Here is a 56547-nt window from a genome sequence, read left to right as displayed (position 1 = left end):
CGTCAAACCCTTAAGAGACCTTCGGAAAGGACTCTGGGATCAAGCTCAGAAGGCGGAAACACGGGACGACGGGCCGACTGGCCCTGCCACACCAAAATCACGAAGGATTTGCTGAGACCGTCCGTTCAGCTCCCGGCCGGGGTCTGCGGATGCGCGCCTTATACGGATTTTGTCCGGCTTTGCAAGGTTGGAAGGGCTTTTTTGAGCCGGGTCCTCCCGTCGCGGGGCGGCCCGAACGCGCTCGCCACACACTCGGTGTCATCGCCCGGCTTGACCGGGCGATCCAGTACTCCGAGGCAGTTGTTGTTGAACCGATGGGCCGCGGCGTACTGGATACCCCGCCTTCGCGGGGCATGACAGTGGTGGGGATTGCTAGACCGGCGTCATGGGCGACGCCTGGCGCCACCGAGCCCGACGTTCCCCCGCCGAGTTTAGTCCTCCCATGCCATATCCTGCCTTGATTTATTTGTTTGTATAGCATACAAAGAATTTAGCGGGAGGAGCCAATGGCAGACAAATCTGTCCATGCGCCGCTCGAGGCGGTAGGCGACCCCAAGCACGCCGCGCGTGCGACGCGCTCGGCCGGCCGCAAGATGCGGTCGCTGCTTCTTGATGCCGCGAGCCCGCTGTTCCGGGAGCGGGGGCTGTCTGGCACGGCGATCACCGACATCGCGGCCGCCGCGGACGCATTCCCGAGCCAGATCACCTATTACTTCCGCACCAAGGAGGCGCTGTTCGTCGAATGCGCCTGCCGCGATCTCCTGTACCTCGCGCGCACCACCGAGCAGGCGGCGCTGAAGGCGCGCACGCCCCGGGAGTACACCCATGCCCTGGCCGAGACGGTGACGGCGAGCGATTCGGTTGCCTTCTTCGCCGAAGCGCTGACGCTGACGCGGCGCCGCCAGGATCTCGCGCCATTGGTCGAGCGCACCATCGAGCGCCTGCACAGCGAGGGTGCGCGCGCCTATGCGGGCCAGGTCGAGCGGCACGGCTGGCGCTCGTTGCGCGCGCCCGACGAAAGCTCGCGGCGCTTCTGGGCCGTCGCCATCGGCGTCATCCTCGAAGGCTACGCCATGGGGCGTTCGCCCGAGGAGCTCTGTGCCGAGATGCTGCGCGTGCTGGGCGAGCAGGCGAAATCCACGGGCGACACCGGGCGCCTGCGTCTCGTCGAGGAGCGCGACGCATCAAGCAATTCGAATGGAGAGGGGTAGGCCATGACCGCGCTTCGCATGCGTGCCCGCGATTTCCTGACCGATGATCAATTGGCCGACGTGCGCCAGCGCGTGACGTGGAAAGGCGCTGCGCTGATCGCGCACGCCTGGGCGCTGATCATTGCAGCGATCGCCTTGGTCGCGTGGTGGCCCAATCCGATCACCTATATCTTCGCCGTCGCCGTCATCGGCTCGCGCCAGCTCGGCCTTGCGATCCTGATGCACGACGGTGCACATGGCTGCCTGTCCGCCGACGAGAAAACCAATCTGGCGCTGAGCCAGTGGTTCTGCGCCTATCCGCTGTTTGCGGAGACGCGCAGCTACCGGCGTTACCACCTCCAGCATCATGCGCGCACCCAGCAGGAGGACGATCCGGATCTCGTGCTGTCGGCGCCGTTTCCGATCACCAAGCTGAGCTATCGCCGCAAGTTCATTCGCGACATCACCGGGCAGACCGGCTACCAGCAGCGCAAGGCGCAGTTGCTCAACGCGCTCGGGCCAAAGGACTGGTCATGGCGGCAGCGTGCGGCGCATTTCTGGGAGAAGCTTGGCCCGCAATGTGTGGTCAATGCGATCATGTTTGCGGCGCTCGCGGCTGCTGGTGTGTGGTGGGCCTATCCGCTGCTGTGGCTGGTGCCGCTGCTGACCTGGATGATGGTCATCACCCGCATCCGCAACATCGCCGAGCACGCCGTCGTTCCTGATAGCAAAGACCCCTTGCGCAACACCCGCACCACGCATGCCAGTTTTCTCGAGCGCCTGTTCATCGCGCCGTACTACGTGAACTATCACCTTGAGCATCATCTCTTGTTCTACGTGCCTTGCTACAATTTGCCGAAGGTGCATCGCCTGCTGAGCGCGAGCCGGTACGCCGGCCGCATGGAAGTGCAGCCGAATTACGCGGCGGTGCTGCGGCTGGCGACGGCAAAGCCGAACCGCGAGGATCGGCCGGGGCAACTGGTCAACAGTGCGCGCCGTGCGCGGGCCGGGGCGGAGGTCGATGCCAACCAGACTGCCGGCGGGTTCTAACGGGCGCATTCCCCGTTGAATGCTGGTCCAAGTTCCCGTCTCGGCTTGACAGTGCGGCCCCGGACGGTGTCTACGGCCCCCTTTGGAGCATGATCCGGAGCCATGGCCCAAGGCCGTGCGTAATCGGCTGCCGGTTCTCGAGAGGGATCATGCCTGACAAGCAGGGAGCGCCGATGACGGCTGCATTCACATTTCCCGGGCAGGGTTCCCAGGCGGTCGGCATGGGCAAGGCCTTGGCTGATGCCTTTCCGGTGGCGCGCGCCGTGTTCGACGAGGTCGATGCCGCGCTTTCCGAGAAGCTGACGGCCACCATCTGGGAAGGTCCAGCCGAAACCCTCCAGCTCACCGAGAACGCCCAGCCGGCGCTGATGGCGGTGTCGATCGCCACCCTGCGCGTGCTCGAGGCCGAGGCTGGTTTTTCCGTGGGGCGAGACGCTGCCTTCGTTGCCGGCCACTCGCTTGGTGAATATTCGGCGCTGGCCGCGGCCGGCAGCCTGACGGTTTCGGATACCGCCCGCCTGCTTCGCACGCGCGGTCTCGCAATGCAAAAGGCCGTCCCGGTCGGTGCCGGCGCGATGGCTGCGCTGCTCGGTCTCGACTACGAGGCCGCCATGGAGGTCGCGGGCGAGGCGGCGCAGGGGCAGGTCTGCCAGGCCGCCAACGACAATGGCGGCGGGCAGGTGGTGGTTTCAGGCGACAAGGCCGCGGTCGATCGCGCCGTCGAGATTGCCAAGGCCAAGGGCGCCAAGCGCGCCATGCTGCTGCCGGTATCCGCGCCGTTCCATTGCAAGCTGATGCAGCCGGCTGCGGATGCCATGGCGGAGGCGCTCTCGAAGGTCACGATCAAGGCGCCGGCGGCGCCGCTGGTGTCGAACGTGCTGGCAAGCGCCATCACCGATCCCGACGAGATCCGCCGCCGCCTGGTCGAGCAGGTCACCGGCACGGTGCGCTGGCGCGAGTCGGTCGCTTATATGGCCGGGCAGGGCGTCACCCGCTTCTTCGAGATCGGCGCCGGCAAGGTGCTGACGGGGCTTGTCAAGCGTATTGCGGACGGTGCCGTCGGCATTGCGGTCGGCGGTCCGAACGATATTGCCGCCGCCAAGGAAGCATTGGCCGCTGCGAAGCAGGCCTAAAGGAGTCATCAATGTTCGATCTGACTGGCCGAAAGGCGCTCGTCACCGGCGCGACCGGAGGCATCGGCGGCGCGATCGCGCAGGCGCTGCACGCCCAGGGCGCCACCGTCGCCATATCAGGGACGCGCAAGGAGGTGCTGGACGAGCTTGCCGGCAAGCTCGGCGAGCGCGCTCACGTGCTGCCCTGCAATCTTTCCAAGGTCGATGAGGTCGAGGCGCTGGTGCCGGCTGCGGAAGCGGCGATGGGCCAGGTCGACATTCTCATCGCCAATGCCGGCATCACGCGCGACAATCTCTTCGTGCAACTCCGTGACGAGGACTGGGACGAGGTCATCAACGTCAATCTGACCGCGACCTTTCGCCTCGCACGCGCCGCGACCAAGCTGATGATGCGCAAGCGCTTCGGCCGCATCATTGCCATCACCTCCGTGGTCGGTGTCACCGGCAATCCGGGGCAGGGCAATTATACTGCGTCGAAGGCAGGCCTGATCGGCATGATCAAGACGCTCGGCGCCGAATACGCCAAGCGTGGCGTCACCGCGAACTGCATCGCGCCCGGCTTCATCAAGACCCCGATGACCGATGCGCTCAACGACAAGCAGCGCGAAACGATTCTGACCAAGGTTCCGGCCGCCCGCCTGGGGACGCCCGAGGACATTGCAGCGGCCGCCGTCTACCTGAGCTCGAACGAAGCATCCTATGTCACCGGGCAAACCATCCACGTCAACGGCGGCATGGCTATGATCTGACGTCGCATGCCGCGCCGCCCGTCAGGGCGGTGCGGCATGCGGCAAACGGCCGTTTCCGGAGCAAAATGAGGCTTGTAGTCAAGGCAATTGAAGTATGATAACCGGACCTTCAACGGATGGGCAAAGAACGCCATTGCAGGTTTTTGAAACCCTGTATATTGGCGATGCAGAGCCTTTGGCCGTCGTTCGCCGGGCCTGCATCGGTTAGGATGGGCCAAATCAAAGTTCGTAAGCGAAGGCAGTCAAACGACCACGACGGCTCGTATCGTCCCGGGGGGTCGGGTCTACAGGGAACAACACGAGGTTAAGCAATGAGTGACATTGGCGAGCGGGTTAAGAAGATCGTGGTCGAACACCTTGGTGTTGAACCCGAGAAGGTTGTCGACAACGCGAGCTTCATCGACGACCTCGGCGCCGACAGTCTGGACACCGTCGAGCTGGTGATGGCGTTCGAAGAGGAATTCGGTTGCGAGATTCCGGACGACGCTGCGGAGACGATTCTCACCGTCGGCGATGCCACGAAGTTTCTCGAGAAGAACGCGAAGAGCTAAGGCTCTTCATTTTCGCGGGGACAACATTGAAACCGGACGGGCCGCTTCGCAGCGGTCAGCCGGTTTCTTGTTATTGGCCGTGAATCTTTCGATGCGGAGTTTTCGGATATGAGGCGGGTTGTCGTCACGGGTCTCGGCATGGTCTCGCCACTCGGCTGTGGCGTCGAGCCGACCTGGAAGCGCATCCTCAACGGCGAAAGCGGTGCGCGCAGGATCGAGAGCTTCGATGTCTCCGATCTGCAGACCAAGATCGCCTGCACGGTCGTGCGCGGCGACGGGTCGAACGACAGCTTCAATCCCGACAAGTGGATGGAGCCGAAGGACCAGCGCAAGGTCGACGACTTCATCATCTTCGGCATGGCCGCGGCCGGCCAGGCGCTCGACGATGCCAACTGGCATCCCGAGACTGAAGAGGACAAGTGCGCGACCGGCACCATGATCGGGTCCGGTATCGGCGGCCTCAACGGCATCGCCGATACCGCGATCCTGTTGAAGGAGCGTGGGCCGCGCCGGGTGTCGCCGTTCTTCATTCCGGGCCGCCTGATCAATCTCGCCTCCGGCTACGTCTCGATCGCGCACGGGCTGAAGGGGCCGAACCATGCGGTGGTCACGGCCTGCTCGACCGGCGCGCACGCGGTCGGCGATGCCGCCCGCCTGATCGCGCTCGGCGATGCCGACGTGATGGTCGCAGGCGGCGCCGAGTCGCCGATCAGCCGTATCGGCATTGCCGGCTTCAACGCCGCGCGTGCGCTTTCGACCGGTTTCAACGAGACGCCCGAGAAGGCCTCGCGTCCCTATGACAAGGACCGCGACGGCTTCGTCATGGGCGAGGGCGCCGGCGTCCTCGTGCTGGAGGAGCTCGAGCACGCCAGGCGTCGCGGCGCCAGGATCTATGCCGAGGTGATCGGCTACGGCCTCTCCGGCGATGCCTACCACATCACATCGCCGTCGCCCGACGGCAATGGCGGTTTCCGCAGCATGTCGGCGGCGCTGAAGCGCGCCGGCCTTACGCCGTCCGATCTCGACTACATCAACGCGCACGGCACCTCGACGCCGCTCGGCGACGAGATCGAGCTCGGTGCGGTCGAGCGCCTGCTCGGCAATGCCGCCTCCAAGGTTGCGATGTCCTCGACCAAATCGTCGACCGGCCATCTCCTCGGCGCGGCCGGTGCGATCGAAGCGATCTTCGCCATTCTCGCGATTCGCGATAATGCCGTGCCGCCGACGATCAATCTCGACAATCCGTCGGTCGCGACTGCGATCGATCTCGTGCCGCACAAGGCGAAACAGCGTGAGGTCAACGTCGCATTGTCGAACTCTTTCGGTTTTGGCGGTACCAATGCGTCGGTGATCGTCCGGCGTTTGGCCAGTTAGTTTGCGTTTGAGACGAATCCACCGTTTTGCCGTATTCGGCGATAGTCATGGACGTGGGCGCGTGCATTTTGGCAGGGCAAGCGATTGTCAGGCCGCGATTGAACCGGCAGGATTCAGGTTGTTTCGATGAGTGAAAGGCCGCCCATTTCACCCCGGAGTCCGCGGGCCGCGCTCGAGCCCGAGCAGCTCCCGCCGCCGCCCAAGCGATCGGACCGCGCGCGCAATCCGATCGTGATCGTCGGCAACGCCATCATCACCCTTCTGCTGATCACCATGCTCGGCGCCGGCGGCGTGTATTACTACGGCCGGCAGGTGTTGGAAGCACCCGGGCCGCTCAGGGAAGACAAGATCGTCAACATCCCGCAGCGTGCGGGCAAGCGCGACATCGCCGAGACGCTGAACCGGGAAGGCGTGACCGACGTCAATCCCTGGGTGTTCATCGCCAGCGTCGCCGCGTTGAAGGCGAGCTCGGACCTCAAGCCGGGTGAGTATGCCTTCCAGAAGAGCGCCTCGCTGCGCGACGTCATCGCCACCATCGTCGAGGGCAAGGTGGTGCAGCATGCCGTCACGATTCCGGAAGGCCTGACCTCCGAGCAGATCGTGGCGCGGCTGTCCGACAACGACATCTTCACCGGCAGCGTGCGCGAGCTGCCGCGCGAGGGCACGCTGTTGCCGGAGACCTACAAATTCCCGCGCGGCACCACGCGCGAGCAGGTGATCCAGCGCATGCAGCAGGCGCACAAGCGCGTGCTCGCCGAGATCTGGGAACGCCGCAGCCAGGACATTCCGGTCAAGACGCCGGAGCAATTGGTGACACTGGCCTCAATCGTCGAGAAGGAGACGGGTAAGCCGGACGAGCGCAGCCGCGTCGCCGCGGTGTTCGTCAACCGCCTGAAGCAGCGGATCAAGCTGCAGTCCGATCCGACCATCATCTACGGCCTCGTCGGCGGCAAGGGCACGCTGGGCCGGCCGATCAAGCGCAGCGAGATCACGCAGCCCTCGCCCTACAACACCTATGTGATCGAGGGCCTGCCGCCGGGTCCGATCTCCAATCCGGGCCGCGCCTCGCTCGAGGCCGCCGCCAACCCGGCCCGCACCCGCGACCTCTATTTCGTCGCGGACGGCACCGGCGGGCACGCCTTCACCGAGACCTACGACGCGCACCAGAAGAACGTCGCGAAACTGCGCGCGATGGAGAAGCAGATCCAGAACGACACGGTCGAGCCGGCCGAGGACGCGCAGCCGCCGGCCGCCGCCGCGCCGGGACCTGCCGACACACCGACTGCGACCACGCCGGCGCGGCCCAATCAGCAGAAGAAGCCGCCGGCGGCGCGCCCGGCTGGTCCAGCCAATCCCGCGCCGGCCCGGCAGGGCGCGGTGCAGTCGTCGCCGCCGGTGGTCCCGCGCTAGGCTCGCGGACCTTGCCTGCGGACATTGCGGATTCCACTTTCCGGCAAAATAGTCTTAAGATTCGCGTGGCTTGATGGCCTCGCGAATCCCGTGTTCCTGGAGAATCTGAACTGATGGCGCTGTCGTCCATGACCGGCTTTGCCCGAAGCCACGGCGCGAGCGGGCCGTATACGTTCGAATGGGAATTGAAGTCGGTCAACGCCAAGGGCTTTGACCTCAGGGTGCGGCTGCCGCAGGGGTTTGACGAGCTCGAGGCCCATGCCAAGAAGCGCGCCGGCGAGCTGCTCGCGCGCGGCACCGTCTACGCCAATCTCAACGTCAAGCGGACCAACGCCGCCGCCACGGTGCGCGTCAATGAGGACGTGCTCAACGCGGTCTTGAAGGCCGCCGCGCTGATTTCCGGTAAGGTCGACGCGGTGGCGCCGAGCATCGACGGCCTGCTCGCCATCAAGGGCGTCGTCGAGATCGCCGAGCCCGAGGGCGACGAGGAGGAGGACAAGGCCGCGCGGGCCGCTGCAGCCGAGGCCTTCGACAAGGCGCTCGCCGACCTCGTCGAGATGCGCAAGCGCGAGGGCACCTCGCTCGGGCAGATCCTGACCCAGCGCGTCGACGAGATCGAGCAGCTGGCGAGAAGGGCCGAAGCCGCCCCCGGCCGCAAGCCGGAGGCGATCAAGGCCAGGCTCACTGAGCAGATCGCGACGCTGCTCGACACCTCCGATCGTTTCGATTCCGACCGCCTGATGCAGGAGGCGATCCTGATCGCGACCAAGGCCGACATCCGCGAGGAGCTCGACCGCATCGCCTCGCATATCGCGCAGGCGCGCGAGCTGATCGGCAAGGGCGGCCCGATCGGGCGCAAGCTCGACTTCCTGGCGCAGGAGTTTCACCGCGAGGTCAACACCTGCTGCTCGAAGTCGAACGACATCGAGCTGACCAACACGGGGCTGGCCATGAAGAACGTGGTCGAGCAATTCCGCGAGCAGGTCCAGAATCTGGAGTGATCGATGACGACGGGCGGTCACGGAGCTGACGGTGTCGAGCGGCGCGGATTGATGTTCGTGCTGTCCTCGCCCTCGGGTGCGGGCAAGACGACGTTGTCGCGGATGTTGCTCGAGCGGGAGCCTGGCCTGAAGATGTCAGTGTCGGCGACCACGCGTGCGATGCGGCCGGGAGAGGTCGAGGGGCGCGACTATTTCTTCGTGAGCAAAGGCAGATTCGAGACCATGGTGGAGCAGGGCGAGCTGCTCGAATGGGCCACCGTGTTTGACAATCTCTACGGGACGCCGCGTGCTCCGGTGGAGGCGGCACTGTCGGCCGGGCAGGATGTGCTGTTCGACATCGACTGGCAGGGCACACAGCAACTGCACCAGAAGGCGAGCGTCGACGTGGTTCGCGTCTTCATCCTGCCGCCTTCGGCGGCCGATCTCGAGAAGCGCCTGCACTCGCGCGCGCAGGATTCCGACGAGGTGATCCGCAAGCGGATGAGCCGCGCCAGCCACGAGATGAGCCACTGGGCCGAGTACGACTACATCGTGATCAACCACGATGTAGGCCAGGCCTTCGCCGAGGTGCAGTCGATCCTGAAGGCCGAACGCCTCAAGCGCGAGCGGCGGATCGGCCTCGTAGGCTTCGTGCGAAGTTTGCAAGGTCAGCTTCAAGGTTAGGTCGCGACAGGCGCGGCCCTTCCTTCGCCAGCTGCTCCAGCATCGTCGTGATGACGTCGACGTCGACGGCATCGGCGTCACGGCCTGCCGGCGCGTCATCGCGATCCGCGCCGATCTCGCTGGCGGCGAGCTGTGGCGCCGCGGCGAGGGTCCCGAATTTCTTCTCGACCATCTTGATCTCGACCTTGTCGCTTCTGGTCTCGACAGGTTCTGCGGCCGGAGCGGAGGCACGTTGCCTGCGCGCTTCGATCCGTTCGATCTCGCGGCCGATCGCGGCAAGTTTCGTCACGTGTCTTGTCGGTTGCGGACGTGCCGCATCGAAGTCGACGGGGCGCGGCGGCCGGACGTCGGCCGGCTTCGAAGCGAGCCAGGGCGCACGGCTTCCGTCCTGGTTCTGCGCCTCCCAATCGCCCCAATGTCCGTGACGGTCGGCGGACTGGAGGCGGACGCGCGCGCCGGCGAAACGATAGATGAGGCTGGCGAGGATTCCGGCGAGCGCCAGCGCGCCGCCGATCACGAGCATCAGCGTCTGGAGCGAGCCGGTCGGCTTGTCAGTCGTGCTGTTGTCTGCGGTAGCGAGCGCCACGGGCGACGGGGATTTTGACGGCTTTGTGCTCGGCTGCGCGGCCGCCGCGACAGCGGTCGGTGCCGGCGGCGGCGCGGGTGGAGCGGAAGCTGTGGAGACATCGGGCCAAGGCGCGGCGGCAGCGGGTTGCTGCGCGTTGCCGTCAGCGGCCTGGTCCGCGGCTTGTTGTACCGGTGTCGCGGCGGCGGCTTGCGCAGGAGCGTTCGGCGTATTGGGGGCGGCTCCGCTCCGCGGTGTCAGATATTCGGCGCGCGCGTCCTGCACCGGGTGCTGCTGCGGCGCCGGTACATCTGCGGTCGGTGTATCGCTCGTGGCCTGCGCGGTCTTCGCACTATCCTTGTCGCCGGCGGCGCGCAGATACCAGCATTTCCGCTTGGTCGTGCGATCGAGGCGATAGTACCAGTGCTGGCCCTGCGGCGCGGCATCCTTCGGCGCTGCAAGGCAGTCGGGGGCCGCGTTGGCCGTGCTCGATGCGGTTGGCGCGTTCTGCGACACCGCGGCCAATGGCGCGCCCGCAATGATGCTGGCGACGAGGGTCGAAATGAACTTTGCGGCGCGGTTGCCCATCCTGGTCTCCCGGTTACGCATGACGCAACTCTTAACCACCCCTTTGTCATCAAAGACTTGGGTGGCAATGAGCCGCAAATCCGGAGAGGATGTGGCTTGAATCGGGCCTGCGGCGCGTTCGTTCCGCCGCGATGTCAGGCTTTTTCCGCCTTACTGCTTGGCTGAGGTCCAGGTTCCGCCGCAGCCGTCGGAGCGACGCCACGTCCCGGACCCGCTGCGGGCGGCGAGACGGCCGGAGCCCGTGAAGGTCACGCCCTCGCCTTGACCGACCGTTCTGACGGCGCCGCTCGGGCTGACGGTACCGCTGACGCCCTGGCCGATGACCTTGCCCGAGGAGACGACGACCGCACCGGACGTGGTGCCGCCGCAGCCGACGCTGGTCACCATCCAGGCGCCGTCAAAGCCGCCGCCGCCGCTGCGCCGCGACGCCGAGCGCGATTCATCGGCCGGCTTGCTCCGGCGCGCGGACGGAGCCGGTTCGGCCGAACGGTCCGAACGCGAGCCCGACAGCGACTTCTCGTCATTGCCGATCGAGCCGCCGGCGCTGCCGGATTGCGCGAAGGGTTGTCGAGCGGCGTGATGTTCTTGTAGGCGGAGTTGCCGACGACGAGCGCGATGCGCTTCTCGGCCGAGGCTGGTTGCGCGGCGGCGAGCGTGGCGGCGACCAGTGCTGCCAGCCTCACGACGCGATTGAAAATTCTCGCGCGCATCGAAATTCCTCAAAGCAATGGCGCCAGTCTAACAGTCCGGTGTCCGGGCGAAAAGCGGTGTGACAGAAGGTGGCGGCGTAACTCACGCTCGCGTCCCGGACGCGCTGCAGCGTTCTTACGCTGCTGCGCTGAGCCGGGACCCAGCGCCGCCCCGCGCCCCGCGGCCGAGTGGGCCCCGGCTCTGCAGCGCATCGCTAAGGGGGCGCTGCGCTGCGTCCGGGCACGAGAGGGGCTGAGGTGCTATCTCGCAATGACGAGGCGGAAGCTGCTGTATCGCTCTTCCAACTGCCTCTCCAAATTGCAGGCACGCCTTCGCGGTCTCGCGGCGCGTTTCGCCCGAGGCTTGCGATCTGGTTGGCGCTCCTTGGATGCCAAAGGGCGCAGGGAAGGCTGGGCGCCACGAGCCTCAAACGCCTATAGCGCGATGCTCAGTCCATTTGCGCCAATGGGTCGGCTGAATATCGATGAGCTTTCTGTTTGAGGCATCAACCAAATCGGCTCCGCTTCTGCGGCATGGGTACGATAGCGGAATAACGATTTCATCGTAGTCAATTACACAGACCTCGAGGTCTTGTCCGTCAGGTGGCGGCATTGAGATAGGTAACCATTCTGCAGACTGTAAAGGAATATGGGTCATGATTGGCACTCCCATACAAGCGACATGAGAACCCATGACAAGAGCGATTGGGCTGTCGATCTCGCAAGCTCAGGGCTTCGCGGTGGAATCGACCGACGCGCTCGAAGTCATTCCGGTTGTTGCAGGCGACGAAAACATCATTTCTAGGCTTGTCTTCGCGAGGTTCGTCCTCATCACTGCCCATGCTAGGAAGATCGACGCGAACAGGCATAAGATGGCGAGCAAACCCGTATAGCCTGGATTTTTGCGATTTTTGCGGCGGCGTCCGGTTGTCGTTTCATACATGTGCATGATCCGACCCTCACTCCCTAAAGAGTTTCCAGCCTCACTTGACGGCCTTTGATGCGCGCCGTCATCCACGTCAATCAGGTCGGTGATTGCCGCTGATATAGTGCGCCAACTGCTCGATCATGAATTCCCGGTCGCTGATGATGCTCTTGACCAGATCACCAATCGAAACAATGCCGACCAGCGCGCCATTTTCGGTCACCGGCAGATGGCGCAGGCGCTTCGCGGTCATGAGCGCCATGCATTCCTCGATCGATCGGTCTGGCCCAACGCATACGACGTTGCGCTCCATGATATCGTCGACTCGCGTCTGCGGCGACGCGCGTCCCTTCAAGAACACGTTGCGGGCGTAGTGGCGTTCCGTGACAATGCCGACTATTTTGCTGCCGTCCAGCACGACCAGCGCGCCAACGTCCTTGTCGGCCATCAACTTAATTGCGTCGTAGACTTTGTCGTCGCGACGGACAGACCATACTTGTCGGCCTTTATCTTCCAGGATATGACGAACAATCGTCATGGCGGCACCAAAAATGAAAACATGGCATAAAAATCCGCTTGCAGTTTTGACAGAGATCAAGACGAGCTCTCGTCGGCCGCCGCTCGGAAGTCAATCCTGCCTCTGTCGCCGACGAGCGGGGTGTTGTGCACCGCAGTGATTTTGGAAACCCGGCTTCCGCAAGGGGGCATTCGCGTCGATTTGGCCGCATCTCGCACCCGGGACAAGGGTGTGAATCCCCATCACCCCACGAGCCGGAAGGCCTACCAGCGGTAACGCAGCGTGCCGGTGCCCGTGTAGGTCTGCATGCGATCGGCGAATGCGCCGTCGAATTTGGCCGACAGGGTGATGCCGCGGGCGAAGTGCAGATCGGCGCCGGTGGAGACGAGCGCGGTGTCTTTCGCGGGCGCCGCGCCGTTGACGACGAAGCTCGCCGCCGGCAGCGTCTGGAACACCGCTGACAGCGCGGGATCGCTGACCCAGTCATGCGCGAAGGCGAGGCGGCCGCGCAGCGTCAACGCGGTGCCGGGTGCAACCAGCATGGCGCGGTCGAAGCGGGCGCCGACTTCGCCGCGCGTGTCGGTCGCGCTGCGCGCGTTGTAGGCGAGACCAAAGCCGCCGCCGGTGAGATCGGTCTCGCTATAGGCCGGTGTGCGGAAGCTTTGCGCCTGCAGCGCCGCGTAAGGCGTGATTGCGACGAGCGGCGTCACGACGCGATAGCCGCCTTCGATGCGCCCGCCATAGCTCTGCGCATTGAAGCTGGCGGTGAGATGGTCGCCGAAGGCGGCGAAGCGGTCGGTCGACATCCAGTGGTTGGCGGCCGCCAGTGAGGCCGCGACATAGGCCGGCCCGGAGCGCACCGCCGCATAGACGCCGCCCTGGAAGGCATCGCTCTTGCCGCCGCCGAGGCCTTGCGCGAGATCCCACCGGGTGCCGCCTCCGGCGAGCGCAAAGCCGACGGTTGCGTCGCGGGTCAGGTGATAGTCGAGCCCCGCAGCGCCGCCCGCGGTTCGCGCGGTGAGATCGTTGCTGCCGACAGCTGCATCGCCACCGGTCTTGCTGGTGCCGCCGAAGCCGCTGGCCCACACGTTCCAGCGCGGCTCGAAGGCCAACGGAGCCTTGTCGAGCGGCGTCTTCGTCGCCATGGCATAGGCGAGGGCGATGTCGTCCGGCAGGGCTGGGCGCTCCCGTGCGAAGCCGAGCGCCGAACCTCCGGCACCACCTGCGCCGTCGCGCCCGCCCGTGGACGGGTCGAGCATCAGGCCCAGGAACTGGCCCATGAACTGGAATGCGCCCTGCTGCGCGCCGGTCGCGGGTTCACCGGAGAGTTGCGACAGCGCGGTGCCGAGATTGCCTCCGGTGAGGCCGAAGATGCCTGCGAAGTTCGCCGGCAGCCCGCCGCCGTTGTTGAAGGCGTTGTTGAGCGCATTGGCGACGTTCTGCTGGTTCACGTTCAGCCCGGTGCCGGCGCCGAGCGCGGCCGAGAGGTCGAGCAGCACGTCGGTCGGCGTGTAGCTGAGGCTGGCGACGAAGTTCGTCGCGCTGACGCCGCTGAAAGTGGTGCCGCCGCGACCGCCCGCCGCGTGCAGGATCGTGGACTGCTTTGCGAGGGAATTGCCGGGTGCGACCCTCACCTGCACGCTGGCGCCGGTGAGCGTCGCCGTGCCGGAGACGTCGGCGCGCGAAGCCGTAGCGGATCCGACCTGCACGAGGTAGAGCGCGCCGGACTGCATCGCGAGGCTGCCGGAAATGGTCAGCACCGAGCCGGGCGCGCCGGAGCCGGGGGCGAGCCTGCCGCCGCTGTTCACGGTCACCGATCCGACCGTGCCAATGCCGGACAGCGTGCCGCCGCTGTTCACGGTCGTGCTCGACACGATCGAGCCGTCGACCGCAAGCGTGCCGCCGTTGACGGTGGTTGCGCCGGTGTAGTTGCTGGCGGCGGTGAAAATGGTGGTGCCGGCCTCGACAGTCACCGTGCCGGAGCTGCCGGTGATGACAGGCGCGAAGATATAGTTCGACGCCGTGTGATTGAACACAATGCTGCCGATGCCGGACCGGAACCTGACCAACGCCGTGTTCAGCGTGCCGGGCGCAACGGCGGTCTGGCCGGACGCGGCCCCGATATTCAGCGTTCCTGAGGATAGGGGCCAATAGCCGACCGTCACGGAAGAAGCCGAGACAGTGGCGCCATTGGCGATTGTGAGCACACCGCTGCCGTCTTGGCCGACATCGAGACTGGAGGAGTTGGTCCAGGACGATCCGGCGCCGGTGACCGTCACTGTGCCGGTTGTGAAGAAATCGGCGCCGATAAGTCCGATCACGCTGCTCACCGTAGCGCCGCCCGAGATCGTCAGCGTGCCGGTGCCGGACTGACCGACATAGAGGATGGTGGAATTGGTCCAGGACGAACCGGCGCCGCTGACCGTCACGGTGCCGGCCGAACCGGCATTGGCGCCGATCGCGCCGACCGCGTTGCTCACCACGGCGCCGCCCGCGATCGCCAGCGTGCCGCTCCCGTCCTGGCCGACAGTGAGGTTGCCAGCATTGGTCCAGGACGAGCCGGTGCCGGTGACGGTCACGGTGCCGGTCGCGCCGGAGCTGGCGCCGATGACTGCGGTCGTGTTGCTCACCGTGCCGCCGCTGGCGATGGTCAGCGTGCCGGTGCCGGCCTCGCCGACCGAGAGAGTGCCGGCATTGGTCCAGGACGAGCCGGCGCCGGCGACGGTCACGGTGCCGGTCGCGCCGGCATTGGCGCCGATATGCCCGTCCGCACCGTTGCTCACGGCGCCGCCATTGCTGATCGTCAGCGTGCCGGTGCCGGATTGGCCGACAAAGAGATTGGCGCCATCGGTCCAGGACGAGCCCGCGCCGTCAACCGTCACCGTGCCGATTGCGCCGGAATTCATGCCGATATACGCATCGGCACCATTGCTCACGATACCGCCGTTCTGGATCGCCAGCGTGCCCGTGCCGGAATTGCCGACATAGAGCGCGATGTGATTGGTCCAGGACGAGCCCGCGCCATCGACCGTCACGGTGCCGGTCGCGCCGGCGCCGCGGCCGACATGCCCGGACTGGTTGCTCACCGCGCCGCCGTTCCGGATCGTCAGAGTGCCGGCGCCGGAATAGCCGACGGAGAGATCGGCGGAGTTGCTCCAGGACGAGCCTGCGCCATCAACCGTAGCCGTACCGGTCGCGCCGAGAAAGCGGCCGAGGGCCCCGACCGAATCAGACAGCGTCGCCCCGTTCTGGATGGTCAGGCCTCCGGTCGCGGAGAAGCCGATGGTGACGGTCTGCGCCTGGGCGTTGCCGGACGAGATGATGGCGGCATTGGGCGAGGTGGTGTCGATGAACGCGTTGGTGGCGTTGGTCGGGACGCCGCTGGGTGTCCAGTTGCCGGCGGTGAACCAGTCCGATGTCGCGCCGTTCCAGCTCTGCGCCTGCACGTGTGTCGTTGTCGTCCACGTCAATGTCGCGAGGGACAGCGCCAGCGCGGCCAATGACGGGATGCAGATTCGACTGCGTTTCGCGCTCCAGCTCAGAACCCCCGCTCCCTGCGACATTCCCAGTGCCCCTCTTGGCCGGACACCGAGCGTCGCAAACGACATCTCAAACCAGCCTTCCACCGACGCGAGCAATGCGGGCGGCTAGTCAGCCCGGTTGCGTCCCCTCTCAGCAATGGAACCACCATCACTGCGGGCTGGAACTTGTCAATGATTCCCGCTGGTAGCCGCCGGGAAATTTGGCTGACCAGGTCATGGAGACGTGGCGCGATCTTGCCGTATCGCCTGGCGCGAGACGCTTGCGCGATGTCGCGACCTTTCGCGAGGCCATCACCAACGACAGCGCCCGGCATCGACGCCATCACCCGAAGCGGGCTTCGCAGTCGTGCGCGGACGGGTTGTTCGCCGCGCGCGCGCGCCAGGCATCGATCGCCCTGTTGGCGAGCATCAGCTGCCGGCGTTCGCCGGTTCGAATCTGGGCTTCGATGGCGTCGAGCAGGAAATTCGCGCTCTCGTCAGGCTGGCCGAGCTCGCCGCTCTTCTCCAGGCAGCCCCATGCGATAAAGAATGCGCTTTCAACGGTGCAACGGATCGACATGCGCTGCCAACGCGGCGCGGCCGTAGGCGTTCCGTGCGGCGGGCGAGACTTGCGTCGGGCCCGCCGCGCTTCGATCAGTTCTTCAGCACGATACGGCCGACGACCTTGCCGGCGCGAAGCTCGTCGATCCATTTTTGCACGTCGCCCATCGGCTCCTCGCGCATTGGCGTCGGCTTGATCTTGCCGGCGCGTGCCAGCGCCATCAGCTCGTGGGCCTCGCTGAGCGTGCCGACCATGAAGCCCTCGATGGTCATGCGCTTGTAGACCCATTGCACCATCGGTAGCGTGAACTGGCCGCCCATCAGGCCGGAGACCACGATCTTGCCGCCGCGCGCGGCGACCGCGACCGCGAACGCCATCGACTTCTCGTTGCCGGCGAAATCGACGATCTCGTCGAAGCCGCCTTCGGTCTCCTTGAGGATACGCTTGATGACATCAGGCTCGGCCGGATCGTAGGCGACGGCAGCGCCGTTCTTGAGAGCGGTCTCGCGCGCGACCGGTGAGAGGTCCGCAACCGTGATCGGCTGCTTGAACATCGCCTGCGCGAACGACAGGCCCATCATGCCGACGCCGCCGAGGCCGATCAGCAAGAGGTTGCGCTGGCGTGGACGGTCGACCAGGCGCTTGAGCGCGCCATAGGCGGTGACGCCGGAGCACATCAAGGTCGCGGCCTGGTTGACGGGAAGGGGATCGTAGTCGAGCAGATATTTCGCGTCGGGCACCAGCACGTGGGTGGCGAAGCCGCCGTCGATGGAGACGCCGAGGAAGCGCTGCTTGACGCAGAGGTTCTCGTCGCCATTGGCGCAGTCGCGGCACTGGCCGCAACCGATCCACGGAAACACGGCCTTCTTGGCGCCGACGAGGCTGGCTTCTACATCGGGGCCGACTTCGTCGACGACGCCCGCGATCTCGTGGCCGAGCGTGAAGGGCAGCGTCATGCCGCGCGTGGTGTCGAGCTTCTTGCCGCCGCCGAGATCGGCATAGCCGTCCTGGATGTGCAGGTCGGAATGGCAGAGGCCGCAGCGCTCGATGCGCACCAGCACCTCGCGGCCTTGCGGCTTCGGCGTGTCGACGATGGTCTCGCACAAGGGGGCGTCGAACTTGACCAGGGACTGCCTGCGCATCAAGGCCATATTCCTTCCTCCGAAATTCCGATTATTCAGCTTCCCTGCGTATATCCGCCAATTCACGCGCCATGGCAACAAAGCCGGAAATGGCAATGGTCTCCGCGCGCCGCGTCGCATCGACACCGGCGGCCGCGGCAAGTCGCGCGGGATCGACGCCCAGTGACTTCAGGCTCTGCCGCAGCATCTTGCGGCGCTGGCCGAAGGCGGCGGCCGCGACCTGCTCGAGCAGCTTGCGATCGCAAGGCAGCGGCTCCGCGCGCGGCTTGAGGCGCACGACGGAGGAGGTGACCTTCGGCGGCGGCACGAAGGCGGACGGCGCAATGTCGAACAGGATCTTGGTCTCGCAGCGCCAGTTGGCGAGCACGCCGAGCCGGCCATAGGCCTCCTCGTCCTCGCGCGCGACGATGCGCTCGCCGACCTCGCGCTGGAACATCAGGACCATCATGTCGTACCAGGGCGGCCAGGGCTCGATCGTGAGCCAGTTGATCAGAAGCTGGGTCGCGATGTTGTAGGGCAGGTTGGCGACGATCCTTGCGCGTTCGCCCGAGAGCAGCGGGCGCGGATCGAAGGTCATGGCATCGCCATGCACGATCTCGAGCCTGTCAGGATAGCGCGCCGAAATATCCTGCAAGGCGGGGATTGCGCGCTCGTCATGCTCGATGGCGATGACGCGGCGGGCGCCGAGCGCGAGCAGCGCCCGCGTCAGCCCGCCCGGGCCGGGGCCGATCTCGACGATGGTGGAGTCCTCGAGCGGCGCGGCCGCGCGCGCGATGCGCGCGGTGAGATTGAGATCGAGCAGGAAATTCTGGCCGAGCGATTTCCTGGCCGACAGCGCGTGCTGGCGAATGACCTCGCGCAGCGGCGGGAGGTCGTCGATCGCGCTCATCAGCTTTGCAACGCGGCCATGCGGCCCGCAAGCTCGAGCGCCGCGATCAGGCTCGCCGGATTGGCCTTACCCGTCCCGGCGATGTCGAAGGCGGTGCCGTGATCGGGCGAGGTGCGGATGAAGGGCAGGCCGAGCGTGACGTTGACGGCATCATCGAAGGCGACCGTCTTGATCGGGATCAGCGCCTGGTCGTGATACATGCAGACCGCGCAGTCATAGGTCTGTCGCGCGGCCCCGTGGAACATGGTGTCGGCGGGCAGCGGGCCCCTGGCCTCGATGCCGTCATTGCGCAGCACTTTCAGCGCCGGGGCGATGACGGTCTGCTCCTCGTGGCCGAGCGATCCGTCCTCGCCGGCGTGCGGATTGAGTCCGGAGATCGCGATGCGCGGCTTTGCGATGCCGAAGCGGGACTTCAGCTCGGTGGCGACGATGCGAACGGTCGAGACGATCAGCTCGCTGGTGAGCTGCGTCAGCGCATCGCGCATCGAGACGTGGATGGTCACGGGCACAACGGCGAGCTGTGGCGACCACAGCATCATCACCGGCTGCGGCACGCGGCCGTTCTCTGCGGCAAGCTCGGCGAGGAATTCGGTGTGGCCGGGATGGCGGAAGCCGGCGCGGTAGAGCACGCTCTTGGCGATCGGATTGGTGACGACGGCGCCGGCGCGGCCTGCGCGCACGTCGATGACCGCCTGACGGATCGAGGCGAGCGCGGCCGGCGCACTGGATGCGTCGGGCTTGCCGGGCTCGGCGCTCGCGCGCTCGCCGGTCGCGACCACGGGCAGGGCATCAGTGAAGGCGGAAGCGGCCTCACTGGGGCTCACCGCGGCGATCCTGATGTCGGCGCCGAGCGCCTGGGCGCGGCGCGCGATCAGCGCCTCGTCGCCGAGCAGATAGAAGGCGGGCAGGTTCAGCTCGCGGCGCCTGAGCCAGGCTGCGATGGTGATGTCGGGGCCGATGCCAGCAGGCTCTCCCAGGGTCAGGGCGAGGGGTTTTGCCGGGCGCGCTGCGGAAGGCTCTGAGAGGGGCTTGGCCATCAGCGGTTGCGATATTCGATCATCGCCGCCTTGCGGAGCTCGTCGAGATAGGCCTTCTGGGTCTTCTCGTACTTCTCCTGATACATCTTCTCGCGGACCTCGCGCTTCTTCGGCGTGTCGATCATGGTCGGCTTGCGCGAGCACAGCACCACCATCTCGATGCCCGCCTTGGTCACCTCGGGCGCCGTCAGGTGGCCGATCGGCGTGTCGTCGAGCACCTTGCGCAGCGGCTCGGGCAGTTCCGCGGTGGTCTTGGTGACGCTGTCGCGGATGGTGGCGTTCGGCGTCGAGCGGAACAGCGAGTTGGCTTCCTCGCAGCTTCCGACGCGGGCGCGATAGGTCTCGGCTTCCTTCTTTCGTGTCTCCAGGAACGCCGCCGACGAGCCGCGCGGCACGATCAGCACGATCGGCTGCATCTTGTATTCGGTGCCCTCGATCTGGAGCTTGTCGCCGGTCTGGGCCTGCACGGCCTGCGCGACGTCGCGCTCGCCGACCAGCAGCTTCTCCTTGAAGCGGCCGCGCACGAGGCTGGTCCAGACCATCTCGGCCTTCATGCGGCCCTTCAGCGTCTCCGGGCGGACGCCCTTGGATTCGAGCGACTTGGTGAGCTGATCCGGCGTGATGCGCATGCGCTGCGCCATGCCTTCGTAGGACTGGTTGACGTCGGAGATGCCGGGATCGACGCCGTACTTCTTGCCTTCCTTGAGCTTCACCTTGTCGTCGATCAGCTCGTTGATGACCTCCTGCCGGCTCGGGGTCTTCTGCGTCGTCAGCTGGTCGAGCTTGGAGCGCTGCTCGATGTCGAAATCGGTGATCGGATCGCCATTGACCATGACGGCGATGTTCTGCGCGCGCGACGGCGAGGGCAGGGCAGTCAGCATCAGCCCGGCACCGATGGCGAGAAGGAGACGGAAGACAGGCAATGGGGTCGTCATGATGTCGCTCGCATGTCAGCCGCGTCGTGATGGGGCAAGCGCGGCCGGCACTTCAATCCCGTTCACTGGAGGCCGGCGGAACTGCTGGTCGTCGACGAGGTCGCCAGCGTGCGTAGGCCGATTTGGAACATGAACGCGTGGCTCAACGTGGGCGGTGCGGTGCCCGCGGAATAGCTATACGAAGTTACGTAGTTCGCCGCCAGCACGAAGCAATCGTCGACATAGCCGGCACCGAGCACATACTGGTTGATCTTGTTGGCCTCGAGATCCCAGCGCGCCGAGCCCGACACCACCCAGTTGGTCGCGATCTTGATCGAGCCCGAGGTCAGAATACCCTCGCGGCGCGTCAGATAGCCGAGCTCCGGCTGGGCTGCGTAATTGCCGTATAGCACGGCGACCGACCAGCGATTGAAGTTGGCGCGGCCCTCGGCCTCGAAACGCTGCACGTTCCAGGTCTGCTCGTCCATGCGGGAGCGGACGCTGAACGTGTAGGTGCTGTTGGGCGAGTAGCTGGCGCTCGCGACGTAATCGGAGCGCGGCTTGTCCAGACCGGAATCCAGTCCGGTATTGATGGTGTCCTGGACCGCGAAGGAGTTCAGGCCGAACAGGTGGTAGGACTGGCCGAACAGCACCTTGACCGCGCCGCCGCCCTTGTCGAACTGCGTGGTGGACTGCACGCCGACATTGGCGCGGCCGCCGCCCTCGACGCGGTCGTAGCCGGAGAACTTGTCGACGCTGAACAGGTTCGAGGCGTCGAACACCATGCTCTGGGCGTCCTCGTTCGGCAGCTTGCCGGCATAGGTCTCGTTCGGCCGGATGATGATCTGCGCGATCGGCTCGACGGTGGTCGAGCCCCAGGGCTGAATGTTGATGAAGGGATAGCGGTACTCCAAGCCCACGGTCGGCATCAGGCGGAACGCCTGGGTGTCGCCGACGGGCAGGTAGTTCGACACGCCGGGCTGGTTGGAGACCGAGGAGTTGATCGCGTCGGCGCGCAGGCTCGCGAACGGCGTCCAGATCTGGCCGAACGGATCGGTGAAGGATTTGCGCCACTGCGCTTCCGCCGTGAGGCGCGTGTAGGTGCCCGGGAAGCCGCGCAGCAGGCACTGCGACGGCATACGCGCCAGCGGATCGGCCGACGCCGTGGTGCACAGGCCGTTGGTGTTGGCGACCGTCGTGATCGGATCGAACACCGCCTCGTCACGCGACAGGTTCACGAAGTTGGTCTTGTAGCTGAACTCGCCGCCGAACACGGGATAGTTGAGCACGTTGGAGTAGTCGATCACCGGATAGACGATCGGCACCTGGCTCTGGTTGCCCGAATAGCTCAGCCAGTACATCGTGCGCGCATCGAAGAAGCTGCGGTTGCCGACACCGGTCAGATAGAGCTGCGACAGCGCTTCCGTCGGCAGCAGCAGGAACGAGCCGAGCGGATCACGGTACTGATAGAGCCGGTAGTCCGAGAAGAAATAGTAGTCGGACATCAGGACGCCGTCCCAGCCCCAGACCCATTTGTCGTTCAACGCGAACTGACCCTTGGTGTCGACGGCGCCGCGGAACTGGCGGTCGCCGGGCTGTCCGGCAAATGCTCCGGGATCGAGCTGGTCGATGCCATAAGCCCGGATCTGGTAGGCGCCGTCGATCAGGCGCTGGCGGAATTCGCCCTGCAGCATGACGCCTTGCCGCGTCATGAAGCGGGGGGTGATGGTTGCGTCCATGTCGGGCGCGATCGCCCAATAATAGGGAACCTCGACGCCGAAGCCGGTGTTCGTCGTGCCCGGGAAGTAGCCGGGCATCAGGAAGCCGGACTTGCGCTTCACGGTCGGGTCGGGCGTCGAGAAATAGGGCATGTAGGCGAGCGGCACGCCGAAGAATTCGAGCTGTGCCGTCTCGAAATACAGCATCTTCTCCTGCTGGTCGTGGATGATGCGCGCACCCTTGACCTGCCACAGCGGCGGCTTCTTCGGATCGTCCTTACACGGCGCGCAGGCGGTGTAGACGCCGTTCTCGAACACCGTGTAGTTGCCGCTGGAGCGGTCGGCGCGGCTCGCGGCCATGCGGGTCTGGTCGGCCGTGTCCACGCGCAGCGAATCGACGAAACCGTCGCGGTAATCGTCGGAGAGATCCATGATCTCGGCATAGGTGATCTTGCCGTCGGCATCCGTCATGCGGATGTTGCCTTCGGCATGCAGCCGCTTGGTCTTCTGGTCGTAGATGACCCGGTCGGCCTCGACGCTGGTGCCGTTGTAGAACAGCTGGACGTTACCGACCGCGGAGACGCGCGAATTGTTGTAGTCGTAGTCGACCTCGGTCGCCTGAACCAGCATCTGGTTGTCGTTGGCGGCCTTCGGCGGCTTCGGACGCGGCGGCAGCGGATTGTAGGTGAAGCTCTGGGCCTGGGCCGGCGCCACGGCGGCAGCGTCGATCAACCCGCCGAGCGCGGCAGCCGCGACGACAGCAATCAGGAGCCTGCGGACGGACAAGCCGCACCCGTTCGCGCGCACCAACATGCGCCGCGTCAAACGAGACACGAGCCCTCGGTGGACGGCAGTCACTATCCGTCCTCCTGATAGAGCAAGGCCAAAAAGCCGGTGAGGCCGCCCACCACAACGGGCAACCACGCCGCAGCGATCGGATGCATCAACTCAGCCTTGCTCAAATCCTCAGTTACTTTCGACAGCACGTAGAGCAGAAAGCCTGCGCCCACGCCACTCAAAACCATCTTCTGCACGCCGCCCATCCGGAAGAAGCGCAACGACACGGAGGCCGCGAGCATCACCATGGCTGCGAGCAAAAACGGCTGTGCCAGAAGCTTCTGATACTGGAGTCGGTATCCGGCTGTCGCGAAGCCCGAGCTTTCCGACGAGCGGATGTAGCTCGGTAGTTGCCAAAAGGACACAGTCTCGGGGGTGGAAAAGCTGTTGCGGACCTGCGCTTCGGTCAGCGTGGTCGGAATCTCCAGGCTGGCCTGGTCGATCGGCGGTGCGTCCAGCGAGAAGCGGCGGACGCCCTTGAACAGCCAGCGGCCGGCCTCGAGCGTCGCCTCGCGCGCCTCGACCCGCTCCTTGAAGTGCTGGTCCGCGTCGAACCGGAACAGCGTGAGTCCGGTGAGCCGGATGCCCTGCTGCTCGCTTCGCGCCGCATTGATGATGGTCTGGCCGTCGCTGGTCACCTGATTGAGCCAGAAGCCGGAGGCGTCCTGGATGCCGCCGCCGGGCGCCGAGCCGAACAGCTCGGCTTCCATGCGCTTGGACAACTCGCGCAAATTGGCCGACATCGGATTGTAGGCGATGGTGGCGATCACCCCGATCAAGAGGGCGCTGCCGAGCGCCGGCGAGATGAATTGCCAGGCGGAGATGCCGGCAGCGCGCGCCACCACGAGCTCGAGCCGGCGGGAGAGGGCGAGATAGCAGGTCATGGCGCCGATCAGCATGCAGAACGGCGTCAGCTTCTCCAAAAGCTGCGGCACCCGAAACAGCGAGGTCTCGGCCACCATGATCGCGGAGGCGGACGCGAGCCCCGAGGTCTTGCGCACCATCTCGATGTAGTCGACCAGCACCAGCAGCAGGAAAATGCCGCCGAAGACGCCGAGCGCCGCGACCACGAAGCGGCCGGCGAAATAGCGCCCGAGCGTATTGGTGAGCATGCTCATGCGGTGGCCGGACGTCCGAACAGCCGCGCGATCCGCGCGTTCGACCTGTTGATGGCCTCCATCAGGCCGGGCGGCGGCTCGACCACGACGCCGCCGATGATCATGGCGAGCCCGATGCCGATCGCGCCGACGACCATCGCGTATTGGACCAGCACCGCGCCCGGCGATTTCACCGCCATCACCGAACAGGCGAAGCCGGCCATGCGCAGGCCGAACACCGCGACGATCGAGGAGGCGATCGAGAAATTGCGGCTCTGACGCGTGGTGCGCGGCGCCCCGAGGAACGCGAAGGTCAGCACGGCAAAGGCGAACGGATAGATCGGCGCCAGGATGCCGTCGTGCAGGGCCGAGCGGAACTGGCCGGGAATCTGCTTGTAGACGGGGTCGTTCTCGGACGGCGAGAACAGCTCCCAGAGATAGCGCTCGCGGATGCCGAGGGTGACGTCGCGGCCCTGGTTGGAGAACTTCGACATGTCGAAGCCGTAGCGGCCGAACGCCACCAGCGCCGGATCGCGCTTGCCCGCCTCGAAGCGCTGGAGATTGCCGGTCTCCAGCACCAGGAACGAGCCGGTCTCGTTCTTCACGACCTCGCCGTGCTCGGCGACGATCGAGACGCGCTCGTTCGGATCGCGGCGGTCGTCGATGAAGATGCCGGCGAGGATGCCGCCGGGCAGGCGCTCGCGGATCCGGATCGTCAGATTCCTGTCGAGCTGGGCGAAGCGGCCGGGCTGCAGGATGTTGGTGAGCACGTCGGCGGTGATCTCGGCGTCCCACTGCTTGATTCGCCGCATGCCGTCAGGGGCGAGATAGGCCGCGATGAAGGCGACCAGCAGCGCCACCACGCAGGTGGCGTAGAAGAACGGATAGAACAGCCGGAACGGCGAGAAGCCGGCGGCATTCATCACGATGATCTCGGAATCGGTCGCGAGCTTGTTCAGCGTGTGCGAGATCGCGATCATCAGCGCGATCGGCGAGATGATCAGGACCAGGGCCGGGATCACGAGGCTGGTGATGCCGAGGAAGGTGAGGATGGTCTGACCCTGGCTCGTCATCAGGTCGATGCCGCGCAACGCCTGCGTAATCCAGATCACGCCGGTGAGGCTGACCAGGACCAGCGCAAACGACGCCAGCGTCGTGCGGAAGATATACCTATCGATCGACCCCATGCGCTACCGCACGAATTCCCACCATGTCCCCAATGTCGACCAGAATTCCGGCGGTCCAACCAATCCCCATGAGGGGATCCCCAAGGTCGGCCAACAGCTCTTCCGGTGGTTCATTCTCTCACTACCATCCCTTTGATCCGTCAACAAAATGGCTGCCCCATGGCACCCTCATTATATGGTTAATATTTCGGTCGTTGTGGCCTCGCGGCCACGGCGGCGCTTGGCATCGGGCGGGCCGCTGGCCCATAGTGGGGGAAGCCTCAGTGAATCGTCGTTCAGCTCCGGTTAGTGGCCGGAACTCCCGAACGACGAAAAGCCCCATGTTTTGGAGGAGTTATCCATGTCCGATGCCATCAAGGTCGGCTTTGTCCAATTGTCTGCCGCCCCCCGTGGCATCCTGGTCGTGTTCTGCGACGACGGCCTGAAGCTCGGCCCGGCGACGGCCAAGGCGCTGGGCGGCGCTGTCGACATCGTGAAGCGCGCGGCGGCCGCGGCCGCCTTCAAGGGTAAAAGCGGTGCCGCGCTGGACATTCTGGCGCCGGAGGGCGTGAAGGCGACCCGGCTGATCGTGATCGGCGCCGGCAAGGCGACCGGCCTCAAGGCGAACGATTTCCTCAAATTCGGCGGGGTGGCCGCCAGCAAGCTGCCCGCTGGCACCAGCGCCATGACCATCATGGCGGAGCTGCCCGGTGGCGCCATGACGAGCGAGCAGGCGGTTGCGATCGCCTCGGGCCTGCGGCTGCGCGCTTACAAGTTCGATCGCTACAAGACCAAGAAGAAGGACGGCGAGGAGGTCGGCGCGCGTGCCGACGTCTCGCTCGCGGTCGGCGATGCCGGTGCTGCGAAGAAGGCGTTCGCTTCGGCCGGCCACGTCATCGACGGCGTGGTCATTGCGCGCGACCTCGTCAACGAGCCGCCGAACGTGCTTTTCCCCGAGGAATTCGCGCGCCGTGCAGGCCAGCTCCGCAAGCTCGGCGTCAAGGTCGAGGTGCTCGACGTCAAGGCGATGCAGAAGCTCGGCATGGGCGCGCTGCTCGGCGTCGGCCAGGGCTCGGTGCGGCCGAGCCGCACCGTGATCATGCGCTGGGACGGCGGCAAGAAGGGCGAGGCCCCGGTCGGCTTCATCGGCAAGGGCGTCTGCTTCGACACCGGCGGCATCTCGATCAAGCCAGCCGGCAGCATGGAGGACATGAAGGGCGACATGGGCGGCGCGGCCTGCGTCGTCGGCCTGATGCATGCGCTCGCCGCGCGCAAAGCCAGGGTCAACGTGGTCGGCGCCATCGGCCTCGTCGAGAACATGCCCGACGGCAACGCGCAGCGGCCGGGCGACATCGTCACCTCGATGTCCGGTCAGACCATCGAGATCGTCAATACCGACGCGGAGGGCCGCCTCGTGCTGGCCGACGTGCTCTGGTACGTCGCCAAGAAGGTGAAGCCGAAATTCATGGTGGATCTGGCGACGCTGACCGGCGCGATCATGGTGGCGCTCGGCACCGAGCATGCCGGCATGTTCTCCAACAACGACGAGCTTGCCGACCGGCTGCTCACGGCCGGCGTCGAGAGCGGGGAGAAGGTCTGGCGGATGCCGCTTGGCCCCGAATACGACAAGTTGATCGATTCCCAGTTTGCCGACATGAAGAACACCGGCGGCCGCCATGGCGGCTCGATCACGGCCGCGCAATTCCTGCAGCGCTTCGTCGACGGCACGCCCTGGGCGCATCTCGACATCGCCGGCACCGCGATGGGCGCGCCGAAGACCGACATCAACCAGAGCTGGGGAAGCGGCTATGGCGTCCGCCTGCTCGATCGCCTGGTCTCCGACCACTACGAGCGCTAATGACCTGACATGACGGAAGTGCTGTTCTACCATCTGCAAAACATGACGGTGGAGAATGTGTTGCCATCGCTGCTCGAGAAATCGCTCGAGCGCGGCTGGCGCGTCGTGGTGCAGTCGACCTCGGAGGAACGCGCCGATGCGCTCGACGCGCACTTGTGGACCTATCGCGACGATTCCTTCCTGCCGCACGCGACATGGCGCGTGAACGATGCCGCCGATCAGCCGATCGTGCTGGCGATCGAGGCGGGCAATCTCAACGGGGCCAATGTCCGCTTCCTGATCGACAGTGCCGCGCTGCCGGAGGACGCACCGGGCTACGAGCGCATGGTGCTGCTGTTCAACGGCGATGATCCGGACGCGCTTGCGCTCGCCCGCACGGCCTGGACGGATTGCAAGGCGAAGGGATTTGATGTCACCTATTGGCAGGCCGACGAGCGTGGCCGGTGGCAGAAGCGCAATTAGCCGCAATTAATGATAATTTGCACTTTTCGGGCGATGCTGGCTTCGGCCACCTTCGTGCCGCAAAGGGATGTTGGGACAATCGCTTAGGGCTGGTCCTTCACGCGGGGAATTAGTTTATCGTGCGACATCAAAAGCTTCCCGGCTCGCTCATAGTTGCGTTGGCTGCCGTAGCACCGCTGGTTGCGGGCTGCTCGGGCGGGACTGATCTGCTGGCGTCTGCTAAAGACGCCGAATGGTTCCAGCGGCCCGGCCGCCTCTTCATCAAGAACATCTCGATCGAATCGCCGCCGCTGACCCCGGACAAGCCGGTGGGCGCCGAGGATCTCGTCAGCGCCGATGGCGCCTGTCCGGGCATGACGCCGCCGCCCGGGCCGGCCGACGCCAATGCATCGACGACGGCGCCCGCGCCGACGGGCGGCACGGTCGCGCTCGGCCACACCGAATGCGATGTGGTGCGCGGCATCGGCGCGCCCTCGAACGTCAATCTCTCCAATGATGCCGCCGGCCGCCGCGTCGCAGTCGTCACCTGGACCACCGGCCCGCGTGCCGGCATCTACACCTTCACGTCCGGCCGACTGTCTTCGATCGAAGGCAATCCCGAGCCGCAGGTGATGCCGAAGGCGACCAAGCCGAAGGCGAAGAAGAAGCAGGCGTAGGCGGGACGCCGGCCATGGCATGTCCATGGTGGTCGGCGGCCATCTCTCATCTGCCGAACCACATGCGCCGTAGAAGATGGTCGCGGCGCACGAATTGATGGTAGAGCGCGGCCCCGACATGAAGCGCGACCAGGACGAGCAGAAGCCGCGCTCCGAGGCCGTGCGGCACGCGGGGCGGATACTTCCAGAAGTCGGGCAGGGAGGCGCTGTTTCCGCCAAAGATCATTGGCGCGGCGCCGCTGAGCGCCATCATCCCTATGCCGCTGGCGATCAATCCGATGATGAGCAGGTAGAAGAGGAGGTGCACGGCGCGCGCTGTGCGCTCCTGCCAATACGATGACTCCGCAATCGGATCGGGCCTGCGGTCAACGCTCCACCACCAGCCGATGCGAAGAACCGTCAATGCGAGCACTGCGATGGCGATCGGGATGTGAATCCGCAGTATCGCAGCCTTTGCCGCCGGATCGACGGTGTTACCGGCGCGAAAACCTGTCGCGATGAGAGCGACCATCAATAGAGCGGTCAGCCAATGCATCGCCACGATCATGGCCCCATAGCGCTTGGGGGTGCTCTTCAGTCTCATCGCCGTTGCCTCCTGCAAATGCTGGCGAGCTAGGCGACGCAGATGCCTGGTACCGCGACCTTCTGGAACAGGTGCGGAGAAGCGACGGCGGACGAGGGATAGGCTGAGATCTTCGATCTGAACTCAGGATGCGTGAACGCAGCCCGGAAGTGGGCGGTCGATTCCCAGACGGCGCAGTTCAGATAAGTCGCACTTTCGCCGAGCGCGCGGTGAAGCTGAGTCGAGATGAAGCCGGGCTGGCGCTTCATGAAAGCCGCATCGTTCTGCCAGACCTGCAGAAAGCTTTGCTCGTCGGACTTATCGAGGGTGAAGACATTCACCAGGACGACGGGGCCAGCATCGATGCCGAGCTGACGTTCGATTGGAAAGTTAGGGTCCAGTGGGCGCAGGTGAGACATGAATGCCTCCGTCTAGTTGGTTACATGATGTCAATGTGGTACGATGTCTAGACTGCCAATTTGACATTATCATGTCAATAACGTTCTATGGTGACGTATGCTGAAATCCCCGCGAACGCCGGCCGGCGAGGCCTTGACCAAGCTCGTGCTTGACCTGTTCCGGCTGAACAGCCTGCTCCTGACCACGGGCGATCGCCTGGTCGGCCGGCTCGGGCTCACCAGCGCCCGCTGGCAGATTCTCGGTGCCATCGTGAACGCGGAGCGACCCCAGCCTGTGGCCTGGCTCGCCCGCGACCTCGGCGCCAACCGCCAAAACGTGCAGCGGATCGTCAACGACCTTCACGCCGAGGGCCTCGTTGCGTTCGAGGCCAACCCGCATCACCGCCGGGCGCAGCTCGTGGTGCAGACCGACAAGGGCCGGCGCGCCTTCGATGCCGCCATGGCCTTGCAGGCACCGTGGGTCAACAGCCTTTCGGAAGGGCTTGCGGTCAAGGACCTGCAAACCGTTCACCGCATCGTCGCGGCCCTACGCAAGAAGCTGGAGAGCGAAGCTGAGGAAGCATAGGGCGTAAGCGGGACGACGCAAGCTGCGGGCGGCGCGCCAGCATTTGCACCTTCATGACCAGCCGTGTGTCCTCGGTCGAAGGCAATCCCGAGCCGCAGCCGGTGCCGAGGGCGACCAAGCCGAAGGCGAAGAAGGCGGCGTAAGGCGGACTTGAGAGACGGCTACGGCCGCCCCTTCATTGCATCCTCGAATGACAGGATCTGACCACTCGGTCCCCGGAACGTCGTCTTCTCGGGCCAGACCGTCTCGATCTCACTGAGGAAACGACGGGCGAGCGGTTTCCAGTCCGCGTCTGGCTTTAGCGAATAGATGCTGAGGGTCATGCCCTCATTCGCACGAGGTAAATGTGTGCGAGCTAGCCATGGCTCGTCGCCCACGCTTACGTTGACTCCGGCCTCGTTGCACAGGTCCACGCTGCGCCACATGATGCGTCCATCCCGGGTCTGTTCGTCGCGCCGGATCGACAGTGCTTGCGCTTGGCCAAAGTCAACGAATGTTTGCTCGAGTTTCTTCCAGTCTTCGGGCGGCACCTTCAAGTTTGCGTAAACTTGTGGTCCGACGGACGTGCGCCCATCTCTAAAGAGGTTGTGGCAGGTCCTGTCCCTTACGGCGACGGGCAGGATGAAAACTCCGCACGATAGAAGGGCGGCGGCAGAAACGACAGTCCACGATTGCCGGCTGGATCCGAAAAACCGCATAGCGACCCAAAAGACGAGGCCGCCAACAAGGCCCAACAAGCCTGCCAAGCCCGTGGTTCGGACATATTCAATCCAGCCAAACGGGGGTGGTGCGTCATTGATCAAGGTCGGATTGCCGCCACCGATCATGGACAGGAATGCCAGGACGCCGAACGGCATTGTTCCGACGACGAAGCCTCCGAGAGCGCAAGCTGCAATTCCGACATGCGATCGCCTGCGGCGGACGAAAAGAAAGAGTGGAAGACCGAGCGGCACGGCATGCGCCGCTGCGACAGTATACGTGAACATCGTCAAGTTCAGGGCTTGCGTGACGACGGAGATGTTGATCGGCTCTTCGATCTGCACGCCCAATGGGATGACGAACGCTGCGGTCGCGCCAAACGCTGCAATCAAGGCTGCTGCCAGCAGGTGAAGATGGCACTGAAGTCGCATGTCCAGCCGTCGTCCAGGGGTCGTCGTGGCGATCCCACAACTGACCAACCTAAAGCATGTTGCGGAAAAGTGCGAAGCAGTTTCCGGAGGTCATGCGCCATCAACAGCCCGAAGCGTGATGACGATACAATATCTCGCCATCGTCAGCCCGGACGGCCGCTTCTCTCGATGTGCTGCCAAAACGCTTCGGCGGCCTTCGCCAGGCGAAGCTTCGGCCGGAACACGTGGATCTCGATCGGCACGTACCATTCTGGCCCTCCTGCTGCGACGATCTCGCCGGAGGCGAGCTGATCGCGGATCAAGCTCTCCGGCAGCCACGCCATGCCGCGGCCGTCCTGCACCATCGTCACCAGCAGCTTCGCGAGGTGAGAGGTGAAGGTCGGGCGCAGATGGACGTCGAGCGGCGATGTCGCACGCACGGCTTCGAGGATTCGTCCCATGCCGGATTCAGGACGGAAGCTCAGGAACGGGACTGGCGCGGCTTGCGTGCCGGGCAGCTTGAAACGCGGCTTGCGGCTCCGATTTGACGTCGGCACCGATGCCGGAATCAGCCTGTCATCGCCGACATGCAGCGAGCGGAAATGCGACGGCGCCAGCGCCGTGGCCGCCGCCGGGTGGTAATGGCAGAGCAGGAAATGCGCATCGCCGGCCAGCAATATCCGTTCACAGGCCTCCATGTGATTGGCGACGAGCTGCACGTTCGGAACGAACGATAGCTTGGTCTCGATGCCGCGCAGCCAATCGGGGAAGAAGGTCAGCGACAGCGCGTTGGTCGAGGCGAATTTCAGCACGTCGGACGCGCCGCGGGCCCGCTCCTGAGCGTCGAGCCGGCCGGCGGAGAGCCGGCGCAGGACGTCCTCGGCAGTCTCGCGAAACCCTTCGCCGGCCGGTGTGAGATTGACGCTGTGGGTCGTGCGATCCAGCAGCGGCGCGCCGGTCCAAACCTCGAGCGCCTTGATTCTGCGGCTCAGCGCCGGCTGCGAGCAGTTCCGCTGCTCGGCCGCCCGCGAGAAGCTCCGTGTGGTCGCCACCGCGATGAAATCGTGCAGCCAGTTGATCTCCATCACGCGGCCTCCTGATGTTCCAAACATTGCTTATGCATGGTTTGCATAACGATATCAGAACACGACATTGGATTTCCAGTGTCGCGGCCGGCACGGTGCAGCAAGTCTTCTCTGGGAGGAAAGCGCGATGGCCGCGCGCACGCTGTACGACAAGCTGGTCGATGCCCATGTCGTCCGCAATCTCGATGATAGCGGTCTCGTGCTGCTCTATGTCGACCGCACCGTGCTCAATGAATACACCAGCCCGCAAGCCTTCGCCGGCTTGCGCGCGGCCGGGCGCAAGGTCTGGAATCCGAAGGCCGCGCTGATGGTCGTCGACCACGTCAACCCGACCGCGGCTCAGCGCACCCGCGCGATGCCGGACCGAAGCGCGGCGCGGCAGGTCGACTATTTCGCGGACAATGCCAGGGATTTCGGCATCGAATATTTCGACATCCTCGATCCGCGGCAGGGCATCGAGCATGTCGTCGCACCCGAGCAGGGGCTGGTCATGCCGGGCATGGTGATCGCCGCCGGCGACAGCCACAGCACCGCCTATGGCGCGTTCGGTGCCCTCGGCTACGGCATCGGAACCTCCGACATCGAGCACTATCTCGCGACCTCGACGGTACGCTATCGCCGCCTCAAGACGATGCGCATCCACCTGACGGGGGCGGCGCCGCTCGGCGTGACGCCCAAGGACATCGTGATGGAGGTGATCCGGCGGATCGGTGCCGACGGTGCAACCGGATATGCCGTGGAGTTCAGCGGGCCCGTCGTCTCCGACATGAGCGTCGAGGGCCGGATCGTGATGTCGATCATGATCGTCGAGGCCGGCGCGCGCGGCGTCGTGATGGCGCCGGATCAGAAGGTGCTGGATTATCTCAAGGGCCGCCCTCGCGCGCCAAAGGGGGAGATGTGGGAGCGCGCCGCCACGAGCTGGCTTGCGCTGTCCTCCGATCCCGATGCCAGGTTCGACCGGGAGGTGATGCTCGACGTCTCCGAGGTCGCGCCGCTGGTGACCTGGGGCACCAGTCCCGATCAGGCGATCGCGGTGACGGACATCGTGCCCGATCTGGTGCAACAGGATGGGCACGACCGCAGGACCGCAGCTATGCGCGCCCTGAGCTATATGGGCCTGACGCCTGGCACGCCGATCCAATCCGTTCCGATCGACTTCGCCTTCATCGGCTCCTGCACCAATTCGCGCATCGAGGATCTGCGCGATGCGGCTGCGATCTTCCGGGGGCGCCGGGTTGCCGAGGGCGTGCGGGCGATCGTGGTGCCGGGCTCGACCCAGGTCAGGGCGCAGGCCGAGGCGGAAGGTCTCGCCAAGGTGTTCACCGACGCCGGCGTGGAATGGCGGCAGTCCGGCTGCTCGATGTGCCTTGCGATGAATGACGACGTGCTCAGGCCGGGAGAGCGTTGCGCGTCCTCCACCAACCGCAATTTCGAAGGCCGCCAGGGCCCTGGCGCGCGCACGCATCTGATGAGTCCGGCCATGGTGGCCGCCGCAGCCGTCACCGGACACATCACGGATGTGCGTTCTCTCTTGAGAGGAGCACGCCAATGATTCCGTTTGGTCAGGTCACGGGTGTGGCCGCGCCGATGCTGGCGCCGAACATCGACACCGATGTGATCATGCCGAAAATGTTCCTCAAGGGCGTGGACCGCAGCGGGCTGGGCGAGGGCGCCTTCAACCTGCTGCGCTTCAGCGGCGGCAAGCCCAATCCGGACTTCGTCCTGAATCGGGAAGGCTATCGCAACGCCTGCTTTCTCGTGGTCGGCCCCAACTTCGGCTGCGGGTCGAGCCGTGAGCACGCGGTCTGGGGGCTTCAGCAGTTCGGCATTCGCGCGCTGATCGGCACCAGCTTCGCCGGCATCTTCAACGACAATTGCGCCAACAACGGTCTGCTCACGATTTCGCTCGATCCCGGCGTGGTGGCGGAGCTCGGCGAGATCGTGACCGACAGCTCGCGCAATGACGTCGCGATCGACCTTGCCGCGCAGACGATCCGGTTCGATTGCGGTCGCCGCGCGATCGGATTCGATATCGAGACGGACAGGAAGGAGGCCTTCCTGACGGGCCGCGATTTCATCGCCTCCACGCTCGTCTTTGCCGACGACATACGCGCCTTCGAGGCGCGGCATCGGGCGGAGAACCCCTGGATCGTCTGAACTGCATGAACCTGGCGCGGCTCGAATCCGCTCGCCACGAGAAACCATAACAGCGGAGGGACCCTTGGTGGACACGACATATCGCGCGGCTGAGGCGCCGCAGACTGCGGTTGCGACGAATCTCGCCCGTCTCAAGATTGGCCCGTTGCCGATCGGCATCTATGGCGCGGCGGCGCTCGTCTGCGCTGCTGCCGTCTATTCCGGCAAGCTGCCGAACGACGTGATCGGTGGCCTATCGGTCCTGATGCTGCTCGGCTTCCTGCTGGGCAAGCTCGGCCAAACCATTCCGGTGCTGAACCGGATCGGCGGCACGGCGATCCTCTGCCTGTTCGTGCCGTCGGCCCTGGTGAGCTATGGCCTGGTGCCGGATGCGGCCTTGAAGGCGATCACGACCACGTTCCGCACCGCCAACTTTCAGTATTTCTTCATCGCCTGCCTCGTCGCGGGCTCGATCCTCGGCATGCCCTACCGGGTCCTGGTTCAGGGCTTCATTCGCATGTTCGTTCCGCTCCTGATCGGCACGATCGCGGCCGTCATGGCAGGCATCGCCGTCGGGCTTCTGTTCGGCCACAGCCCGAAGGACACGTTCTTCTTCGTCATCATTCCGATCGTCGGCGGCGGCCTTGCGGAAGGCGTGCTGCCGCTCTCCATCGCCTATTCCGAGATGTTGCATCGGTCGCAAGCCGAGCTTGTGGCGCAGATGGTGCCGGCGGCGCTGCTCGGCAACGTCGTCGCGATCGTCAGCGCAGGCCTGCTGGCCCGCCTTGGCGAGAAGCGGGCCCACCTCAATGGCAGAGGGATGCTGGTCAAGACCGGAGACGACGACATTCTCGGCGAAGCGCGGCCGGACCAGCCGATCGATCTCGGACTGCTCGGCGCCGGCATGGTGCTGTCGTGCGGCTTGTTCGTGCTCGGCATGATCCTGGCGCCGCTCACCGGCATCCCCGGACCGATCATGATGATCATCGCCGCGGTGGCATTGAAGCTGACCAGGTTGCTACCGGCCGAGATGGAGCTCGGCGCTTATCAGATCAACAAGTTCATGTCGACCAACCTGACTTTCGCGATCCTGGTGGCGATGGGGACATTGCTGGTCTCGTGGCAGCAGCTCGTGGCCTCCTTCAATCCAGGCTACATCATGATCTGCACCACCACGGTGCTGGCGATGATCGTGTCGGGATTCTTCGTCGGCAAGTGGCTGAACATGTATCCGGTCGAGGCGGCGATCGTGACCGCCTGCCACTCGGGCCTCGGCGGCACCGGCGACGTCGCCATTCTCGGCGCCGCGGATCGCATGGGCCTGATGGCGTTCGCCCAGATCGCCACCCGCGTCGGCGGCGCGATCATGATCGTGATCGCGACACTCTTGATGAAGTCGCTGTCCTGATACGGGCCGCGGCCTTTCGCGCAGGACCAATGTTCCAGAGGAGATTTGCAATGCTCGAATTCGAACAGGTTGAATCGTGCTCCGATCGATCAGAGACCGGGTTGACGCGCCGCCATCTGATGTCGATCGCGTTGACAACAGGTGCCCTCGGTTCGGCCATATTGGCACCGGGTGCTTTCGCTCAGGAGAATAATGCCGTGACGACCAACGCGCTGCAAAAGTTGCTGCCAGGGTTTCAACAGAAGCGCCTCAAGACCAGCGGCGCCGAGATCAACGCGCTCGTGAAGGGCGAGGGGCCGCCGCTGCTGTTGCTGCACGGACACCCGCAGACATTGGCGTGCTGGCACAGGGTCGCCCCCAAGCTCGCAGAGCGTTTCACCGTGGTGCTGACCGATCTGCGCGGCTACGGCGACTCGAGCAAGCCCGACGGCGGCACCGACCATATCGCATATTCCAAGCGGGAAATGGCGCGGGATCAGGTCGAAGTGATGCGCGCGCTCGGCTTTGACCGCTTCCAGGCCGTCGGCCATGATCGCGGCGGGCGGGTTCTGCATCGTCTGTTGCTGGATCATCCGGACGCCGTCTCCAGGGCGGTCCTGCTCGACATCGCGCCGACCGCGACGATGTACGCCAAGGCGAACAAGGAGTTCGCCACGCGCTACATGTGGTGGTTCTTTCTCATCCAGCCGGCGCCGCTTCCGGAAACCTTGATCGGCAACAATCTGGAATTCTATCTTCAGACCCATATCAACAAGCAGAACAAGACGCCGGGCGCCATCGATCCGGTTGCACTCGAAGAGTACCGCCGGTGCTACACCCGCGAGACGCTGCACGCCGTCTGCGAGGATTATCGCGCTGCCGCCGGGATCGACCTGATCCACGATGAGGCGGATTCCGACAAGAGAATCGGATGCCCGTTGCTCGTGCTGTGGGGCGGAAAGGGCGTCGTGGGGTCGAGTTACGACGTGCTTGACACATGGCGCGCCAAGGCGAAGGACGTCCGAGGCGGAAGCCTGCCTTGCGGCCATTATCTGCCGGAAGAGGCACCGGAGCTGCTCCTCGAGCAGCTCAACGCCTTCCTCGCGTAGTTAGGCGGCGCGCGTCGGCGGTGCGGTCACGATCGCGATCGCAACGCGCTCGTCGAATCCTGCTTTCCCGATGGTCTTGCGGCCAGGAATAGGCTCATATGGAGCCATAAGAACTTGGAGGAAAGTATGCGGTTCATTGCTCTCGTATCGGCGCTGCTTCTGCCGCTCAGTGCGGCCGTCGCCCAGGACTATCCGACCAGGCCTATCACCATGCTGGTGCCGTTCGCCGCCGGCGGACCGACCGACACCATCGCGCGCCTGACGGCGGCCGGCATGGCGAAATCCCTGGGACAGCAGGTCATCGTCGAGAACGCGACCGGCGCCGGCGGCACCATCGGCACGACCCGCGCCGCGCGCGCCCAGCCGGACGGCTACACGCTGCTGATCCATCATGTCGGCATCTCGACCGCCGCGACGCTGTACCGCAATTTGAGCTATGACACGAAGACGGCCTTTGCGCCGATCGGGCTTGTGACCAACGCGCCGATGACCATCATCGCGCGTCCGGATTTCCCGGCCGGCACGCTCAAGGAGCTGGTCGCTTACGCCCAGCAGCAGGGTGACAAGCTGACTTACGCCAATGCCGGGTTAGGTGCGGCATCGCATCTCTGCGGCATGTTGTTCATGACGGCGATCCAGAAGCAGCTCACCACGGTGCCCTACAAGGGCAATGGTCCGATCATGAACGATCTGCTTGGCAAGCAGATCGATCTCACCTGCGACCAGGCGACGAACACCACCGGGCCGATCACGGCCAAGCAGGTCAAGGCCTATGCGATCACCACCAAGGAGCGGCTGAAGAGCCTGCCCGATCTGCCGACCGCCGACGAGGCCGGCCTCAAGGGGTTCGAGCTCGGCGTCTGGCACGGCATCTATGCGCCCAAGGGCACGCCGCCGGCGATCGTGCAGAAGCTGACGGCAGCGCTCCAGGCGGCGCTCAAGGATCCCGCATTGATCGCACGCTTCAACGACATCAACACCGAGCCGGTCCCGCAGGACAAGGCGACGCCTGAGGCGCTGGGCGCGATGCTGACGAGTGAAATCGACCGCTGGGCTCCGATCATCAAGGCTGCCGGGCAATACGCGGACTGAGCGATTCCGGCGCGCCATCGCCCTGCTGGAGCAGGCCCACTGAGCGGGTAAAGCGCAGCTCGCTCAATGGCTAGTGTATCGGTATTATAGTGCCGGTACTGTGCATGGGGTTGTTTTGCAGGTTTTGATTGGGCGGCCTTGGGGCGCGGAGACGCTACCCCGCCGCCTCGTCAAACTGCGTGCTCGCTTCGAGCCATTGCTCCTCGGCGCGCGCCAGCGCATCGGCCGCATTGGCGCGCGCCTTCGACAGTTGCGCGGCCTGCTTGGGATCGCGCGTAAAGATGTCGGGCAGGGCGAGCGCCGTATCGATCTTGGTGATGATCTCGCTGACGCGGGCGATCTCGCTTTCGGCTTCGGCGATGCGCTTCTTCAGCGAGCCGCGATTGTCCGACCTCTGGCGCTGCGGCTTTTCGCTTGCGCCGTTGCGCTCGCGCTCAGTGCTTTCCGCGTTGCGCGCGGACAGCACCAGGCGGCGGTACTCGTCGAGATCGCCGTCGTAATTGGTCACGGTGCGGTCTGCGACGATCCAGAGCCGCTCGGCGCAGGCCTCGATCAGGTAGCGGTCGTGCGAGACCATGATCACCGCGCCGGGAAACTCGTTGATCGCTTCCGCAAGCGCGGCGCGGCTGTCGATGTCGAGATGGTTGGTCGGCTCGTCCAGGATGATCATGTTGGGGCCGAAGAAGGTCGCAAGGCCCAGGAGGAGCCGCGCCTTCTCGCCGCCCGACAATTTGCCGGCCTTGGTGTCGGCGGCCTTGCCGGAGAAGCCGATCGCGCCGGCGCGAGCGCGCACTTTCGCCTCCGGCGCATCGCCCATCAGCTTGCGGACGTGGTCGTAGGCGGAGGCGTCCTCGTTGAGCTCGTCGAGCTGGTGCTGCGCGAAATAGGCGATCGACAGCTTGTCGGCGCGCGTCACCTTGCCCGAGAACGGCGCAAGACGCCCGGCGAGCAGTTTGACCAACGTCGACTTGCCGTTGCCGTTGGCGCCCAGCAGCGCGATGCGATCGTCGTTGTCGATGCGCAGGGTGACGCGGCTCAGCACGGGCGTTGCCGGATCGTAGCCGACCGAGGCGTTGTCGACGGCGATGATCGGCGGCGACAGGATCTTTTCCGGCGCCGGAAAGCTGATCTCGCGCACATCCTCGGTGACCAGCGCCGTGATCGGCTTCAGCCGCTCCAGCATCTTCACGCGAGACTGCGCCTGGCGCGCTTTGGAGGCCTTGGCCTTGAAGCGATCGACGAAGGACTGCAGGCGGGCGCGCTCGGCCTCTTGTCGCTTGACCGCCTTGGCATCCAGCAGCTCGCGCGCGGCACGCTGCTCCTCGAACGAGGAATAGGTGCCCTTGTAGAGCGTGAGCTTGCCGCGCTCCAGATGCAGGATCTGGTCGACCGAGCTTTCCAGGAGGTCGCGGTCGTGGCTGATCACGATCACCGTGCGCGGATAATGCGCGAGGTGATCCTCCAGCCACAGCGTGCCTTCGAGGTCGAGATAGTTGGTGGGCTCGTCGAGCAGCAGAAGGTCGGGGGCCGCGAACAGCGTCGCGGCGAGCGCGACGCGCATGCGCCAGCCGCCGGAGAACTCGGCGCAGGGGCGGAGCTGATCGGCGGCGGAAAAGCCGAGGCCCGAGAGGATCGCGGCGGCACGGCTCGGCGCCGAATGTGCGTCGATGTCGACGAGCCGGGGCTGGATCTCGGCGATCCGGTGCGGATCGGTCGCGTGCTCGGCCTCAGCGAGCAGCGCGTCGCGTTCGAGGTCGGCCTTGAGCACGACCGAGATCAGGCTTTCGGGGCCGTTCGGCGCTTCCTGAGCCAGGCTGCCGATGCGCCAGCGCGGCGGCAGGGTCGCCGAACCGTGCTCGGCCGCGAGCTCGCCGCGGATCACCTTGAACAGCGTCGACTTGCCGGTGCCGTTGCGCCCGACCAGGCCGACGCGCGATCCCGGCGTGATCTGCACGGAACTCTGGTCAATAAGAAGGCGTCCGGCCAGGCGGATGGAGAGGTCGGTGATAGCAAGCATGCGGCCTTGTCACCGCAAGGCGCCTCGAACGCAACCCGTTTTTCCGTAAGGTCATTGTTTGAGCATGATCTTTCCGAAAAACCGCTTCACACGTTTCCGGATCATGCTCAGTGCGGCTCGCGCTCGCGCCGCCTCAATTCGTTGAGGAGCTGCTCGAGATTTTCCGGGAGGCGCGGTTCGGGCCGGAGGCTCTGCTGGAGCCGCTCGCCCACGGCATCGCAAATCGAGCGGCTGGTGCGCCGGTCAATCTGTTCGCTGTCATTGGCAAAGGGCCCAGCCATCGCAAGGTTCCGTGCTTTCAAAGTAAGGACACGGTACCAAGTCATTGCCGGCCAAATGGTTTCGCCGACCGTGGGGAATGCGGGTCATTCTCGTAAAAATTGTATGAACGGCGCCTTTTCTACTCAAGGCAAAGCCCCGGCGAGGGGAGCGCCGGGGCTTCTCTTGGAAGGTACCTTGGGGGGCGTAGGTACCTTTATGAAGGTGCTGACGGGTTCAGTAGCAGCGGTTGACCAGCCGCCAGCGGGGTCCCCAGGGGGTCGGGACCAGCCGGCGCACATAGCAGCCGCCATAACCGTAGGAGACGGGGGCTCCGGCATAGAAGCGCGGGCCACCCCAGCCGTGGCCGTGGTGCCAGCCGCCGCCGTGCCAGCCCCAGCCGCCGCCATGCCAATGGGCGGATGCAGAGGTCGGCGCCAGCGCGGCACCCAGCGCGACCGCGGCGACAGCGGCAAGCGAAAGTTTCCTCAACATGGTGATCTCCTCAAGTCTGCCGGCGCGGGGGGATCCGCGTCGATGGAAAGGCCGCCGAAACGGTCCGCCTGATGATCAGGCTTCGGTTTCGATGGACCCGACCTTACGCCGGCGAAGCTGAACCGAACCCTGACGGCGGTTTCAGATTGGGTTCATCTGGGTGAAATTGTTGTCATCCGGCTGAAACCGGCAGCCCGCCCCTGCGGCGAAGCGCCCGTGAGGCCGTTTCGGCGGTCGCTTGCCGTCCGGCAAAGGCGCCGATATAAGCCCCGCAACTCCGAACCACCGCTTTCTTCCCAAGGACAAGATAATGGCCATCGAACGCACTTTCTCGATCATCAAGCCCGACGCGACCGAGCGTAACCTGACCGGCGCGGTCAATGCCGTGATCGAGAAAGCGGGCCTGCGCATCGTCGCGCAGAAGCGCATCCGCATGACCAAGGAGCAGGCCGAGACCTTCTACGCCGTCCACAAGGCGCGCCCGTTCTTCGGCGAGCTCGTGGAGTTCATGACCTCCGGTCCGGTCGTGGTTCAGGTTCTGGAAGGCGAGGGCGCGATCGCCAAGTACCGCGAGGTGATGGGCGCGACCGATCCGGCCAAGGCGGCCGAAGGCACCGTGCGCAAGCTCTACGCCAAGTCGATCGGCGAGAACTCGGTGCACGGTTCGGATGCGCCGGAGACCGCCGCGGTCGAGATCGCGCAGTTCTTCTCGGGCAACGAGATCGTCGGCTGATCCATCAGCCGACAGGTTAGAGGCGACGGGCGAAAGGACTGATTGTGGACTGGCTCTGGCAGATCTTCGATCCCGCTACGATCGGGGCGTTCTTCACCCAGTTTCGCAACGAGATGGCTGCACCGACGTTCTGGCTAGCGGTCGGCAAGATCATCTGGATCAACATCCTGCTCTCCGGCGACAATGCGCTGGTGATCGCACTCGCCTGCCGCGGTCTCTCGCCGCGGCACCGGCTCTGGGGCATGATCTTCGGTGCCGGCGCAGCGGTGATGCTGCGCATCATCTTCACCGGCATCGTCGCGAGCCTGATGGAGCTGCCGTACCTCAAGCTGGTCGGCGGTCTCGCGCTGATCGTGATCGCGGCCAAGCTCCTGGTGCCGGAGAACGAGGACGAGGACGACGTCGAGTCCGCCTCGCATCTGTGGCAGGCCGTGCAGATCGTCGTGGTCGCCGACATCGTCATGAGTCTCGACAACGTCATTGCGGTCGCGGCTGCAGCCAATGGCAGCGTGCCGCTCTTGATCCTCGGCCTTGCCATCAGCGTGCCGCTGATCGTCGCCGGTGCGGCCCTGATCATGGCGCTGCTCGCAAAGCTGCCGGTGCTGGTCTGGGCTGGTGCTGCGCTGCTCGGCTGGATCGCGGGCGAGGTGATCGCGACCGACCCCGGCGTCGCGCCGAGGCTGCACACGCTGTTCGACGGCCCACTCGGGACCTCGCTGGACAGCATGCTCGGCGCGCTACGCATCGCGCCGCAGTTCGGCCATGGCGGCGGAGGCGGCGAATATCTCTGCGCCGCGCTCGGCGTCGTGGTCGTGCTGGTGGTCGGCTCCATCTGGCGCCGACGCAGCCTGATCCAGGCAGCGCTGGAATCCTCTGAGAACCACGCCAAGGCGTCGGTGGAGTGACTGACTGCAGCCGGTGCCTCGCTGAGCCGGCTGCGATCTATGGTTGGAGCGCGGCAGCTGGTCAGCGGCCCGGTGTGCCGCTTCTCCCCATATTTAGATCTTGTCTCATTCTAAACTACTGAAAATAAAGGCGCTTTCATTGACTCGGTGACTGTTCGCGCGGCACGTCGCTCCCGGTATTCATCTTATCAAACCGGAAGCTGCTGCGAGATGCCGTCGAGAGTCATTTGCCGTCCCATTGCTATCCTGGCGTCCACCGTCAAAGCGCTTCCGCGGTTCTCCAGCCCGACGGCATTCGCGGCCTCCGTGGTCTCCATCGCCTTGTGCAGCGACGGCCTCCTGCACGGAGCCAACGCGCAAAGCGCCGGGACGACGACGGAGCAGGGGGCTACGTTGCCGGCGGTGACCGTCACCGCAGATGCGCCAAAGCCGCGCGCACGTCCACGATCCAATCCCGGCCGAAGGGCGGGTCGTCAAACTGCGCCCGCGAATGAGCGGGCCAAGATGCAGGCGGAAGCGGTCCCCAATGCTGCGAGGCCGGGGGTTCTCCCGCCGTCCTATGCAGGCGGGCAGGTGGCCCGCGGCGGCCAGGTCGGCCTGCTCGGCAACAAGGATTTCATGGATACGCCGTTCAACATCACGAGCTACACGGCGAAGAAGATCGAAGATCAACAGGCCGTCACGGTCGCCGACGTCGTCAGCAATGATCCCTCGGTCCGTTTCACCGGCCAGACCGGCGGCATCCTCGACTCCTTCTTCATCCGCGGCTTTCCGATCGGCGAGGGCAATGCCGGAGAAATTGCCTTCAACGGTGTCTATGGCGTTGCACCGAACTATCGTGTGTTCACCGATTACGTCGAGCGCATCGAGATCATCAAGGGCCCGACTGCGCTGCTTTACGGCATGGCGCCAAACAGCAGCGTCGGCGGCACCATCAACATCGTGTCGAAGCGTGCAGGGGATGTCGATCTCACGCGAGTCACGACCGATTACGCGACGAACACCCAGCTCGGCACCCATGTCGACGTGAGCCGACGGTTCGGCGAGAACCGCGAATTCGGCATTCGCGTCAATGGCAGCTATCACAATGGCGATACGCCGCTGGACAACCAGACCCGGGAGGCGCATGTCGGCTCCGCGGCGTTCGACTATCGCGGTGAGAAATTCAGAGCTTCGCTCGACTTCATCGATCAGGAAGAGAAGTTCGACGCGCCGACGAGGCCGTTCCTGGTCGCAACGGGCGTAGCCGTCCCGACCGCGCCGGTCGGGCGGCGCAACGTCACGCAGGCCTGGGAATGGGCCAAGGTTCACGACAACTCGCTGCTGGCGCGCGCCGAATACGATGTGACGGAGTCCGTGACGGTGTTCGCCGACGCCGGCGGCGGCAGGACCCAGGTCGATCGTCTCTTCGGGACGCCGACGATCCAGAACGCCGCCGGCAATACCACATCGATACCAGGGCGCTTCAAGTTCGACATCGACAGGAACGTGGCCGACGCCGGCGTGCGGGCCCGGATGGAGACCGGCGCCATCAGTCATGCCGTGAGCTTCCAGGGCAGCTACTACATGGACGAGGTTTCGCGCGGCTCGGTGAACGGTACGGCGGTGTCGTCCAACATCTATGCGCCGATCGCCCGTCCCCAGCAACTCGTTCCGGCTCCCGCGACCGTGCCGAGGCTGTCGGACACCGAGCTGACCGGCATTGCGCTGGCCGACACCCTGTCGGTTCTCCAGGAGCGGCTTCAGCTGACGGTCGGCGTCAGGCAGCAGGGCGTCAGGTCGAACAACTACAACACCACCACGGGAGCCGTGACCTCGGCGTACGACCAGACGGCGTTCACACCGTTGGTCGGCGTGGTGGTCAAGCCCTGGAGTAACGTTTCGCTTTACGCGAACTACATCGAAGGGCTCAGCAAAGGCGAGACCGCACCGACCGGGGCGTTCAATCAAGGCGAGGTCCTTGCGCCGTATTTCAGCAAGCAGAAGGAAGCAGGCGTCAAGGTCGATTTCGGCGCCCTCGCAACCACGGTCAGCCTGTTCGAGATCACCAAGCCGTCGGGACAGCTGGGTGCCGGCAACGTCTTCCGGGCTGATCAGGAGCAGCGCAATCGCGGCGTGGAATTCACCGTGTTCGGAGAAGTGCAGCCCGGCATTCGCGTTCTTGGCGGCGTGACGTTGATCGACGCGGAGCTGACGAAGACGAGCACGCTGGCCAATCTCGGCAAGACGCCGATCGGAGTGCCCGAGGTGCAGGCCAATCTGTCCGCCGAATGGGATACTCCGTTCGCCCCGGGACTGACATTGGTCGCCAACACCATCTATACCGGGCACCAATATCTGAATGGGGCAAATACGCAGGTTGTCCCGGCCTGGACGAGGCTCGACCTGGGTGCGCGCTACAACACGCGCATCAATAACCGGCCCGTGACGGTTCGCGCTCTGGTCCAGAACGTGTTCGACACCAATTACTGGGCTGGCGTCGCAAGCTTCTCCGCACTGGCGCAAGGCGCGCCGCGAACCCTGCTCTTGTCGATGTCGACGGATTTTTGAGGTGGGTTCAATCGATCGTGCCGAATTCCGTCACGGGCATCGTCCAATAGACGAGTTTGGTTCCGGCAAATGAAACCCGCAGCCGGTCGAGCAAGCCATTGGCGTCACTCTCCGCCAGGATCATCTGCACGGCGGTCTGATCGGCGTGCCCCTTCACGCGTTCGGCGGCCGTCTGCAATCGAACGTCTGCGCCGTGACCGGCTCCGTGCGATGCCGTGAAGCCCGAAACGAGGTCGCTCTGTTCGGTGAGATAGTCGAGTACCTCGTCGCGGAGCTGACGCGGCACAATCAGCGTGAGACAGACCGGCTGATCGGTCATTTCGCCACCTTCGACGTTCCGCCATAGCGGCGATACAGGATCGGCAGGAGAATCAGAGTGAGCAGGGTGGAGGACAACAGCCCTCCGATCACGACGATCGCGAGCGGTCGCTGCACTTCGGACCCTGGCCCGGATGCGAACAGCAGCGGGATCAAGCCAAGCGCCGTGATGCTCGCGGTCATCAGCACCGGTCGAAGCCTGCGCATGGCACCCTCGACGACGATACGATCCTCGCTCAGGCCATGAGCGCGGAGTTGATTGAAGTAGGACACCAGAACGACACCATTGAGCACGGCGATGCCGAGCAGCGCGATGAATCCGACCGAGGCCGGCACCGACAGGTACTCACCGGTCAGGACCAGGGCGAAGACGCCCCCGATCAGGGCGAAGGGAATGTTGACCAGCACCAGCAGGGCCTGCCGGATGGCGCCGAATGTGGTGAAGAGCAGCAGGAAGATGAGACCGATCGCGACCGGAACCACGATGGACAGGCGTGCGGCGGCGCGTTGCTGGTTCTCGAACTGCCCGCCCCACGTCAGCCGGTAGCCGTTCGGGAGCGGAAGTTCGCTCGCAACCTTCTGGCGGGCCGCTTCGACGAAGCCGACCATGTCGCGGCCCCGGATGTTGGCGCGAACGACGCTCATGCGCGCGCCATCTTCGCGGTCGATCTTCACCGGCCCGTCCACGCGCTGAATTCGTGCGACCTGCGACAGCGCGACATGCTGCCCGGAAGCGAGTGTCAGCGGCAGGCTTGCCAGCAGCGTCGGCGCCTCCCGGGTCGTCTCGCTGCCGCGGACGAGAATCGGTGTGCGGCGTCCTTCCTCGAGCGCGGTCCCGATCGTTCGGCCCTCGATCTGGGTACGGAGCGAGTTTACGATGGAATCCACGGTCAGGCCGAGGCGGCCGGCCTCCATGCGATTGACCGCAACCGTATAATATTGAGCGCCTTCGTTCAGCGTGGTGTAGACGTCCTCGGCCCCGTCGATGCTGGACAGGATGGCCGACAGCTTGGCCGCGGTTTCGTTCAGCCTGGCGATGTCCGGACCGAAGATCTTGACCGCGACGTCGCCCCGCACGCCGCTGATCATCTCCTGCACGCGCATGTCGATGGGTTGGGTGAAGCTGAGCGAGATGCCGGGAAAGCCGGTCAGAACCTCGCGGAGCTTCTGCAGCAGAGCCTCGCGAGTGTCGGTCTGCCGCTCGGCGGCCGGCTTGAGCACAAGGAACGTGTCGGTCTGGTTGGGTCCCATGGGATCGAGGCCAAGCTCGTCCGACCCTGTCCGCGCGACGATGCCGGCAATATCAGGCACGGCCAGAAGTGCTTTCTGGAGCCTCGCATTCATCGCAAGCGACTCGTCGAGGTTGACGGAAGGCAACGTCTCCACGCTGACGATGACGTCGCCTTCGTCCATCGTCGGCATGAAGGTCTTGCCGAGCTTGGTATAGGCGAATCCCGCAGCGAGCAGGCCGATCAGCGCCGCAGCCATCACCTTGCGCTCGTTCTTCAGGGCCCAGTCCAATGCAGGCGCGTAGACCCGTTGCGCCGCACGGACCAGAATGGGATCGCGATGTGAGGCGGACTTCAGCACATGGGAGGTCATGACCGGGACCACGGTGAGCGCCAGCAGCAGTGAACCGGCGAGCGCGAAGATGATGGCCAGCGCGACAGGGATGAATAGCTTCCCCTCCAATCCCTGCAGGGTCAGCAGGGGTATGAACACGATGATGATGATGAGCACGCCCGAGGCGACCGGTTCCAGGACTTCGCAAACCGAACGGTACACCAGGTGGATCAGTGGAGCAGCTTTGCTCGGTTCGTGCTTGCCGAGGTTGCCGACGATGTTCTCGACCACGACGACCAGCGCGTCGATCAACATGCCGATCGCGATCGCAAGTCCGCCGAGGCTCATCAGGTTGGCCGACATCCCCGCCACGCGCATGACGATCAAGGCGATGACGATGGCCAGCGGCAGGGTGAGAGCGATCACCAGCGAGGCCCGCCAGTTGCCGAGGAAGAGCAGCAGGAGAACGATGACGAGGGCGGTGGCCTCGCCGAGCGCTCGCACCACGGTACCGACGGCGCGGTTGACCAGGCGGCTGCGGTCGTAAAACACGTTGATGGAGACGCTTTTCGGCAGCGAGGGTTGCAGCTCGGCGAGCCGGGCGCGCACGTCGCGGACGAGCTGACCCGCGTTGGCGCCGCGCAAGCCGAGGACGAGCCCCTCGACGGTCTCACCGCTGCCGTCCGACGTGACCGCGCCAGAGCGGGTCAGCGTCCCGACTTTGACGCTCGCCACGTCGTTGACCAGGATCGGCACGCCCTCGCGGGTGTCGACGACGATGGCCTTGATGTCTTCGACCGATCGGATGCTGCCCTCGATCCGGACCAAGGCGCTGTCCTCGCCCTGGTTCACCCGTCCGGCGCCGTCATTGCGGCTGTTGGCTTCGATGGCGCGGCGAAACAGGTCGTAGGAAATGCCGCGCGCGGCAAGCGCATCGTTACGCGGCACGATCTCGAAGGCGCGGACGTAACCGCCGAGCGCATTGACGTCCGCAACGCCGGCGACGGTCCGCAGCGCGGGACGGATCACCCAATCAAGCAAGGTCCGGCGCTCGGCGAGCGAGAGCTCGGGACTGTCGATCGTGAACATGAACATCTCGCCGAGGGGGCTCGTGATCGGCGCAAGACCTCCGCTGACCCCGTCGGGGAAATCACGCGCGATATTCGATAGCCGCTCCGATACCTGATTGCGCGCCCAGTAGATGTCGGTGCCGTCCTCGAAATCGACGGTGATGTCGGCCAGTGCATATTTCGTGGTCGAACGAAGCACCTTCTTGTTCGGCAATCCAAGCAGTTCGAACTCGACGGGGACCGTGATGCGCTGCTCGACCTCTTCGGGCGTCAGGCCCGGCGCCTTCATGATGATCTTGACCTGAACCGGTGAGACGTCGGGAAACGCGTCGATCGGCAGGCCGGGCAGGAGAACGGCGCCGGCACCTACCAGCAGCAACACACCCAGCAGGACGAACAGTCGTTGCGAAAGTGCGAACGCGACCAGGCGCCGGAGCATCTATTGCCCCAATCCCGAGAGAATGCCGCGAAGCGCCGAGATACCGCCGATCGCGATCTGGTCCTGGTCCGTGATGGGACCGGACACCACGACATGGTCTTGATCTTCCGCAACGAGCTTGACCGGGACCAGCCGGAAGCCGCCGGCTACGGCGGCGAACACTGAGGTCTGTTCGCCCCGCCGCACCAGCCCGGAGTAGGGAATCTCCCACGCGCTTTCTCCGGCGGAGAGAAAGCCGATGCGGGCAGCGGCGGTCTGACCGGGATGCAGCTCTCCGTCATTAGGGATCTCCGCGCGAACCAAAATGGTCTGAGTGGCAGGGTCGATGGTCTCGGAGACCAGCACGACCTTGCCGGAGGTGGGATAGCCCTCGATCTCGACTTTCGCGCCGGTGCGAATTGTTCGAATATTGGCGGCGGGAACCGCGATCTCGGCCCATAGCGGTGAGAGACGCGCCAGCTTGACGAGCGGCGCGGATTGTTCGAGCCGCTGCCCCGGCGATACCGTGACCTCGACCACGGACGCGGTTTGCGGTGCGTTGACTGTAAGCGTCGCGCTGATCGCCGCTTCCTGGGCCAGCCGGGCAATGGCCTCGTCGGACATCCCGCTCAGATGCAGCATCTGACGCCGCTCGGCGACCACGAGAGCGGCCTGGCGCGCTTCGGCCTGGCTGGCCTCCAGCACGCGCTGCGGCACGGCCTTGCCCTCGAATAGATCGATGTTCCGCTTGAGCTGCTGGCTGGCGAGAAGCTCCTGTGCGATCGCGTGCAAATAGTCGCGTTGCTGAGAGACGAAACTTGGACTCTCCAGGGTGACCAGCGGCTGGCCGGCCGAGGCGCGGTCACCGCGCCCGACGAGGAGATTGGCGACCATGCCGGCCACAGGCGCGCTGACGACCCACAATTGCTGCGTGGGGATCACGATCTGGACGGGGTAGGGCAGCGTCAGATCGGTCCGGATCGCGACCGGATGGGTCACGCGCACGCCGAGATTCCGCGCCTGCGCATCGCTCAGCTTCAGTTCATCCTGTGCGTTCGACGCCGAAGGCCACAAGCCCAGTGCAAGCGCAAGCAGAGCGCGGGCACCCGCGTTCCGAGCAAGGCTCGGAAGGAATATCCAAGGGTGGAATTGCATGATGGATATGGCCCGACACACCGCGTCTTGCGGCTCACTTACGCCAGCGCGCGCCCGGTGAGTTGATGTGCATCAAGCGCGGCTCGACCTCGGAGCATATTTTGAAGAGCCGAAATCGATCGCAGCTGCTGATCGGGTCTACAGGAGCAAAGTCGTGAACTTGAGCAAACATACCTGCACGCTGCTAAGCGCTGTGATTGCCTCGCTCGCTCTTGCGCAGCCAGCGCTTTCCCATAGCGGGATGGCGCAAGATCCCTGGAGCCCCGCGCACCTCGACATGCTCCCGGCCGAAATCCGCGCAGACGTGCGGAAATGGGACGCTGCCTGCGGGGGCTCAATCGCCGCCGCTCAACATTTTGCGCTCTATCTGACCGTGCCAGGCGCCGAGTTCGTGGCTCTGCATTTCGACGATTTTCGCTGCCGTAACAGGGCGGTTCATTGCGGGTCTGCAGGGTGTCTGCACCAGGTGTATGTCTCGAACGGCGGACGTTACAGGCGCGTGCTTGCGGTACATGCTTACGACGTTCGGCTATCTTCTTCTCACGATCAGGCGGTCCTCGAAGTTCTGGACGGGAGTGGGAAGAGCCGAACATTGCGGTGGAACGGAAGTCGTTTCGTCGGAAGATAAGCTTTTGCATTATGAGGACCTTTCGTATCGGGGCATCGCTCACGATGGACGCTTCCGACCGGTGATCATCGCTTTCACCAGGCTTTCGCGGTGCTCGAAGCTCGCCACGAGGACGCCAAGCACATGGACGACGACGAGGCCGATCGTGAGATTGGCGAACGCCTCATGCACCTCCTCCACCCATTTTGCGCCCCAGAAGGTGCCGGTCGTCATCATGTAACCGGTGGTGCAGGTGCCGATCAGTGTGACGATCAGCACCACGACCATGGCGCCGCCGGCTGGATTGTGGCCGAGATAGCGTGGCGCCCTGAGCAGCGCCATGTCGCGCATGTAGGCGAGCACTGCGCGCGGGGAACGAACGAAGTCGCTGAAGCGCGCATGGCGCGGCCCAACGAAGCCCCACGCGATCCGTAGCGCAAGCAACCCGGCAATCGTGTAGCCGGCAGCGATATGGACATTTTCTATCTCGTCACCCGTCGCATAAGCGAGCAGAAGCAGCCCGGCCAGCCACCAATGGAACACGCGGATGAAAGGGTCCCAGACCTTGACCGCGGCCGGCGACTTCTCGCCGCCGGCTACCATCGTGTCGTGAATGGCGCTCATGGCGCAGCCCCTTACAGCTGACCGACGATCTGGCCGCTGGTCGGGTCGACGAACAATTCGATCCGGCTGCCAGACTTGTCGATGGTGTAGAGTTCGCCACAGGCATTCTTGAGCTTGGCCTTCTGAACCTTGTAGCCTTGGGCTTCGATCCTGGCCTGCAATTGTTCGAGCGGTAGCCAACTGGTCTGTGGCGCTGCAGTGCAAGGGCGGCCGAGGCTGCCGGCATGAGCGGTCGCGGCGGCTGCGAGCAAAGCGGCGGTAGCGGTGAAGATGGTGATCGTGCGCATGGTTGTCTCCGGCTTGTGGCGCCCGGTCGCGTCATGCGGCGGGGCGATGTGCGGACATTGGCAGAAGAGCCCTGACCGCCGCCTGTTGATCCACGTCAGCGATCTGTCAGGTCGAACAGCGCATACTTTACCGATGCAGCCCCCTCGCTTCCTGGAGTTCGTCGCGGTGCCATTGCTGGCGGGAGTCCTACTCGCGTCGGTGCCTGCGGCAGCAAGCGACCACGATAGAGGTGCACCCGACGCGGTTCGCCGCGCAGTCGAGGCGGGCGAGATCAGGTCACTCGCCGACATTCTCGCGTCACTTCGTGGCAAGCTGCCGGGCGAGGTTGCCGGGGTCGAGATAGAGCGCGAGCGCGGCCGCTGGATTTACGAGTTTCGCCTCGTCGACGACAAGGGCCGCCTCTACGAAGCGTACGTGGATGCGCGCAGCGGCGAGATTGAACGCATCAAGGAGAAGTGATGCGCCTGCTGCTTGTGGAGGACGACCGACGGATCGCGGCCGATGTGGAGAGGGCGCTGCGTGCGGCCGGCTATGTGGTCGAGACCGTCCGCAACGGCGAGGAAGCCTGGTTCCGCGGTGACACCGAGGATTACGGTGCCGTCGTCCTCGATCTCGGCTTGCCCGGCATGGACGGTCTGGCAGTACTCAAGCGCTGGCGCGCGAACAGTCGTTCCATGCCGGTGCTGATCCTGACGGCGCGCGGCAGCTGGGCCGAGCGCGTCGATGGCATCGACGCGGGCGCCGACGACTACCTGCCCAAGCCGTTCCGCATGGAGGAATTGCTGGCGCGGCTGCGCTCGATCGTGCGCCGCTCGGCGGGGCATGCCTCCCCACGGATTGTCGCCGGCGATGTCGAACTCGACGAGCGTCAGATGAAGGTGACGTTGCGCGGCGTACCCGTCGCGTTGTCGCCATTGGAATACCGCCTGATCGCCTTTCTCTTGCACCACCGCGGCCGTGTGGTGTCGCAGCAAGAGCTCGACGAGAACGTCTATGGCCACGGCGAGGACCACGAATCGAACGCGCTCGAAGTGCTGGTCGGTCGAGTGCGCAAGAAGCTCGGTGCCGATCTGATCGAGACCAGGCGCGGCTTTGGCTATCTGGTACCGGAGACCACGCCATGAGTTGGGGCTCGCTGCGGCTCCGACTGGTCGCCGGCGGACTCGTAGCTATCCTGATCGCGCTGACGATTGCCGGCGCCGGGCTGACGTTGCTGTTCGAACGCCACGTCACGCGCACCATCGGCGACGACCTCGACGTCTATCTGAAGCAACTCGTCGCGGGGATCGACGCCGATGCGCAGGGCAAGCTGGTGGTGGGCCGGCCGCCGACCGATCCTCGTTTTGCCGACCCCCTTTCGGGTTTGTACTGGCAGGTATCGGACGACGGCGGTCAGGTGCTGCGTTCACGTTCGCTGTGGGACACGGCGTTGGACCTGCCGCAGGATGAGCCGTCGCCTCGCGAATTGCACCATCACATCATCCTAGGACCCGCGAACGCACGGCTCCTGGTCAGCGAACGCCGCGTGCTGCTCACCGTGGGCGACCGCCGCGCGCCGGTGCGCGTCGCTGTGGCGGCCGATCTCGCCCGCGTGTCGGCCGCCGCCTCGCAATTCGCCCGGGATCTGGCGCTGGCGCTCGGCGTGCTGGGGCTGGTGCTGGCGGCGGCCACCTCGATCCAGGTCGGACTGGGCTTGCGTCCGCTCGACGCACTTCGCCGCGGCGTCGCGGACGTCCGCTCCGGGCAACGCAAGCATCTCCCCGTCGATGTCCCTGCCGAGGTCAAGCCTCTGGTGGAAGAGGTGAACAGCCTGATCGACGCCCAAGAACGCGAGATCGAGCGTTCGCGCAGCCGCGCCGCTGATCTGGCGCATGGCCTGAAGACCCCGCTCGCCGCACTCTCCGCCGATGTCGCGCTTTTGCGTCAGCGAGGCGAGCAGGACGTCGCCCGGGCAATCGAAGCCGCCGGCGATACGATGAGCCGTCACGTCGACCGCGAGCTCGCGCGCGCCCGGGCGTGGGGGACGGCTCGACAGCGCGGCGGTATTTCCACGCCCCTCAGGCCGCTTGTCCAGTCCCTGATGCTTACGCTGGCGCGCACGCCCACTGCGCAGCGGCTGGAATTCAAGACTTGCATAACGGGCGAACCGAGCGTGCCGCTCGATCGCACCGATCTGGCCGAAGTGCTGGGCAATCTCCTGGAAAATGCCGCCCGTCACGCCAAGAGCCAGGTGCGCATCGCCGCCGATGCCACCGCGAATGCGGCGATCTCTGTCGAGGATGACGGCCCGGGGATCGCGTCCGCAGAACGCGCCCGTGTGCTCGAACGCGGCGTAAGGCTGGATGAGCGCGGCGAAGGTGCCGGCCTCGGCCTCGCGATCGTTCAGGACGTGCTCAGTGCCTATGGGTGGCAGCTTGTTCTCACCGGCTCCGAACTCGGCGGACTGAAAGCCATCGTCGCGCCAAGGGACGGCCGCGATCGAATGACTGCTCCAGACCCAAACCGCCCGCGCGGCAGGGACGCTGCGGCGGGCGAAACGAACGCGTCGATATGATGTTCCGTCCCGTTGCCTCGTCCCGACGGCCCAGGCGCCGTTTCTGTTTGTCAGCGCCTCACGATCGAGCCGGCGCGGCCGATCAGGCGGGCGAGTTGACGGAAGCGGCTGCCGACGCGGTCGGCGACGAGGTCGCCGAGGCGGTGCTCGAACACCAGCATCAATTTGCGGCCCTGGGTGCGGAAATGCGTGGCGGGCAAGACGCCCGGACGCGCCGCCGAGATCAGATGCGCGACGCGGAACGCAGCGCCCAAGAGGCGCGCGCGTTCGAGCTGCGCCGGCGTCAGTAAGTCCTGCATGGTGGCCGGCGGCTGGTTCTCCTCGCTGAGGCCGGCGTAGCGATAAAACACGGACAGGCCGACGAAGGCGCGTTCGGTGTGGGTAATCGCGCCGAAATTGCCGTTGACGACGAGGCTCAGCGTCTGCTCACCGCGGTGGTCGGGATGCACGCGCCAGCCGATGTCGGAGAGCAGGCACGCGGTGTGACGCAGGCGCCGGTCCTCTTCGGTCTCGCGCAGCTTCACGACGCGGACCAGGCGGTCGGTCCAGGCGATCAGCTCGCGGGCGTGTTTCGCCGAGCGTGACAGCAACTGGTTCAGCTCCTCGGCCGCGCAGATCAGCCCGTCCTTGTTGCGCTCGGTCTCCGGCAACTTCTCGTGCAGCAGGCCCTCGCGCACGCCGAAGGTCGAGAACACGATCGTCTTGGGTTTTGCGACGCGGATGATGTGCTCGAGCACCAGCGCCGCATAGGTGAGGAGCGGTCGACGCGCGTCGGCGACGATCTCGATGTCGGCGAGCATGTCGGCGGCAGCGAGGCGCCGGAGACGGCGCGAGAAGTCGAGCGCTTCAGCCGCCGAAATCGAATAGCCATGCATCACCTGGAGCGGATAGCCGCTCTGGATGATGTGGATGCGCGCGAGCGCGCGCCAGGTGCCGCCGACGGCATAAAAGGTGCGGCCGCGACCGGTGGTGAGCTGCGGTACCTCGTCGAGCTCCTCGCGCACGATGCGATCGGCGCGCTTGAGCGATTTGTGCGCGAGGTCCTGGAGCGCGGGCCCGCCGAGCGGCAGCGTCACGCCGCTACGTACGGCGTTCTTGCGCACGTCGATCAATTCGAGCGAGCCGCCGCCGAGGTCGCCGACGATGCCGTCGGGAAAGTGGATGCCGGAGATCACACCGAGTGCCGACAGCCGCGCCTCGCGCGGGCCCGACAGGATCTCGATCTTGACCGCGCAGATCCGCTCGGCCTTGGCGATGAAGTCGGGGCCGTTGGAGGCATCGCGGCAGGCCGCGGTCGCAATCGCGAACACGCGCCCGACCTGCATCACACGGCACAATGCGCGGAAGCGCTTGAGCGAAGTCAGCGCCTTGTCGACGGCGTCGGGCGCGAGCAGGCCCGTGCTCTGCACCTCGCGCCCGAGGCCGCACAGCGTCTTCTCGTTGAAGATCGGGATGAGGCTCCGCGACAGTCCCTCGTAGACGACGAGACGAACCGAGTTGGAGCCGATGTCGATAACCGCGACGCTCGAGCCGCGCTTGCGCGGCCGCTTCACGTCGCAAATCCCCGATCAGGATTGATGGCGTTCGTTCCGGCGCGTGAGACGACGCGGCGAGGATTCCTTGAGCGACTTTCCACGGCCAGACAGACTCGGATTTGTCATGAAGTAGTTGTGGACGTTGAAAGGCTCCTCGCCCTTCGCGGTCTTCATACGCGTTGAAGACCCATCCGGCAACAACTGCCAGCTCTGCTCATTGTCCTTCAGGTTCGCGACCATGATCTGTTCGAGAACCTGCTGATGCACCGTGGGATTTTGCAGCGGACACAGCACCTCGACGCGGCGGTCGAGGTTGCGCGGCATCATGTCGGCGGAGGAGATATACACAGCCGCTTTCGCGCCCGGCAGGCCCTGGCCCATGCCGAAGCAGTAGATTCGGCCGTGTTCCAGGAAGCGCCCGATGATCGACTTGACCCTGATATTCTCCGACAGGCCGGGGATGCCGGGCCTGAGGCAACAGATGCCGCGTACCACGAGCTCGACCTGGACGCCGGCCTGGGAGGCCTCGTAGAGCGCGTCGATGATGTCGGGGTCGACCAGCGCATTCATCTTCATCCAGACCGCGCCGGGCCGGCCGTGCCGCGCATGCGCGGTTTCGCCTTGAATGTGCTCGATGATGCGCTTGCGCAAGGTCAGCGGCGACACCGCCATCTTTTCCAGATCGCTCGGCGCGGCATAGCCGGTGATGAAATTGAACACGCGCGCGGCATCGCGGCCGATGGTCGGGTCGGAGGTGAAGTAGGAGAGGTCGGTGTAGATGCGCGCGGTGACCGGGTGATAGTTGCCGGTGCCGGTATGGACGTAGGTCGTGAGGCTGCCGCCCTCGCGGCGCACCACCATCGAGAGTTTGGCGTGCGTCTTCAATTCGAGGAAGCCGTAGACGACCTGCACGCCGGCGCGTTCGAGATCGCGCGCCCAGCGGATGTTTGCTTCTTCGTCGAACCGCGCCTTCAGCTCGATCAACGCTGTCACGGATTTGCCGGCTTCGGCCGCCTCCGCGAGCGCGCGCACGATCGGCGAGTTGTTGGAGGTGCGGTAGAGCGTCTGCTTGATCGCGACGACGTCAGGGTCGCGCGCGGCCTGCTGAAGGAACTGCACCACGACGTCGAAGGATTCGTAGGGATGATGGACCACGAGATCCTTTTGCCGGATCGCGGCGAAGATGTCGCCGCCATGCTCGCGCACGCGTTCGGGATGGCGTGGTACGTAAGGGGTGAATTCGAGGTCGGGCCGGTCGAGGCGGGTGAGCTGCGAGAGCTCGTTCATCGCCTGCACGCCGTCGACCAGGAAGACCTCGTCGTCGGCGGCCGACAGCGCATGCTGCACGAAGCTGCGCAGCTCTTCCGGCATCTTGGCGTCGATCTCGAGCCGGATCACCGATCCGCGGCGGCGGCGCTTCAGCGCGGTCTCGAACAGGCGGACGAGGTCTTCGGCCTCTTCCTCGATTTCGAGCTCGGAGTCGCGGATGATGCGGAAGGCGCCCTGGCCGTGCAGATTGTAGCCGGGGAACAGGCGGTTGATGAACAGGGCGGTGGCCTGTTCCAGCGAGATCAGCCGGACGGCCTTGCCGTCGGCCGGCAGGCGGATGAAGCGGTCGATCTTGCCTGGCATGCGGATCAGCGCGTTCATCTGCTTGCCGTCGGCAGCGCGCGTGAGCTGCAGCGCGATCGTGAAGCCGAGGCTGGGGATGAACGGGAAGGGGTGGGCG

General features: G+C 65.1%; 50 protein-coding genes and 2 pseudogenes. 25 read left to right on the top strand and 27 right to left on the bottom strand.

Features of this window, described 5'->3' with window-relative positions; genetic code table 11:
• Window positions 1-506 precede the first annotated feature (506 nt).
• From CVM73_RS23465 to gmk, 9 genes are all read left to right on the top strand, one after another.
• Window positions 507-1211 carry a TetR/AcrR family transcriptional regulator C-terminal domain-containing protein gene (locus tag CVM73_RS23465; RefSeq protein ID WP_100234224.1) on the top strand — a complete coding sequence of 235 codons (705 nt, stop codon included), beginning with the start codon at window positions 507-509 and terminating at the stop codon, window positions 1209-1211.
• Window positions 1212-1214: 3 nt separating this feature from the next.
• A complete protein-coding gene (locus tag CVM73_RS23460) occupies window positions 1215-2240 on the top strand; it encodes a fatty acid desaturase family protein (protein ID WP_100234223.1) in 1026 nt (341 codons plus the stop codon).
• 173 nt (window positions 2241-2413) lie between these two features.
• Window positions 2414-3373 (top strand): ACP S-malonyltransferase, encoded by a 960-nt coding sequence (gene fabD, locus CVM73_RS23455; protein ID WP_100234282.1) that lies wholly within the window; start codon window positions 2414-2416, stop codon window positions 3371-3373.
• A gap of 11 nt (window positions 3374-3384) precedes the next feature.
• Complete coding sequence (gene fabG / locus CVM73_RS23450; RefSeq protein ID WP_100234222.1) at window positions 3385-4122, top strand: 3-oxoacyl-[acyl-carrier-protein] reductase; 738 nt, start codon at window positions 3385-3387, stop codon at window positions 4120-4122.
• A 311-nt stretch (window positions 4123-4433) separates the two neighbouring features.
• Entirely contained in the window at window positions 4434-4673 is a 240-nt protein-coding gene (locus CVM73_RS23445; RefSeq protein WP_008551805.1) for an acyl carrier protein, read from the top strand.
• A 108-nt stretch (window positions 4674-4781) separates the two neighbouring features.
• Entirely contained in the window at window positions 4782-6047 is a 1266-nt protein-coding gene (gene fabF, locus CVM73_RS23440) for a beta-ketoacyl-ACP synthase II (protein ID WP_100234221.1), read from the top strand.
• A 126-nt stretch (window positions 6048-6173) separates the two neighbouring features.
• The gene (gene mltG / locus CVM73_RS23435; protein ID WP_100234220.1) at window positions 6174-7457 is read left to right on the top strand and encodes an endolytic transglycosylase MltG; all 1284 of its coding nucleotides are present in this window, start codon (window positions 6174-6176) and stop codon (window positions 7455-7457) included.
• Window positions 7458-7570: 113 nt separating this feature from the next.
• Entirely contained in the window at window positions 7571-8458 is an 888-nt protein-coding gene (locus tag CVM73_RS23430; RefSeq protein WP_100234219.1) for a YicC/YloC family endoribonuclease, read from the top strand.
• Window positions 8459-8461: 3 nt separating this feature from the next.
• Window positions 8462-9121, top strand: coding sequence for a guanylate kinase (gene gmk / locus CVM73_RS23425; RefSeq protein ID WP_100234218.1), 660 nt, complete (start codon window positions 8462-8464; stop codon window positions 9119-9121).
• Here the strand turns inward: gmk and CVM73_RS23420 are convergent.
• The 3 genes and pseudogenes from CVM73_RS23420 to CVM73_RS41165 all read right to left on the bottom strand — a co-directional run.
• The gene (locus CVM73_RS23420) at window positions 9054-10295 is read right to left on the bottom strand and encodes a hypothetical protein (RefSeq protein ID WP_100234217.1); all 1242 of its coding nucleotides are present in this window, start codon (window positions 10293-10295) and stop codon (window positions 9054-9056) included. The genes gmk and CVM73_RS23420 overlap by 68 nt on opposite strands.
• 129 nt (window positions 10296-10424) lie before the next feature.
• Window positions 10425-10832, bottom strand: a pseudogene (locus CVM73_RS23415) (hypothetical protein); the annotation flags it as partial.
• Window positions 10811-10984 (bottom strand): annotated as a pseudogene (locus CVM73_RS41165) (caspase family protein); the annotation flags it as partial. The pseudogenes CVM73_RS23415 and CVM73_RS41165, both read right to left, overlap by 22 nt.
• A 671-nt stretch (window positions 10985-11655) precedes the next feature.
• On the opposite strand from CVM73_RS41165, the gene CVM73_RS23400 reads away from it, so the two are divergent.
• Window positions 11656-11856 carry a hypothetical protein gene (locus CVM73_RS23400; RefSeq protein WP_100234216.1) on the top strand — a complete coding sequence of 67 codons (201 nt, stop codon included), beginning with the start codon at window positions 11656-11658 and terminating at the stop codon, window positions 11854-11856.
• A gap of 126 nt (window positions 11857-11982) precedes the next feature.
• On the opposite strand, the gene CVM73_RS23395 is transcribed toward CVM73_RS23400, so the two are convergent.
• The 10 genes from CVM73_RS23395 to lptF all read right to left on the bottom strand — a co-directional run bounded on the left by CVM73_RS23395 (window position 11983) and on the right by lptF (window position 25309).
• The gene (locus CVM73_RS23395; protein ID WP_245452413.1) at window positions 11983-12486 is read right to left on the bottom strand and encodes a CBS domain-containing protein; all 504 of its coding nucleotides are present in this window, start codon (window positions 12484-12486) and stop codon (window positions 11983-11985) included.
• 182 nt (window positions 12487-12668) lie between these two features.
• Window positions 12669-15968, bottom strand: a complete 3300-nt coding sequence (locus CVM73_RS23390; protein ID WP_146006648.1) for an autotransporter domain-containing protein — start codon at window positions 15966-15968, stop codon at window positions 12669-12671.
• Window positions 15969-16269: 301 nt separating this feature from the next.
• On the bottom strand, window positions 16270-16506 hold the full coding sequence (locus CVM73_RS23385) for a hypothetical protein (RefSeq protein ID WP_100234213.1): 237 nt from the start codon (window positions 16504-16506) through the stop codon (window positions 16270-16272).
• 74 nt (window positions 16507-16580) lie between these two features.
• Window positions 16581-17639, bottom strand: coding sequence for an alcohol dehydrogenase (locus CVM73_RS23380; protein WP_100234212.1), 1059 nt, complete (start codon window positions 17637-17639; stop codon window positions 16581-16583).
• Between the two features lie 22 nt (window positions 17640-17661).
• Window positions 17662-18519: a 16S rRNA (adenine(1518)-N(6)/adenine(1519)-N(6))-dimethyltransferase RsmA gene (gene rsmA / locus CVM73_RS23375; protein ID WP_100234211.1), complete on the bottom strand. Its 858-nt coding sequence runs from the start codon at window positions 18517-18519 to the stop codon at window positions 17662-17664.
• A complete protein-coding gene (pdxA, locus tag CVM73_RS23370) occupies window positions 18519-19556 on the bottom strand; it encodes a 4-hydroxythreonine-4-phosphate dehydrogenase PdxA (protein ID WP_100234210.1) in 1038 nt (345 codons plus the stop codon). The genes rsmA and pdxA overlap by 1 nt, the downstream gene beginning before the upstream one ends.
• Window positions 19556-20491, bottom strand: coding sequence for a peptidylprolyl isomerase (locus tag CVM73_RS23365; protein WP_100234209.1), 936 nt, complete (start codon window positions 20489-20491; stop codon window positions 19556-19558). Before CVM73_RS23365 ends, pdxA begins: the two co-directional genes overlap by 1 nt.
• A 62-nt stretch (window positions 20492-20553) precedes the next feature.
• On the bottom strand, window positions 20554-23001 hold the full coding sequence (locus CVM73_RS23360) for an LPS-assembly protein LptD (protein ID WP_430641317.1): 2448 nt from the start codon (window positions 22999-23001) through the stop codon (window positions 20554-20556).
• Window positions 23002-23045: 44 nt separating this feature from the next.
• Window positions 23046-24143 (bottom strand): LPS export ABC transporter permease LptG, encoded by a 1098-nt coding sequence (gene lptG, locus CVM73_RS23355; protein WP_100234207.1) that lies wholly within the window; start codon window positions 24141-24143, stop codon window positions 23046-23048.
• Complete coding sequence (lptF, locus tag CVM73_RS23350) at window positions 24140-25309, bottom strand: LPS export ABC transporter permease LptF (RefSeq protein ID WP_100234206.1); 1170 nt, start codon at window positions 25307-25309, stop codon at window positions 24140-24142. Before lptF ends, lptG begins: the two co-directional genes overlap by 4 nt.
• 340 nt (window positions 25310-25649) lie before the next feature.
• On the opposite strand from lptF, the gene CVM73_RS23345 reads away from it, so the two are divergent.
• The 3 genes from CVM73_RS23345 (at window position 25650) to CVM73_RS23335 (ending at window position 28264) form a co-directional block, all read left to right on the top strand.
• Complete coding sequence (locus CVM73_RS23345; protein ID WP_100234205.1) at window positions 25650-27146, top strand: leucyl aminopeptidase; 1497 nt, start codon at window positions 25650-25652, stop codon at window positions 27144-27146.
• Between the two features lie 9 nt (window positions 27147-27155).
• Window positions 27156-27608: a DNA polymerase III subunit chi gene (locus CVM73_RS23340; protein WP_100234204.1), complete on the top strand. Its 453-nt coding sequence runs from the start codon at window positions 27156-27158 to the stop codon at window positions 27606-27608.
• A gap of 158 nt (window positions 27609-27766) precedes the next feature.
• Window positions 27767-28264 carry a hypothetical protein gene (locus tag CVM73_RS23335; RefSeq protein WP_208639237.1) on the top strand — a complete coding sequence of 166 codons (498 nt, stop codon included), beginning with the start codon at window positions 27767-27769 and terminating at the stop codon, window positions 28262-28264.
• A gap of 46 nt (window positions 28265-28310) precedes the next feature.
• Here CVM73_RS23335 and CVM73_RS23330 read toward each other — a convergent pair whose 3' ends face one another.
• Entirely contained in the window at window positions 28311-28847 is a 537-nt protein-coding gene (locus tag CVM73_RS23330) for a cytochrome b (protein ID WP_100234202.1), read from the bottom strand.
• Window positions 28848-28876: 29 nt separating this feature from the next.
• Window positions 28877-29245: an antibiotic biosynthesis monooxygenase family protein gene (locus CVM73_RS23325; RefSeq protein WP_100234201.1), complete on the bottom strand. Its 369-nt coding sequence runs from the start codon at window positions 29243-29245 to the stop codon at window positions 28877-28879.
• Between the two features lie 97 nt (window positions 29246-29342).
• Between CVM73_RS23325 and CVM73_RS23320 the strand changes: the two genes are divergently transcribed.
• On the top strand, window positions 29343-29810 hold the full coding sequence (locus CVM73_RS23320) for a MarR family winged helix-turn-helix transcriptional regulator (RefSeq protein WP_100234200.1): 468 nt from the start codon (window positions 29343-29345) through the stop codon (window positions 29808-29810).
• A gap of 161 nt (window positions 29811-29971) precedes the next feature.
• Here the strand turns inward: CVM73_RS23320 and CVM73_RS23315 are convergent, their stop codons facing one another.
• Both CVM73_RS23315 and CVM73_RS23310 read right to left on the bottom strand, forming a co-directional pair.
• Window positions 29972-30940: a hypothetical protein gene (locus CVM73_RS23315; RefSeq protein ID WP_100234199.1), complete on the bottom strand. Its 969-nt coding sequence runs from the start codon at window positions 30938-30940 to the stop codon at window positions 29972-29974.
• A 143-nt stretch (window positions 30941-31083) separates the two neighbouring features.
• Complete coding sequence (locus CVM73_RS23310) at window positions 31084-32004, bottom strand: LysR family transcriptional regulator (RefSeq protein WP_100234198.1); 921 nt, start codon at window positions 32002-32004, stop codon at window positions 31084-31086.
• 127 nt (window positions 32005-32131) lie between these two features.
• On the opposite strand from CVM73_RS23310, the gene leuC reads away from it, so the two are divergent.
• From leuC to CVM73_RS23285, 5 genes are all read left to right on the top strand, one after another.
• Entirely contained in the window at window positions 32132-33556 is a 1425-nt protein-coding gene (leuC, locus tag CVM73_RS23305) for a 3-isopropylmalate dehydratase large subunit (protein WP_100234197.1), read from the top strand.
• Complete coding sequence (gene leuD / locus CVM73_RS23300) at window positions 33553-34161, top strand: 3-isopropylmalate dehydratase small subunit (RefSeq protein WP_100234196.1); 609 nt, start codon at window positions 33553-33555, stop codon at window positions 34159-34161. The genes leuC and leuD overlap by 4 nt, the downstream gene beginning before the upstream one ends.
• Before the next feature lie 67 nt (window positions 34162-34228).
• Entirely contained in the window at window positions 34229-35548 is a 1320-nt protein-coding gene (locus CVM73_RS23295) for a 2-hydroxycarboxylate transporter family protein (RefSeq protein WP_100234195.1), read from the top strand.
• 197 nt (window positions 35549-35745) lie between these two features.
• A complete protein-coding gene (locus CVM73_RS23290; RefSeq protein ID WP_245452412.1) occupies window positions 35746-36636 on the top strand; it encodes an alpha/beta fold hydrolase in 891 nt (296 codons plus the stop codon).
• Between the two features lie 126 nt (window positions 36637-36762).
• Window positions 36763-37728, top strand: coding sequence for a tripartite tricarboxylate transporter substrate-binding protein (locus tag CVM73_RS23285; RefSeq protein WP_100234194.1), 966 nt, complete (start codon window positions 36763-36765; stop codon window positions 37726-37728).
• A gap of 154 nt (window positions 37729-37882) precedes the next feature.
• On the opposite strand, the gene CVM73_RS23280 is transcribed toward CVM73_RS23285, so the two are convergent.
• The 3 genes from CVM73_RS23280 to CVM73_RS23275 form a co-directional block, all read right to left on the bottom strand.
• The gene (locus tag CVM73_RS23280) at window positions 37883-39745 is read right to left on the bottom strand and encodes an ABC-F family ATP-binding cassette domain-containing protein (protein ID WP_100234193.1); all 1863 of its coding nucleotides are present in this window, start codon (window positions 39743-39745) and stop codon (window positions 37883-37885) included.
• Window positions 39746-39852: 107 nt separating this feature from the next.
• A complete protein-coding gene (locus tag CVM73_RS40465) occupies window positions 39853-40026 on the bottom strand; it encodes a hypothetical protein (protein WP_167407008.1) in 174 nt (57 codons plus the stop codon).
• A gap of 214 nt (window positions 40027-40240) precedes the next feature.
• Complete coding sequence (locus tag CVM73_RS23275; RefSeq protein WP_100234192.1) at window positions 40241-40498, bottom strand: sulfur globule protein precursor; 258 nt, start codon at window positions 40496-40498, stop codon at window positions 40241-40243.
• A gap of 310 nt (window positions 40499-40808) precedes the next feature.
• Between CVM73_RS23275 and ndk the strand changes: the two genes are divergently transcribed.
• From ndk to CVM73_RS23255, 3 genes are all read left to right on the top strand, one after another.
• The gene (ndk, locus tag CVM73_RS23270; protein WP_100234191.1) at window positions 40809-41231 is read left to right on the top strand and encodes a nucleoside-diphosphate kinase; all 423 of its coding nucleotides are present in this window, start codon (window positions 40809-40811) and stop codon (window positions 41229-41231) included.
• A 44-nt stretch (window positions 41232-41275) separates the two neighbouring features.
• Window positions 41276-42136, top strand: coding sequence for a TerC family protein (locus tag CVM73_RS23265; protein ID WP_100234190.1), 861 nt, complete (start codon window positions 41276-41278; stop codon window positions 42134-42136).
• Window positions 42137-42640: 504 nt separating this feature from the next.
• Window positions 42641-44686 (top strand): TonB-dependent receptor, encoded by a 2046-nt coding sequence (locus CVM73_RS23255; RefSeq protein ID WP_167407007.1) that lies wholly within the window; start codon window positions 42641-42643, stop codon window positions 44684-44686.
• A 7-nt stretch (window positions 44687-44693) separates the two neighbouring features.
• On the opposite strand, the gene CVM73_RS23250 is transcribed toward CVM73_RS23255, so the two are convergent.
• The 5 genes from CVM73_RS23250 to CVM73_RS23230 all read right to left on the bottom strand — a co-directional run bounded on the left by CVM73_RS23250 (window position 44694) and on the right by CVM73_RS23230 (window position 50728).
• Window positions 44694-45005 carry a DUF3240 family protein gene (locus CVM73_RS23250; protein WP_100234188.1) on the bottom strand — a complete coding sequence of 104 codons (312 nt, stop codon included), beginning with the start codon at window positions 45003-45005 and terminating at the stop codon, window positions 44694-44696.
• Complete coding sequence (locus CVM73_RS23245; RefSeq protein ID WP_100234187.1) at window positions 45002-48076, bottom strand: efflux RND transporter permease subunit; 3075 nt, start codon at window positions 48074-48076, stop codon at window positions 45002-45004. Before CVM73_RS23245 ends, CVM73_RS23250 begins: the two co-directional genes overlap by 4 nt.
• Window positions 48077-49210, bottom strand: coding sequence for an efflux RND transporter periplasmic adaptor subunit (locus CVM73_RS23240; protein ID WP_100234186.1), 1134 nt, complete (start codon window positions 49208-49210; stop codon window positions 48077-48079).
• 667 nt (window positions 49211-49877) lie between these two features.
• Window positions 49878-50441, bottom strand: coding sequence for a cytochrome b/b6 domain-containing protein (locus CVM73_RS23235; protein WP_100234185.1), 564 nt, complete (start codon window positions 50439-50441; stop codon window positions 49878-49880).
• An 11-nt stretch (window positions 50442-50452) separates the two neighbouring features.
• A complete protein-coding gene (locus CVM73_RS23230; RefSeq protein WP_100234184.1) occupies window positions 50453-50728 on the bottom strand; it encodes a PepSY domain-containing protein in 276 nt (91 codons plus the stop codon).
• Between the two features lie 133 nt (window positions 50729-50861).
• Between CVM73_RS23230 and CVM73_RS23225 the strand changes: the two genes are divergently transcribed.
• Genes CVM73_RS23225 through CVM73_RS23215 form a run of 3 tightly spaced genes read left to right on the top strand, consistent with a single transcriptional unit; the run spans window position 50862 to window position 53283 of the window.
• On the top strand, window positions 50862-51188 hold the full coding sequence (locus CVM73_RS23225; protein ID WP_100234183.1) for a PepSY domain-containing protein: 327 nt from the start codon (window positions 50862-50864) through the stop codon (window positions 51186-51188).
• Window positions 51188-51853, top strand: a complete 666-nt coding sequence (locus CVM73_RS23220; RefSeq protein ID WP_100234182.1) for a response regulator transcription factor — start codon at window positions 51188-51190, stop codon at window positions 51851-51853. The genes CVM73_RS23225 and CVM73_RS23220 overlap by 1 nt, the downstream gene beginning before the upstream one ends.
• Entirely contained in the window at window positions 51850-53283 is a 1434-nt protein-coding gene (locus CVM73_RS23215) for a sensor histidine kinase (RefSeq protein ID WP_100234181.1), read from the top strand. The genes CVM73_RS23220 and CVM73_RS23215 overlap by 4 nt, the downstream gene beginning before the upstream one ends.
• A gap of 50 nt (window positions 53284-53333) precedes the next feature.
• Here CVM73_RS23215 and ppx read toward each other — a convergent pair whose 3' ends face one another.
• Together ppx and CVM73_RS23205 are read right to left on the bottom strand one after the other, a co-directional pair.
• Window positions 53334-54836, bottom strand: a complete 1503-nt coding sequence (gene ppx / locus CVM73_RS23210; protein ID WP_100234180.1) for an exopolyphosphatase — start codon at window positions 54834-54836, stop codon at window positions 53334-53336.
• Window positions 54837-54851: 15 nt separating this feature from the next.
• On the bottom strand, window positions 54852-56547 hold a 1696-nt coding region (locus CVM73_RS23205; RefSeq protein ID WP_167407006.1), incomplete at its 5' end, for an RNA degradosome polyphosphate kinase.

This window comes from Bradyrhizobium forestalis (assembly GCF_002795245.1).
GTDB lineage: Bacteria > Pseudomonadota > Alphaproteobacteria > Rhizobiales > Xanthobacteraceae > Bradyrhizobium > Bradyrhizobium forestalis.
This window is presented reverse-complemented; position numbering and strand designations above follow the sequence as displayed.

Excerpts from the sequence above, each read along its gene's own strand:
- CVM73_RS23465 (WP_100234224.1), top strand. The coding sequence starts at position 507 with ATGGCAGACAAATCTGTCCATGCGCCGCTCGAGGCGGTAGGCGACCCC.
- CVM73_RS23460 (WP_100234223.1), top strand. The coding sequence starts at position 1,215 with ATGACCGCGCTTCGCATGCGTGCCCGCGATTTCCTGACCGATGATCAA.
- fabD (WP_100234282.1), top strand. The coding sequence starts at position 2,414 with ATGACGGCTGCATTCACATTTCCCGGGCAGGGTTCCCAGGCGGTCGGC.
- fabG (WP_100234222.1), top strand. The coding sequence starts at position 3,385 with ATGTTCGATCTGACTGGCCGAAAGGCGCTCGTCACCGGCGCGACCGGA.
- CVM73_RS23445 (WP_008551805.1), top strand. The coding sequence starts at position 4,434 with ATGAGTGACATTGGCGAGCGGGTTAAGAAGATCGTGGTCGAACACCTT.
- fabF (WP_100234221.1), top strand. The coding sequence starts at position 4,782 with ATGAGGCGGGTTGTCGTCACGGGTCTCGGCATGGTCTCGCCACTCGGC.
- mltG (WP_100234220.1), top strand. The coding sequence starts at position 6,174 with ATGAGTGAAAGGCCGCCCATTTCACCCCGGAGTCCGCGGGCCGCGCTC.
- CVM73_RS23430 (WP_100234219.1), top strand. The coding sequence starts at position 7,571 with ATGGCGCTGTCGTCCATGACCGGCTTTGCCCGAAGCCACGGCGCGAGC.
- gmk (WP_100234218.1), top strand. The coding sequence starts at position 8,462 with ATGACGACGGGCGGTCACGGAGCTGACGGTGTCGAGCGGCGCGGATTG.
- CVM73_RS23420 (WP_100234217.1), bottom strand. The coding sequence starts at position 10,295 with ATGCGTAACCGGGAGACCAGGATGGGCAACCGCGCCGCAAAGTTCATT.
- CVM73_RS23400 (WP_100234216.1), top strand. The coding sequence starts at position 11,656 with ATGACAAGAGCGATTGGGCTGTCGATCTCGCAAGCTCAGGGCTTCGCG.
- CVM73_RS23390 (WP_146006648.1), bottom strand. The coding sequence starts at position 15,968 with ATGTCGCAGGGAGCGGGGGTTCTGAGCTGGAGCGCGAAACGCAGTCGA.
- CVM73_RS23385 (WP_100234213.1), bottom strand. The coding sequence starts at position 16,506 with ATGTCGATCCGTTGCACCGTTGAAAGCGCATTCTTTATCGCATGGGGC.
- CVM73_RS23380 (WP_100234212.1), bottom strand. The coding sequence starts at position 17,639 with ATGGCCTTGATGCGCAGGCAGTCCCTGGTCAAGTTCGACGCCCCCTTG.
- rsmA (WP_100234211.1), bottom strand. The coding sequence starts at position 18,519 with ATGAGCGCGATCGACGACCTCCCGCCGCTGCGCGAGGTCATTCGCCAG.
- pdxA (WP_100234210.1), bottom strand. The coding sequence starts at position 19,556 with ATGGCCAAGCCCCTCTCAGAGCCTTCCGCAGCGCGCCCGGCAAAACCC.
- CVM73_RS23365 (WP_100234209.1), bottom strand. The coding sequence starts at position 20,491 with ATGACGACCCCATTGCCTGTCTTCCGTCTCCTTCTCGCCATCGGTGCC.
- CVM73_RS23360 (WP_430641317.1), bottom strand. The coding sequence starts at position 23,001 with ATGTTGGTGCGCGCGAACGGGTGCGGCTTGTCCGTCCGCAGGCTCCTG.
- lptG (WP_100234207.1), bottom strand. The coding sequence starts at position 24,143 with ATGAGCATGCTCACCAATACGCTCGGGCGCTATTTCGCCGGCCGCTTC.
- lptF (WP_100234206.1), bottom strand. The coding sequence starts at position 25,309 with ATGGGGTCGATCGATAGGTATATCTTCCGCACGACGCTGGCGTCGTTT.
- CVM73_RS23345 (WP_100234205.1), top strand. The coding sequence starts at position 25,650 with ATGTCCGATGCCATCAAGGTCGGCTTTGTCCAATTGTCTGCCGCCCCC.
- CVM73_RS23340 (WP_100234204.1), top strand. The coding sequence starts at position 27,156 with ATGACGGAAGTGCTGTTCTACCATCTGCAAAACATGACGGTGGAGAAT.
- CVM73_RS23330 (WP_100234202.1), bottom strand. The coding sequence starts at position 28,847 with ATGAGACTGAAGAGCACCCCCAAGCGCTATGGGGCCATGATCGTGGCG.
- CVM73_RS23325 (WP_100234201.1), bottom strand. The coding sequence starts at position 29,245 with ATGTCTCACCTGCGCCCACTGGACCCTAACTTTCCAATCGAACGTCAG.
- CVM73_RS23320 (WP_100234200.1), top strand. The coding sequence starts at position 29,343 with ATGCTGAAATCCCCGCGAACGCCGGCCGGCGAGGCCTTGACCAAGCTC.
- CVM73_RS23315 (WP_100234199.1), bottom strand. The coding sequence starts at position 30,940 with ATGCGACTTCAGTGCCATCTTCACCTGCTGGCAGCAGCCTTGATTGCA.
- CVM73_RS23310 (WP_100234198.1), bottom strand. The coding sequence starts at position 32,004 with ATGGAGATCAACTGGCTGCACGATTTCATCGCGGTGGCGACCACACGG.
- leuC (WP_100234197.1), top strand. The coding sequence starts at position 32,132 with ATGGCCGCGCGCACGCTGTACGACAAGCTGGTCGATGCCCATGTCGTC.
- leuD (WP_100234196.1), top strand. The coding sequence starts at position 33,553 with ATGATTCCGTTTGGTCAGGTCACGGGTGTGGCCGCGCCGATGCTGGCG.
- CVM73_RS23285 (WP_100234194.1), top strand. The coding sequence starts at position 36,763 with ATGCGGTTCATTGCTCTCGTATCGGCGCTGCTTCTGCCGCTCAGTGCG.
- CVM73_RS23280 (WP_100234193.1), bottom strand. The coding sequence starts at position 39,745 with ATGCTTGCTATCACCGACCTCTCCATCCGCCTGGCCGGACGCCTTCTT.
- CVM73_RS40465 (WP_167407008.1), bottom strand. The coding sequence starts at position 40,026 with ATGGCTGGGCCCTTTGCCAATGACAGCGAACAGATTGACCGGCGCACC.
- CVM73_RS23275 (WP_100234192.1), bottom strand. The coding sequence starts at position 40,498 with ATGTTGAGGAAACTTTCGCTTGCCGCTGTCGCCGCGGTCGCGCTGGGT.
- ndk (WP_100234191.1), top strand. The coding sequence starts at position 40,809 with ATGGCCATCGAACGCACTTTCTCGATCATCAAGCCCGACGCGACCGAG.
- CVM73_RS23255 (WP_167407007.1), top strand. The coding sequence starts at position 42,641 with ATGCAGGCGGAAGCGGTCCCCAATGCTGCGAGGCCGGGGGTTCTCCCG.
- CVM73_RS23250 (WP_100234188.1), bottom strand. The coding sequence starts at position 45,005 with ATGACCGATCAGCCGGTCTGTCTCACGCTGATTGTGCCGCGTCAGCTC.
- CVM73_RS23245 (WP_100234187.1), bottom strand. The coding sequence starts at position 48,076 with ATGCTCCGGCGCCTGGTCGCGTTCGCACTTTCGCAACGACTGTTCGTC.
- CVM73_RS23240 (WP_100234186.1), bottom strand. The coding sequence starts at position 49,210 with ATGCAATTCCACCCTTGGATATTCCTTCCGAGCCTTGCTCGGAACGCG.
- CVM73_RS23235 (WP_100234185.1), bottom strand. The coding sequence starts at position 50,441 with ATGAGCGCCATTCACGACACGATGGTAGCCGGCGGCGAGAAGTCGCCG.
- CVM73_RS23230 (WP_100234184.1), bottom strand. The coding sequence starts at position 50,728 with ATGCGCACGATCACCATCTTCACCGCTACCGCCGCTTTGCTCGCAGCC.
- CVM73_RS23225 (WP_100234183.1), top strand. The coding sequence starts at position 50,862 with ATGCAGCCCCCTCGCTTCCTGGAGTTCGTCGCGGTGCCATTGCTGGCG.
- CVM73_RS23220 (WP_100234182.1), top strand. The coding sequence starts at position 51,188 with ATGCGCCTGCTGCTTGTGGAGGACGACCGACGGATCGCGGCCGATGTG.
- CVM73_RS23215 (WP_100234181.1), top strand. The coding sequence starts at position 51,850 with ATGAGTTGGGGCTCGCTGCGGCTCCGACTGGTCGCCGGCGGACTCGTA.